Annotated in this window: 54 protein-coding genes and 3 tRNA genes (2 of these 57 cut by a window edge); 17 read left to right on the forward strand and 40 right to left on the reverse strand. The window is 56.9% G+C overall.

Features of this window, described 5'->3' with window-relative positions; all coding sequences use genetic code 11:
• Positions 1-897, reverse strand: partial view of a PEP-CTERM sorting domain-containing protein gene (locus tag ACQE3E_RS18110; RefSeq protein ID WP_313730832.1) — the 5' portion only. Its footprint begins 36 nt before the window's first position; the window shows 897 of its 933 coding nt (coding positions 1-897); its start codon is at positions 895-897; its stop codon lies off the left edge, out of view.
• Between the two features lie 547 nt (positions 898-1,444).
• On the opposite strand from ACQE3E_RS18110, the gene ACQE3E_RS18115 reads away from it, so the two are divergent.
• Positions 1,445-2,188 (forward strand): YkgJ family cysteine cluster protein, encoded by a 744-nt coding sequence (locus tag ACQE3E_RS18115; RefSeq protein WP_064029262.1) that lies wholly within the window; start codon positions 1,445-1,447, stop codon positions 2,186-2,188.
• A gap of 1,718 nt (positions 2,189-3,906) precedes the next feature.
• Here ACQE3E_RS18115 and ACQE3E_RS18120 read toward each other — a convergent pair.
• The 14 genes from ACQE3E_RS18120 to ACQE3E_RS18185 all read right to left on the reverse strand — a co-directional run bounded on the left by ACQE3E_RS18120 (position 3,907) and on the right by ACQE3E_RS18185 (position 20,718).
• Positions 3,907-5,712, reverse strand: coding sequence for an ABC transporter ATP-binding protein (locus tag ACQE3E_RS18120; protein ID WP_313730831.1), 1,806 nt, complete (start codon positions 5,710-5,712; stop codon positions 3,907-3,909).
• The gene (locus ACQE3E_RS18125; RefSeq protein WP_313730830.1) at positions 5,709-6,899 is read right to left on the reverse strand and encodes an ABC transporter permease; all 1,191 of its coding nucleotides are present in this window, start codon (positions 6,897-6,899) and stop codon (positions 5,709-5,711) included. Before ACQE3E_RS18125 ends, ACQE3E_RS18120 begins: the two co-directional genes overlap by 4 nt.
• A 217-nt stretch (positions 6,900-7,116) precedes the next feature.
• Positions 7,117-8,190: an ABC transporter permease gene (locus tag ACQE3E_RS18130; protein WP_064031325.1), complete on the reverse strand. Its 1,074-nt coding sequence runs from the start codon at positions 8,188-8,190 to the stop codon at positions 7,117-7,119.
• Positions 8,191-8,349: 159 nt separating this feature from the next.
• Positions 8,350-10,197 (reverse strand): ABC transporter substrate-binding protein, encoded by a 1,848-nt coding sequence (locus ACQE3E_RS18135; RefSeq protein ID WP_064031320.1) that lies wholly within the window; start codon positions 10,195-10,197, stop codon positions 8,350-8,352.
• A gap of 185 nt (positions 10,198-10,382) precedes the next feature.
• A complete protein-coding gene (gene fabV / locus ACQE3E_RS18140; protein ID WP_064031319.1) occupies positions 10,383-11,573 on the reverse strand; it encodes an enoyl-ACP reductase FabV in 1,191 nt (396 codons plus the stop codon).
• 472 nt (positions 11,574-12,045) lie between these two features.
• A complete protein-coding gene (locus tag ACQE3E_RS18145; RefSeq protein ID WP_313730827.1) occupies positions 12,046-13,911 on the reverse strand; it encodes a SurA N-terminal domain-containing protein in 1,866 nt (621 codons plus the stop codon).
• A gap of 98 nt (positions 13,912-14,009) precedes the next feature.
• Positions 14,010-14,086: transfer RNA gene (locus tag ACQE3E_RS18150), tRNA-Asp, on the reverse strand.
• Positions 14,087-14,092: 6 nt separating this feature from the next.
• Positions 14,093-14,168 (reverse strand) — tRNA-Val (locus tag ACQE3E_RS18155).
• Positions 14,169-14,181: 13 nt separating this feature from the next.
• The gene (locus ACQE3E_RS18160) at positions 14,182-14,454 is read right to left on the reverse strand and encodes an HU family DNA-binding protein (protein WP_064031317.1); all 273 of its coding nucleotides are present in this window, start codon (positions 14,452-14,454) and stop codon (positions 14,182-14,184) included.
• A 188-nt stretch (positions 14,455-14,642) separates the two neighbouring features.
• Positions 14,643-17,054: an endopeptidase La gene (lon, locus tag ACQE3E_RS18165; protein WP_313730826.1), complete on the reverse strand. Its 2,412-nt coding sequence runs from the start codon at positions 17,052-17,054 to the stop codon at positions 14,643-14,645.
• A gap of 163 nt (positions 17,055-17,217) precedes the next feature.
• A complete protein-coding gene (gene clpX, locus ACQE3E_RS18170; protein ID WP_064031315.1) occupies positions 17,218-18,495 on the reverse strand; it encodes an ATP-dependent Clp protease ATP-binding subunit ClpX in 1,278 nt (425 codons plus the stop codon).
• A gap of 96 nt (positions 18,496-18,591) precedes the next feature.
• Complete coding sequence (gene clpP, locus ACQE3E_RS18175; RefSeq protein ID WP_064031324.1) at positions 18,592-19,227, reverse strand: ATP-dependent Clp endopeptidase proteolytic subunit ClpP; 636 nt, start codon at positions 19,225-19,227, stop codon at positions 18,592-18,594.
• Between the two features lie 17 nt (positions 19,228-19,244).
• Positions 19,245-20,540 (reverse strand): trigger factor, encoded by a 1,296-nt coding sequence (gene tig, locus ACQE3E_RS18180; RefSeq protein WP_313730825.1) that lies wholly within the window; start codon positions 20,538-20,540, stop codon positions 19,245-19,247.
• A 94-nt stretch (positions 20,541-20,634) separates the two neighbouring features.
• Positions 20,635-20,718: transfer RNA gene (locus ACQE3E_RS18185), tRNA-Leu, on the reverse strand.
• Positions 20,719-20,786: 68 nt separating this feature from the next.
• Here ACQE3E_RS18185 and ACQE3E_RS18190 point away from each other — a divergent pair.
• Positions 20,787-21,266 (forward strand): DUF192 domain-containing protein, encoded by a 480-nt coding sequence (locus ACQE3E_RS18190; protein ID WP_313730824.1) that lies wholly within the window; start codon positions 20,787-20,789, stop codon positions 21,264-21,266.
• A gap of 60 nt (positions 21,267-21,326) precedes the next feature.
• Here the strand turns inward: ACQE3E_RS18190 and topA are convergent, their stop codons facing one another.
• The 4 genes from topA to ACQE3E_RS18210 all read right to left on the reverse strand — a co-directional run bounded on the left by topA (position 21,327) and on the right by ACQE3E_RS18210 (position 26,310).
• Entirely contained in the window at positions 21,327-23,645 is a 2,319-nt protein-coding gene (gene topA, locus ACQE3E_RS18195) for a type I DNA topoisomerase (protein WP_313730823.1), read from the reverse strand.
• Between the two features lie 15 nt (positions 23,646-23,660).
• On the reverse strand, positions 23,661-24,128 hold the full coding sequence (locus ACQE3E_RS18200; protein ID WP_064031311.1) for a DUF494 family protein: 468 nt from the start codon (positions 24,126-24,128) through the stop codon (positions 23,661-23,663).
• Positions 24,129-24,137: 9 nt separating this feature from the next.
• Complete coding sequence (dprA, locus tag ACQE3E_RS18205) at positions 24,138-25,184, reverse strand: DNA-processing protein DprA (RefSeq protein ID WP_064031310.1); 1,047 nt, start codon at positions 25,182-25,184, stop codon at positions 24,138-24,140.
• A gap of 91 nt (positions 25,185-25,275) precedes the next feature.
• Positions 25,276-26,310: a LysM peptidoglycan-binding domain-containing protein gene (locus ACQE3E_RS18210; RefSeq protein ID WP_427500912.1), complete on the reverse strand. Its 1,035-nt coding sequence runs from the start codon at positions 26,308-26,310 to the stop codon at positions 25,276-25,278.
• Between the two features lie 259 nt (positions 26,311-26,569).
• Between ACQE3E_RS18210 and def the strand changes: the two genes are divergently transcribed.
• From def to ACQE3E_RS18240, 6 genes are all read left to right on the forward strand, one after another.
• The gene (gene def, locus ACQE3E_RS18215) at positions 26,570-27,076 is read left to right on the forward strand and encodes a peptide deformylase (protein WP_064031308.1); all 507 of its coding nucleotides are present in this window, start codon (positions 26,570-26,572) and stop codon (positions 27,074-27,076) included.
• A gap of 11 nt (positions 27,077-27,087) precedes the next feature.
• Positions 27,088-28,014: a methionyl-tRNA formyltransferase gene (gene fmt, locus ACQE3E_RS18220; protein ID WP_313730820.1), complete on the forward strand. Its 927-nt coding sequence runs from the start codon at positions 27,088-27,090 to the stop codon at positions 28,012-28,014.
• On the forward strand, positions 28,011-29,303 hold the full coding sequence (rsmB, locus tag ACQE3E_RS18225; RefSeq protein WP_313730819.1) for a 16S rRNA (cytosine(967)-C(5))-methyltransferase RsmB: 1,293 nt from the start codon (positions 28,011-28,013) through the stop codon (positions 29,301-29,303). Before fmt ends, rsmB begins: the two co-directional genes overlap by 4 nt.
• Before the next feature lie 61 nt (positions 29,304-29,364).
• Positions 29,365-29,919: a DUF4390 domain-containing protein gene (locus tag ACQE3E_RS18230; RefSeq protein ID WP_427500913.1), complete on the forward strand. Its 555-nt coding sequence runs from the start codon at positions 29,365-29,367 to the stop codon at positions 29,917-29,919.
• Positions 29,901-32,057, forward strand: coding sequence for a sensor histidine kinase (locus ACQE3E_RS18235; RefSeq protein ID WP_281021227.1), 2,157 nt, complete (start codon positions 29,901-29,903; stop codon positions 32,055-32,057). Before ACQE3E_RS18230 ends, ACQE3E_RS18235 begins: the two co-directional genes overlap by 19 nt.
• Positions 32,054-33,415, forward strand: a complete 1,362-nt coding sequence (locus ACQE3E_RS18240; RefSeq protein ID WP_281021228.1) for a sigma-54-dependent transcriptional regulator — start codon at positions 32,054-32,056, stop codon at positions 33,413-33,415. The genes ACQE3E_RS18235 and ACQE3E_RS18240 overlap by 4 nt, the downstream gene beginning before the upstream one ends.
• Positions 33,416-33,492: 77 nt before the next feature.
• Here ACQE3E_RS18240 and ACQE3E_RS18245 read toward each other — a convergent pair whose 3' ends face one another.
• Entirely contained in the window at positions 33,493-33,942 is a 450-nt protein-coding gene (locus ACQE3E_RS18245) for a copper resistance protein NlpE (RefSeq protein WP_427500914.1), read from the reverse strand.
• A 648-nt stretch (positions 33,943-34,590) separates the two neighbouring features.
• On the opposite strand from ACQE3E_RS18245, the gene rplM reads away from it, so the two are divergent.
• Together rplM and rpsI are read left to right on the forward strand one after the other, a co-directional pair.
• On the forward strand, positions 34,591-35,019 hold the full coding sequence (rplM, locus tag ACQE3E_RS18250) for a 50S ribosomal protein L13 (protein ID WP_064029603.1): 429 nt from the start codon (positions 34,591-34,593) through the stop codon (positions 35,017-35,019).
• A gap of 15 nt (positions 35,020-35,034) precedes the next feature.
• A complete protein-coding gene (rpsI, locus tag ACQE3E_RS18255) occupies positions 35,035-35,424 on the forward strand; it encodes a 30S ribosomal protein S9 (protein WP_313730816.1) in 390 nt (129 codons plus the stop codon).
• Between the two features lie 246 nt (positions 35,425-35,670).
• Here rpsI and ACQE3E_RS18260 read toward each other — a convergent pair whose 3' ends face one another.
• From ACQE3E_RS18260 to ACQE3E_RS18280, 5 genes are all read right to left on the reverse strand, one after another.
• Positions 35,671-36,087: a hypothetical protein gene (locus ACQE3E_RS18260; protein WP_313730815.1), complete on the reverse strand. Its 417-nt coding sequence runs from the start codon at positions 36,085-36,087 to the stop codon at positions 35,671-35,673.
• Between the two features lie 288 nt (positions 36,088-36,375).
• Positions 36,376-37,539 (reverse strand): efflux RND transporter periplasmic adaptor subunit, encoded by a 1,164-nt coding sequence (locus tag ACQE3E_RS18265; RefSeq protein ID WP_427500915.1) that lies wholly within the window; start codon positions 37,537-37,539, stop codon positions 36,376-36,378.
• Positions 37,536-38,963 (reverse strand): efflux transporter outer membrane subunit, encoded by a 1,428-nt coding sequence (locus ACQE3E_RS18270; protein WP_427500916.1) that lies wholly within the window; start codon positions 38,961-38,963, stop codon positions 37,536-37,538. Before ACQE3E_RS18270 ends, ACQE3E_RS18265 begins: the two co-directional genes overlap by 4 nt.
• Positions 38,960-40,522: a DHA2 family efflux MFS transporter permease subunit gene (locus ACQE3E_RS18275; protein ID WP_427500917.1), complete on the reverse strand. Its 1,563-nt coding sequence runs from the start codon at positions 40,520-40,522 to the stop codon at positions 38,960-38,962. The genes ACQE3E_RS18270 and ACQE3E_RS18275 overlap by 4 nt, the downstream gene beginning before the upstream one ends.
• Before the next feature lie 8 nt (positions 40,523-40,530).
• Positions 40,531-41,277 (reverse strand): hypothetical protein, encoded by a 747-nt coding sequence (locus tag ACQE3E_RS18280; RefSeq protein WP_427500918.1) that lies wholly within the window; start codon positions 41,275-41,277, stop codon positions 40,531-40,533.
• A gap of 235 nt (positions 41,278-41,512) precedes the next feature.
• Between ACQE3E_RS18280 and ACQE3E_RS18285 the strand changes: the two genes are divergently transcribed.
• Positions 41,513-42,391 carry a LysR family transcriptional regulator gene (locus ACQE3E_RS18285; protein ID WP_071160481.1) on the forward strand — a complete coding sequence of 293 codons (879 nt, stop codon included), beginning with the start codon at positions 41,513-41,515 and terminating at the stop codon, positions 42,389-42,391.
• Here the strand turns inward: ACQE3E_RS18285 and ACQE3E_RS18290 are convergent.
• Positions 42,388-43,371 carry a 2Fe-2S iron-sulfur cluster-binding protein gene (locus tag ACQE3E_RS18290; protein ID WP_071160570.1) on the reverse strand — a complete coding sequence of 328 codons (984 nt, stop codon included), beginning with the start codon at positions 43,369-43,371 and terminating at the stop codon, positions 42,388-42,390. The genes ACQE3E_RS18285 and ACQE3E_RS18290 overlap by 4 nt on opposite strands.
• Before the next feature lie 8 nt (positions 43,372-43,379).
• A complete protein-coding gene (locus ACQE3E_RS18295) occupies positions 43,380-43,757 on the reverse strand; it encodes a group I truncated hemoglobin (protein ID WP_064029618.1) in 378 nt (125 codons plus the stop codon).
• A gap of 246 nt (positions 43,758-44,003) precedes the next feature.
• On the opposite strand from ACQE3E_RS18295, the gene ACQE3E_RS18300 reads away from it, so the two are divergent.
• The 6 genes from ACQE3E_RS18300 to lipA all read left to right on the forward strand — a co-directional run bounded on the left by ACQE3E_RS18300 (position 44,004) and on the right by lipA (position 48,577).
• Entirely contained in the window at positions 44,004-44,630 is a 627-nt protein-coding gene (locus ACQE3E_RS18300) for a helix-turn-helix transcriptional regulator (RefSeq protein ID WP_071160485.1), read from the forward strand.
• Between the two features lie 97 nt (positions 44,631-44,727).
• The gene (locus ACQE3E_RS18305) at positions 44,728-45,891 is read left to right on the forward strand and encodes a D-alanyl-D-alanine carboxypeptidase family protein (RefSeq protein WP_064029622.1); all 1,164 of its coding nucleotides are present in this window, start codon (positions 44,728-44,730) and stop codon (positions 45,889-45,891) included.
• The gene (locus tag ACQE3E_RS18310) at positions 45,888-46,727 is read left to right on the forward strand and encodes a D-amino acid aminotransferase (protein ID WP_313730804.1); all 840 of its coding nucleotides are present in this window, start codon (positions 45,888-45,890) and stop codon (positions 46,725-46,727) included. Before ACQE3E_RS18305 ends, ACQE3E_RS18310 begins: the two co-directional genes overlap by 4 nt.
• A complete protein-coding gene (locus ACQE3E_RS18315) occupies positions 46,724-46,990 on the forward strand; it encodes a YbeD family protein (RefSeq protein ID WP_064029626.1) in 267 nt (88 codons plus the stop codon). The genes ACQE3E_RS18310 and ACQE3E_RS18315 overlap by 4 nt, the downstream gene beginning before the upstream one ends.
• A gap of 4 nt (positions 46,991-46,994) precedes the next feature.
• Positions 46,995-47,603 carry a lipoyl(octanoyl) transferase LipB gene (lipB, locus tag ACQE3E_RS18320; protein WP_313730801.1) on the forward strand — a complete coding sequence of 203 codons (609 nt, stop codon included), beginning with the start codon at positions 46,995-46,997 and terminating at the stop codon, positions 47,601-47,603.
• On the forward strand, positions 47,600-48,577 hold the full coding sequence (gene lipA, locus ACQE3E_RS18325; RefSeq protein ID WP_427500919.1) for a lipoyl synthase: 978 nt from the start codon (positions 47,600-47,602) through the stop codon (positions 48,575-48,577). Before lipB ends, lipA begins: the two co-directional genes overlap by 4 nt.
• A gap of 146 nt (positions 48,578-48,723) precedes the next feature.
• On the opposite strand, the gene ACQE3E_RS18330 is transcribed toward lipA, so the two are convergent.
• The 13 genes from ACQE3E_RS18330 to nifE form a co-directional block, all read right to left on the reverse strand.
• Positions 48,724-49,155 (reverse strand): RNA-binding protein, encoded by a 432-nt coding sequence (locus ACQE3E_RS18330; protein ID WP_168032560.1) that lies wholly within the window; start codon positions 49,153-49,155, stop codon positions 48,724-48,726.
• Positions 49,156-49,677: 522 nt separating this feature from the next.
• The gene (locus tag ACQE3E_RS18335; RefSeq protein ID WP_313730798.1) at positions 49,678-50,949 is read right to left on the reverse strand and encodes a (Fe-S)-binding protein; all 1,272 of its coding nucleotides are present in this window, start codon (positions 50,947-50,949) and stop codon (positions 49,678-49,680) included.
• 1 nt (position 50,950) lies between these two features.
• Positions 50,951-51,403, reverse strand: coding sequence for a hypothetical protein (locus tag ACQE3E_RS18340; RefSeq protein ID WP_071160493.1), 453 nt, complete (start codon positions 51,401-51,403; stop codon positions 50,951-50,953).
• A gap of 3 nt (positions 51,404-51,406) precedes the next feature.
• Positions 51,407-52,369, reverse strand: coding sequence for a Rossmann-like domain-containing protein (locus tag ACQE3E_RS18345; protein WP_427500920.1), 963 nt, complete (start codon positions 52,367-52,369; stop codon positions 51,407-51,409).
• Between the two features lie 10 nt (positions 52,370-52,379).
• Positions 52,380-52,760, reverse strand: coding sequence for a hypothetical protein (locus ACQE3E_RS18350; RefSeq protein WP_064029638.1), 381 nt, complete (start codon positions 52,758-52,760; stop codon positions 52,380-52,382).
• Positions 52,757-53,263, reverse strand: coding sequence for a hypothetical protein (locus tag ACQE3E_RS18355; protein ID WP_064029640.1), 507 nt, complete (start codon positions 53,261-53,263; stop codon positions 52,757-52,759). Before ACQE3E_RS18355 ends, ACQE3E_RS18350 begins: the two co-directional genes overlap by 4 nt.
• A gap of 3 nt (positions 53,264-53,266) precedes the next feature.
• The gene (locus ACQE3E_RS18360) at positions 53,267-53,590 is read right to left on the reverse strand and encodes a (2Fe-2S) ferredoxin domain-containing protein (RefSeq protein WP_064029642.1); all 324 of its coding nucleotides are present in this window, start codon (positions 53,588-53,590) and stop codon (positions 53,267-53,269) included.
• A 250-nt stretch (positions 53,591-53,840) separates the two neighbouring features.
• Positions 53,841-54,146, reverse strand: coding sequence for a ferredoxin III, nif-specific (gene fdxB, locus ACQE3E_RS18365; protein WP_064029672.1), 306 nt, complete (start codon positions 54,144-54,146; stop codon positions 53,841-53,843).
• Between the two features lie 17 nt (positions 54,147-54,163).
• Positions 54,164-54,373, reverse strand: coding sequence for a CCE_0567 family metalloprotein (locus tag ACQE3E_RS18370; RefSeq protein WP_064029644.1), 210 nt, complete (start codon positions 54,371-54,373; stop codon positions 54,164-54,166).
• 9 nt (positions 54,374-54,382) lie between these two features.
• The gene (locus ACQE3E_RS18375) at positions 54,383-54,856 is read right to left on the reverse strand and encodes a NifX-associated nitrogen fixation protein (protein WP_064029646.1); all 474 of its coding nucleotides are present in this window, start codon (positions 54,854-54,856) and stop codon (positions 54,383-54,385) included.
• Positions 54,857-54,922: 66 nt separating this feature from the next.
• On the reverse strand, positions 54,923-55,354 hold the full coding sequence (nifX, locus tag ACQE3E_RS18380; protein WP_082885565.1) for a nitrogen fixation protein NifX: 432 nt from the start codon (positions 55,352-55,354) through the stop codon (positions 54,923-54,925).
• Positions 55,355-55,398: 44 nt separating this feature from the next.
• Complete coding sequence (gene nifN / locus ACQE3E_RS18385) at positions 55,399-56,796, reverse strand: nitrogenase iron-molybdenum cofactor biosynthesis protein NifN (protein ID WP_064029649.1); 1,398 nt, start codon at positions 56,794-56,796, stop codon at positions 55,399-55,401.
• A 47-nt stretch (positions 56,797-56,843) separates the two neighbouring features.
• On the reverse strand, positions 56,844-56,961 hold the 3' end of the coding sequence (gene nifE / locus ACQE3E_RS18390; protein WP_064029651.1) for a nitrogenase iron-molybdenum cofactor biosynthesis protein NifE. The gene runs 1,325 nt beyond the window's last position; 118 of the gene's 1,443 nt are visible here — the last part of the coding sequence; its start codon lies off the right edge, out of view — the gene reads right to left on this strand; the stop codon is at positions 56,844-56,846.

Genomic DNA, 56,961 nt, shown 5'->3' on the forward strand with positions numbered 1-56,961 from the left:
CGACAGCAAGCCGATCGCCATCAGCAGCAAGGTTTCCGGCTCCGGCACGGTGTTGGTGGTTTGTCGAGTGACCTCGGCGACGCTGAGAAAGGCTGACGTGTCCGCCAGGAAGAAAGCGCCCGGATCGGCACCGCCGAACAACGTTAACTCCGGACTGTCGTCGCCCAGTTCCAGCAATTCGCCGGGGTGTAGGATGAAGGTCAGCAAGCGCGAACCGCTGTCGACCAACTTTCCACCGTAGCCGCTGGCCGTATTTTGGTCCGGTGCGCTCGCGGGTCGGGCTTCGTTGCCGAATACCGTATCCGAAATGAGTTTGCTGAACAGCAATTCACTGTTGTCCTTTTTATGGAGCTGTACGATCGATTGGGCAAAATCGCCGTTACCTTTGATGGTTTTGGTCTCGGGAGCCGCAACCAAATGGCTGAAATCGAATTTCAAGCTCACCAAAAACGTGTCGACCGCCGAGCTGTTTTTAATGGACAAGGCCAAGTCGCCGAACAGCGAACTCATAAACGACGGCTCGTCTTTCGAACCGCCTTCGGCGTGCAGCTTGATGCCGAAACCGTCGCCGATGTCGGATAAACTCCCGCTCAGCGGGTCGTCGCCGACAATCTGATCGTTGATTAAGCTGGTAGTGGTGGTCGCGCCGCCGACGACGCGGATCAATTCGCCGTTTTGGGTGGCGTTGGTCGGTAAGGTCGGCGTGCCTAAGCTATCGAATTCCACCTTACCGGTAATATTGATGAATGGATTGAACACTGCCGCGGCGACCGGTTGGGCCATCCCCAGCCCGCCGATGGCCAAAACCAGAGCGGAAATGCCGAAGCGAAGTCGTTTGAATGATGGTTTGCCAGCCGATGCTTGGGGATTCGATAGTGTGCTTTCTATGGTTTTCATGACGCGCCTCTTAAATGATTTCGTTATAGGGTCGAATGGGTTGCAAAATGTTGAATACCCGGGTCAACAAGGCCGGTACCGCCGCTTTCTCGGGGCTTTGCCGGATTTGTTCGCCTTACGGTTGAGTTCGAAGTCATAGAGTCAATTGCCGTGCCAAAGCCGGTCGACGGAATCTTGATTTTTTAAGTGTTTGTATTGGAAGGTTATTTCTTGACTTGCGCGCCGGCCGCTGCCGATTCGGCCGGCTGGGATTTCCGAATATCGCCACGAGATGCCGTTTTGTTTACGAAATGTCGTATGTGCTGGGCCAGCACTTTCGGCGGGGTGTGAAAACCTTGGTTATGCCGTCAATAAGAGGCTACTCAGCAAGGCAATCCGTGGCGCTGTCGGAGAGTTGCAAGCCGAAAGTTTCGATTTTTCGTAAAAGCTTCTATGCTGGTAGCGCTTGGCGAACCCTGTCAATAACCCCAAGCGCCCGCCGCTTGCCGTCCATCGTCGCCGGCAAACCGGGCTTAGCAACAATTTTCCGATTCCTTGAGCAGAGCCTATGCGTAAAACCACGCCCGCCAACATCAAACTGACGCTTTACGGCAAACCGATAGAATTGGAACTCAGCGCGCCGGCGGAAAAAGTCACGCCGGTGGCAATCCTGCCGGCGCTGCATCGCATCAACAACACCTTCGTCGAAACCGCGGTCGAGGTATTTGTCGCGGACGGTGCCACCATCTCCTGCCAAGCCGGCTGCGGCGCTTGCTGCCGGCAAGTGGTGCCGTTGGCGGAGTTCGAGGCCTATCAGATAGCCGGGCTGGTCGAACAAATACCCGAGCCGAAGCGTTCGGCGATCAAGCAACGATTTGCCGACGGCTGCGCCAAACTGGACGAGATCGACTGGCTGGGCCAATTGGAACGGATGCTGGCAGAGGGAACGACGCACGAAGCGGTCCAGACGCACGCGCTACGTTATTTTCATTCTGGCGTGGCCTGCCCGTTTTTGGAAGCGGAAAGCTGTTCGATTCACCCGGTTCGGCCGCTGGCTTGTCGGGAGTATTTGGTCACCTCGCCAGCCGAACATTGCCGAAATCCGACGCCGGAACACGTCAAGCACATCGAGTTGAAGTTTCAAGTATCCAAGATCGTCCGCAAGCTTTGGCGGACCAACCACATCAAGGATTTGGATTCGGTGCCGATGATTTACGCGCTGAAATGGGTCAAGCGGCATCCCAACCAATTTCCGAAAAAACGCGGTCAGGATTGGCTGCGGGAATTTTTTAACTATCTAGCGAATCCGTAGCAGCGGCTATGCGCACCTCGCCTGCCGTCGTCACCAAAGACTCGCTCGACGCCAAGCCATTTTGATCGTCGAGCACGAACCGTGCGATCACAATCCCGCGACCCGCAGGGCGTAAGGGGGTCGAGGCAGTATCGCGGGCTCTCGGACCGCAAACCGACATTAAAACCAGCCGTCGCGCTAGCGATACAAGACTTAGAAGTCTATTTCCGCGTGGGCACAAAAACCGTGCCCTCCCTACGCAACTGCGACGGGTATAAAACCTCGGCGATTTTGTCGGAGAACGGCAGCGCTCTATAAAATTTGTCGACCGTTCTCGTCCGTAGCTCGACGCTTATAGAAAATTTCTCCAAGGTTCGAGCTTGCCGTGAGAATGCCCGAGTTATTTTGGAGAACCTTTGAGAAAAAAGCCCGATGCTTTCAGAAGAAAGCCCGGATAGCCAGTTTTGTAGGGCATTGGCGATAGCATAATGCGCCGAATGATTTAAGGCCAACATACGGCGCAATACGGCTTCGCCTATTGACGCCCTACGAATTGCGCCTTACAGCCTTGTCCTCCTCGCAAACCGACACAAAAACCATCAGTCGCGTCAGCGATAACAAGACACGAAACCCGACTTCCCACGTGGGCACAAAAACCATGCCCACCCTACGCAACGTTAAATTTCGGGACGGTTTTCTCCCCTGATGCCGCGCCGAGCACCGGGGATTTTGGCGAGAGTTGCCCACCAGGGGAGCGGCAGGGAGAGCCTGCCCCGCTTTTCGGGCATGTCGCTCGTTTTCGGAGGGCTAGGACAGCCCTTCCGAAAACCCTCGCCGAAATCGCCGGCGCGCAGGACAAATCGGCAGGATAGCCGATTTGCATGCGATAGCACCCGAAGGGCGAGGCACAAGGATGTGCCGAGTGAACAAGCGTCATGGGGTGTCGTTTCTTTTGGATACTTTTCTTTGGACAAGCAAAGAAAAGTATCTCGGCTGTCGGGCCGAAACCCGACATTAAAATAGATCCTGGCAATTCAACACGATACAAACAGTCACGCGACCGATGCGCTTCACTTTGTTCAGCACATCCTATGGGCCTCAACCTGCGACAAACCACTGCCTTGCCATTCTTCAATATGCTGACGCCATTTCGATGTAACGGCCATCGCTACTCCTGATCAAAAAATCACAGGATGCCTCAGGCTGAATGATCTCAACAGGTGGGCGGGATAGAGCCTTACGACCTAATCGTACCTACGCGGGCTATTTTCGCGTGGGCACAAAGACCGTGCCCACCCTACGCAACGTTAAATTTCGGGACGGTTTTCTCCCCCTGATGCCGCGCCGAGCACCGGGGATTTTGGCGAGAGTTGCCCACCAGGGGAGCGGCAGGGATGCCGCTCGTTTTCGGAGGGCTAGGACAGCCCTTCCGAAAACCCTCGCCAAAATCACCGGCGCGCAGGATGAAGCGGCATGGGGTGGCCTTTTCTTTGGTTTCTTTCTTTTGGCCAAACAAAAGAAAGAAACTCGGCTGTCGGACCGAGACCCGACATTAAAACAGGTCGTGGCAATTCAACACGATACAAACGGTCACTCGACCGATGCGCTTCACTTTGTTCAGCACATCCTATGGCCCTATCTTTAATAACAGGCAGCCAGTTTTCCAACATACAGAATAGTTCGTTCATCTTTTACCGTTAACAAGTGAAAAAGAAGTTTCTAAATATCATCCGTCCTACCTAAACAACCAACCTCGGCACCGCCCCCAACAACCTCTGCGTATACTCATGCTCCGGCGCCCCACAAACCTGAGCAGTAGCCCCCTGCTCGACAACCTTCCCCTGATACATCACCACCGTCCTGTCGCTCAAATACTCCACCACGCCGATGTTATGGGTAATGAACAACAATGTCAGATTACGGCGGCGGCGGATGTCCAACAGCAGTTGCAGGATTTCCGCCTGCACCGACACATCCAGCGCGCTGGTGATTTCGTCGCAGACGATGAATTCCGGATTCAGGGCCAGAGCCCGCGCCAGGCCGATGCGCTGGCGCTGGCCGCCGGAGAATTCGTGTGGGTAGCGCCACAGCGCCTCGCGACCGAGTTGCATGTCGTCCAACAATTGCTCGGCCAGTTCGATGCGCTCGTCGCGGTTGGCGCCGATGCCATGCACCTGCATCGGCTCGGTCAGCGTGGTTTCGACCAGCAGACGGGGATTAAGCGATGATTGCGGATCTTGAAAGGCGATTTGCATTTGCCTGCGCAATGGCCGCAATTCCTGAGCCGACAGGCCGACCAGTTCCCGGCCGGCTATCTTGATGCTGCCGGCGGTCGGCGGCTCCAGTTGCAACACCGCCCGGCCCAGCGTGGTTTTGCCGCAGCCGGATTCGCCGACCAGCGCAACGATTTCGCCGCGCGGAATGTCCAGGCTCACATCATCGACCGCTTTGATGTGATCGACCACCCGGCGCAACAAACCCTTACGCACCGGAAACCAGACTTTCAGGTTGCGGATTTGGATTAAGGCTTGGGATTGCACTGCCACTTGGGACGGCGTATTGCCGGAACTTGTCTTTGCGAAAACCGCCGGCTGAGCGGAGCTGGCGCCGTTTGCTTCGACTCCGCTCAGCAAGCGGCTTAGTTTAACGACGCTGCTCTCACCGCCGGCGCGGTGAGAGCCTTCAGTAGCTGGCGCTTCGACAAGCTCAGCGCGAACGGTGGTTGGTGGTGCGGAGGCTTCTAGTTTGGCGAGATTTTCCGGCACCGAAGCCAGCAGTTTTTGCGTGTAAGGATGCTGTGGACTACCCAGCACGTCGCGGCAGCGGCCAGCTTCGACCAGGCGGCCGAACTGCATCACGCCGACCCAGTGCGCCATTTGCGCGACGACGCCGAAGTCGTGGGTGATGAACAACATGCTCATGCCGGTGTCGTCCTGCAATTGCCGCATCAGGCGCAGGATTTCGGCTTGCACAGTGACGTCCAGCGCAGTGGTCGGTTCGTCGGCGATCAACAGCTTGGGCCGGCAGGCCAGGGCCATCGCTATCATCACCCGCTGGCGTTGGCCGCCGGACAGTTGATGCGGGTAATCGCGAAAGCGCGCGCCGGGGTTGGGGATTTGCACTTGGGTCAACGCCACGACCGCGCGTTGCTCCGCTTCTTCCGCGCTCATGTTTGGAAAATGCAGGTGCAACGCTTCGATAATTTGCTCGCCGACGCTAAGCACCGGATTCAGCGAAGTCATCGGCTCTTGAAAAATCATCGCGATCTGGGCGCCGCGCACTTGGCGGATGTCGGCGTCGGGCAAGGCCAGCAGGTCGCGGCCGTCGAACCAAATTTCGCCGCTCGGATGGCTGGCAATGCCGTCCGGCAATAGGCGAATCACCGACAAGGCGCTGATCGACTTACCGCTGCCGGATTCGCCGACCAGACAAAAGGTTTCGCCCGCCGGAATATCGAAGCTGACGTCCTCGACGGCCTTGACCGGCTCGCCGCCGGTTTGTAAATAGGTGCGCAGGTGTTTGACTTGCAGCAAGGGCCGATTCACGACTCGCCTCCGTTGCGCCGCGATAGCTTCGGATCGATCGCATCCCTGAAGGCTTCGCCGATCAGGTTGTAGGCGAACACGGTCATGAAAATTGCGCCGCCGGGAAACACCGCCATCCACCAATTGAAGGTCGAAGACTTGACCGCCTGATCCAGCATCGCCCCCCAAGACGGCGCATCGACCACGCCAAGCCCGAGAAAGCTCAGCGTGGCTTCCGACAAGATCGCCCCGGCCACGCCGAAGCTGACCGCAACCAGTAACGGCGCGACGCCATTGGGCAGCATATGGCGGAACAGTATCGAGTGTAGCAGTAAACCGCTGGCAATCGCCGCTTGCACGTAATCCTGCTTGCGCAGTTTTAAAAACTCGGTACGCACGTAACGAGCGTAACCGGACCAGCCGGTGACGCCGATGATGACCATCATCATGTACAGGCTGCGGCCGAAGAAGGCGACGAAGGTCAGCAACAAAAACAAGGTCGGAATGTCCTCGAAGATTTCCACCAGCCGCATGCCGAGCATGTCGACGATGCCGGAGAAATAGCCCATCAACCCGCCGACGACGATACCGATGGCTAGCGCGATGCCGGTGGCGATGAAGCCTATGCTCAATGCAATCCGGCTGGCGTGGATCATGCGGCTCAGCACGTCGGCGCCGTTTTCCTCGGTGCCCATCCAATGCGTGTGGCCCGCGCTGGCGAACGGCGCCTCCAGGCCCTTGCTGCCCATATCGCGCAGATAATCGCCGGGCGCATAGGGAATCGGCGGCATGATTTTCCAATCGACTTGCACGTATTCCGGGCCGCGAAAATCGTCGTAAATCACCAGCGCCGGCGGCTGCACGGTCAGATTGGCGATCAACGCGGCGACGGCGGTGCCGGACAAAAATACGAGAAACTTGGCACCGCCCGCGAGCGGCAGCCGGGACACGGCCAGCGCGATGAAAAATGCCACCAGTATCCAGGCATCCTCAATCGACAAATAGCGTAACACCGGGAAAGTGATTTCGCCGTTCTTGCTCATCACCAATGGCATCGAGTTGGCGAGAAACGGTGCGAACACCGCGAACAACACCAACACGCCGACCCAAGCCAGTCCGAATTTGACGCCGACGCCGTCCAGCGTGCGGCGCCAGATGCGGGCGGAGAAGGATTGCCGGCTGATTAAGAATCTAGGAGATGACGCCATTGGCTACCCTGATTGATACGCCGTATAGCGGCAAGTCGATTCGCACGATGCGACTTTTAACCTGCCCCTGATTTTTACAGCTATTCCGTTGGCACCCTCTGGGGTATAGAGTCTGAACCCTGCGACTGCCCTTAGGACAGGCTTTTCGAAGCCTGATGTGGTGCGCCCTTCGACAAGCTCAGGGCGAACGATGTTTAAAGACCGGGGTTGTAGCAACTTAGTCATAACTCACCCTAGGATCGGCCAAGGTGTAGCAGAAGTCGGCGATCAAATAGCCGACCAGGGTTAGAAAGCCGCTGATCCAGGTAATCGACAACACCAGCTCGCGGTCCCTGCCCTTCACCGCTTCCACCGCCAATTGGCCCATGCCGTTGATGCTGAAAATGTTCTCGACGATCAACGAGCCGGCCAACAAACTAGGCAACAAGCCGGCCGAGACCGTAATCAACGGCAACAAGCTGTTGCGGAACACGTGCGTCCACAGCACGTCGCGTTCGGCCAAACCCTTGGCGCGGGCGGTGCGGGCGTAGTCGGCGTGCAGGTTCTCCAGGATCGAGGTGCGGGTCAATTTCGCCAGCGCGGCGAAACCGCCGTAGGACAAGCAGATCACCGGAAGTACCAGATGCCAGATTCGGTCCAGTAGAAAGCCGCGCACGAAGCCGCTGTCGTTCCAATGCGGCAGAAACGGCATGTCCAGCGCCTCGCGGGCGCTGAGGCCCGCGGTCGGGAACCATTGGAAATATTGGATATTAGCGAAAAAGCCCAGCAGCAACACGCCGGCCAGCATGGTCGGAATCGACCACAGAGCCAACATCGACAAGCTTGCGCCGATGTCGAAGGCGCCGCCGCGTTCGGTTGCAGACTTCATGCCGATCCAGATGGCCAGCGCATAAGTGAACGGTATGGTCACCAGATTCAGCAACAAGGTAATCGGGATACGTTCGGCCAGAATGTCGGCGACCGGTCGGCCGTATTGAAAGCTGGTACCGAGGTCCATGCCTTTGGTCAGCGAGAACGACTTATGACCTTGTTCGTCGTCGACGAAGCCGATCGGCGACACATTGTTCAGCCAACGCAGGTATTGCAGCGGCGCAGGTTGATCCAGGCCGTAGCGCTTGTTGTAATAATCCAGCAAAGCCTGCTTTTCCTGCGGTTTCATGTCCATGCCGCCGACCAAAGTCTGGGCGCTGATACCGCCCGGCGAGGCTGCCATCACGGCAAACACGACCACGGTGATGCCGAGCAGGGTCGGTACCATCAACAACAGGCGGCGCAGCAGATAAGTCAGCATAACGAATTCCTTTTGAGTGCCGAGAGAAAAATCCATGTCAAATCGGCCGGGATTGCCGAGCTCCAGACTTCAGGGACATTCAAGGCCAACACCCTCCATGGTATCTGGTCCCCGGCAATCCCTGCCGGGGTGACGCAACGCTGCAAGCTCGTCATGACTTTATTGCGTGTATTTTTGCTGGGCCAGCGGCACGTAGTTTTCCAGCGGCAGCGAGCCCAGATTTAGACCCAACTTGGTCATTTGCAGGTTGTGGATGCGCTTGTCGACGAACAACAAACTTTTACGGCGCATCAGGAACGTGTACGGCTGATCTTCGTAGAGTATGCGTTCTGCCTGTTGCCACAGCGGCATGCGCTTGGCTTCGTCGACGGTACGGCGAGCTTCATCGATCAGCTTGTCCAATTCAGGATTCTGGTAACCGATGAAATTGTCGCCCTTGCTGATCGCCTGCGAGCTGTGGAAGGCTTGGTACAAGTCGGTTTCGATGCTGCTGGTCCAGCCCAAGGTGATCGCGTCGAAGTCTTTTTTATCCAGATTTTCCAGCATCACCGGCCATTCCTGCGGAAACGGCACCAATTTGACCCCGGCCTTGGCGTACAGGTCTTTCAGCAAGAGCACCATACGGCTGGTATCTTCGTTGGCCTGAAAATAGGTCAGTTTGAACTCGAATGCTTGGCCGGCCTGGTCTTCCAAAACGCCGTCTTTATTGCGATCTTCGTAGCCGGCTTCTTTCAACAAAGCCTTGGCCTTATCGAGATTGGCTTGATAGGGCTGCAAGGCGGCGGCGTGCTGTTTGCTGGCGTTGCCGAACGGACTGACTGCCGGCTCGGCGTAACCGAGAAACACGTCCTTGATAATCCGGCCGGTATCGGTCAGGTAGGTCATGGCCTGACGTACCCGCTTGTCGGCGAAACGAGTCGGCTTACCGCCGCGTATCTGGTTCCAGCCGATATAGCTGTATCCGACGACCGGCGGCATGTATTCGAAGCTCTGGCTTTTGCCCTGAATTTGCGCATCGTTTTGGAGCTGTCGGTATTCGACCGGGCGCGCGGAATAGGAATCGATGTCGCCGTTGCGGTAGGTGGTCAAACGGGCACTGTCGTTTTGGATAATTTTCCAGAGGATGCGGTTGTAGGCCGGCTGAACGTCGCCCCAATAGCGCTCGTTGCGCAACAATTCGACGCTGCCCTGATCCGGGGTCCAGTTTTTCGGGTCGGCCAATCTATAAGGGCCGCTGCCGAGCAACAAGCCTTTGGATTCGTTGAATTTTTGCGGTTCCTTTAGATAAGGTTCGTAAAAATGCTTGGGCATGATGTTCATGCCGCCGGCCAGTGACAGCGCCTCGAAATAAGGCTCTTTAAACACGAACGTCACTCGATCTTTGCCGTCGGCCTTGACTGACTGAATTTTTTCCAGATAAGCACGGTCGCGCGGCGCCTGAATCGCGTCGGTCATGATGAACGTAAATGTGAACGCCACGTCTTCAGCGGTCAGCGGCTGGCCGTCGGAAAAAGAAACGTCGTCGCGCAAGTCAAAGCTGATCGTTAAACCATCCTCGCTAACCGTCCAGTTTTTCGCGACCAAACCTTCCCAGGCCAAGGTATCCGGATTGCGGGTGATCAGGCTTTCCTGCACGTAGCTTTGCACGTTGGCGGCGTAAGCGTCGGTCGATATCAGCGGCGTTATGGTTTTCAGATTAGTGCCGAAGGCTTCGACGCTCCAATCGCCACGGGCGTAATCGGCCAACTTGGTTGCCGCGTAGGCGCGCTGAAAGGCTTGAGCAACCTGACTGCTTGGCGGGTTCGCCGTTTGCGCGCTCAACGCCCCGCTACCGGCCAGACCGCGCAACTCCCTCACCGCTTGCGCCTGATCTGCCAGTGCGGTTTGCATGTCGCTGAGCTTCAGCCATTGCCTATCGATTTGATACATTGCTAGCAAAATCAGTACGATAACCAAGCCAAGCAATGAGTAGAGTATCCAGTCTCTGGTAACGGAGGACGTTTGCATAGTTCCAATGATTGGCGGAGTGTAAACAAAAGTGTCGGAGACACTGATTTTGAACCGGGGCGGCTCAAACCCAATCCACCCCGGCCTGTCGGCCTATTCTTCAACGAAGTATCCGGGACTTCTCCGGCGTACCGCGCCTAGCAATTGCCGATGGGCAACGATGGCTACCCACCGAAACGCCCCGCCTAAGCCAAATTGACGATCGGCACTTCCGGATTGACGTCGGCATCGTAATCCACGCCATCGACCTCGAAGCCGAATAACCGCAGAAAATCTTGCTTGTAGCCGGCAAAGTCCGTCAACTCGTTGATATTTTCGTTATCGATCCGAGACCAGAGCTCGCTGACCTCATCTTGTACTTGAGGGGCCAATTCCTTTAAGTCGGCGCGAATGCGACCTACTTCATCGAGAATCGGCTCTGCCCCATAGAGACTGTCCCGGAACAAGCCGTTGACTTGTTCGATGCAACCTTCATGGGTACCAGCTTCCTTCATGACCTTGAACAACAGCGCCAAATACAAGGGCATCATCGGAATTGCAGCGCTAGCCTGGGTGACCACGGCTTTTAATACCGACACCCTGGCATCGCCGCCTAGCGCGGCCAGCTTGTGCCGTATGTCGACAACGCGCTTGTCCAAATCCTGCTTCGCCGCGCCTATCGTACCGTCCCAATAGATGTCCTTGGTGACTTTCTCGCCAAGATAGGTGAACGCCGTGGTTTTTGCGCCGGGCGCCAGAACGTCGGCGTCAGCCAATGCGTCTATCCACATTTGCCAGTCTTCGCCGCCCATCACCGCGACGGTATTGGCGATTTCTTCGTCGGATGCCGCAGGCAGCGTGAATTCCTTGATGACCTCTTTGTCGGTATCGATACCGGTTTGCACCAAGTCCTTGCCGATGGGTTTCAGCGTCGAATTGTAGGTCACCCCGGTTTTCGGATGGGTGCGGCGCGGCGCGGCCAAACTGTAGACCACCAAATCGATTTTGCCGAAATCCTGTTTGATGGCATCTATCGCTTTTTGTTTGATGTCGTCGGAAAAGGCGTCGCCGTTGATACTTTTCGCATACAAACCTTCGGCTTCGGCGAATTGATGAAAAGCCGCGGAGTTGTACCAGCCGGGGGTACCGGGTTTATCGGCGGTTCCTTCGCGTTCGAAAAACACCCCTAGGGTTTTGGCGCCGGCACCGAATGCCGCGACGATACGCGACGCCAAACCGTAGCCGGTGGATGCGCCCAAAATCAGTACGTTTTTGGGGCCGCCCGCTATCGCGCCGCCGCTTTTAACGTAGTCGATTTGCTGTTTGACGTTGGCGGCGCAGCCGACCGGATGGGTGGTGACACACATAAAACCGCGAACGCGAGGTTTGATAATCATGTAGCTCCTTAAAATCAAGCCGTTAAAGAAAGGACAGAGTTGCGTGGCAACGGTCCGGTTGTTAATTTTTAAGGTAACTAATCAGTGAATCGCATCACCTTGCAAATCGCCGATCGCCCCCTTTTGATCGAGGTGGTTGAGGCGAATTCACGAAAAAAGCCTCAATCTCGCCCCACTCAACCCTCTCCGAGCGGAGAGGAGTCCCTGCGTGTCACGCTGAGTAGTTACTTCTAAAGTTTATCGCAAGCCTAGCTCGAACAGAACAACTATCTCGAATCCCGACGATACGGGAATCTCATCCCCGATAATCGTTGACAAACACAGAGGTAACCGGATACCGCACGCAGACTCGTCAGTCCCATGATGGCCGCCCGGTAACTCAATGTGCGGAAGAGATGAACCTGACGGCAACGTGTGCCCACGCCCATAAAAAAGGGAGCCTAAGCTCCCTTTTCATAGTCATCACGATACCTTATTGCTTTGGCGCGTGAATCTCGATATCCGCCTTGGCTTGCAATGCATTCAACACCGATTCGAACTGAGCCTTACCGAACGCGCCCGCCATATTCTTGGCAATCACGGCTTGTTTGTTTTTATCCGCATCGGTCATTTTGCCTTCGTTGACTTGATTGATGCTCACAATCAGTTTGGCGCCGCTCTCGTCGTCGATAATCGTCACGCTAGGCTGACCGGAGTTGGGCTTGGCCGCCTTGAAGACGGCCTGATTGACCGGCATCGCCAGATCGCCGCCGATCCGGGTCAAACCGTTGACTTTTTTAGCCTGAAAATGCCGGGCATCCGCAATTTGCGTCAAACTCTTTCCACCCGCCAGCTCCTGACGGATCTGCTCGGCCAACGCAGCCTGTTGCTGCTTGGCGCGATCGCGCTGGATCGCGGCGGCAACCTCAGCCTTCACCTGCTGCAGTTCCTTGACCGACGCAGGCTGATGACTGGCCATCCGCAACACGACGAGTTTGTCACCACCAACTTCAATAGGCTCGCTATTGCTACCTTTTAACACGTCTTCGGAAAACGCAACGGAGCGAACTTTCTCTTCCGCGGCGATACCGACACCGTTGGCACGGGTAAACACTCCGGATTTCTGCGGTTGCACGCCCAGTAGGTCGGCGGCGGCGGCAAGGCTGTCCGGATTCTCGTAACTGACTTCGGCCAGTTTCTCGGCCAGTTCGTTGAATTTAGTCTCCGCCTGCGCTTTTTGGTAAGCCTTGGCGACATCGGCCTTGACTTGCTCGTAAGTTTTAATTTCGCCTGGCACCAATTCGGTCGCCTTGATCAGATGGTAGCCGAACGAGGTCCTGACCGGCTCGGATACTTGACCGACCTGCAACGCCAATGCCGCTTCCTCGAAGGGCTTTTCCATGACGCCTGGCGCAATCAGCCCCAAGTCGCCGCCCTTTTTAGCGCTCAACTTGTCGTCGGACATTTCGGTGGCAACCGCGGCGAAATCCTTGGATTGCAACGCGGCTTGGGCTTGCCGGGCTTTTTGCAGCGCGGCTTGATCGGTCTGCTCCTTACCAACCGCAAACAGTATGTGGCTGATTTTTCGGCGTTCCTTTGTAGTGTACTGCGCTTTTTGCTCTTCGTAATAAGCCTTCAGCTGGTCTTCGGTCGGCTTAATCTCGCCGGCCAATTTATCCAAGGACAGTTCCACATAGTCGATAGAGGCCTGCTCTTCAGTCTGATAGGCATCTTGATGCTGTTGATAATAGGCGCTGATGTCTTCTTCGCTGGGTTGCTCGGTAGACTTGACCAAGGGTAGGGTCAAATATTCAATATCGCGGGTTTGATTTTGCAATTTAAAGAAGTTGTCGATTTCGGCCGGCGTTACGAAACTGGTATCGATAATCGCCCGTTGAAATTGCTCCATCACCAAAGCCTTCTTGATTCGATTCACAAACTCGGCGGACGACATACCTTGCGAGCCCAATAAGGTTTGATATTGAGTCTTGTCAAATTTGCCGTCTTTTTGGAAATACTCCAAACCTTGGATAAATTCGCGGGCGGTTTCGTCGCTGACCAGCAGCTTTTCGTCCTGCACATATTGCAGCAAAACTTCGTCGCGAATCAGTTTTTGCAGGGCCTGTTTTTTTAGGGTCTCTTCGTCGAACTTCATTCCCGCCAGATTCTGCGCGAATTGCTGATAGGCTTGCTGAACATCGCGCTGGTAGAAGTCTTTATCGCCTACCGATACGACCGGAATTTCCTTACCGCCGCCGAGATAGTTTTGGATACCCCACAAACCGAAGAGCACGCATATCAAGATCAATATGATCGATGCAAAGATACCTTGCACCTTTTCTCTTATTTCTAAAAGCATAAACGCTGTCCTTAAAACAGAATGACACCTGAGCGTTTCAGGCAAAATTTAACACGCAAAAAAAAAACCTCGGACCGTACGGCCCGAGGTTTCTGTTTTGGCGGAGCGGACGGGGCTCGAACCCGCGACCCCCGGCGTGACAGGCCGGTATTCTGACCAACTGAACTACCGCTCCAAAGTCTGGTGGGTGCTGAGGGGTTCGAACCCCCGACCCTCGCCTTGTAAGGGCGACGCTCTCCCAGCTGAGCTAAGCACCCGACTAAAGAGCGACTAGTTTACAGCATCTTTTAAAGATTTGCCAGCCTTAAATGAAGGAATTTTTGCGGCCTTGATGGTGATCTCTTCGCCGGTTTGTGGATTGCGGCCTTTACGTTCCGCTCTTTCTTTAACTTCGAATGTACCAAAGCCAACCAGTGCGACGGCTTCGCCTTTTTTCAGCGAATCTTCGACGGCTTTGATAAATCCATCCAATGCGCGACCGGCATCGGCTTTTGTCAATTGGGACGCACTGGCGATTGCATCGATAAGTTCCGATTTATTCATTTATTTCCCCTTAGGATGTCGTTTTATTAATTATTGCTCTGCAAACAAGCGGTTTGTGCCAACCGGCTATCCACCAACCCGATGACGGTCTCTCTGGTGTAGAGAGGCCGCCATTTATATCAACCGCCCACAAGCCGTGTCAAGCGTTGCAGTCCTTGATTTACAAGGTTTCCCGCTTGGTCGAGCCGTCAGTGGGCAACGACGCCCGGCTTGATCGGGTCAACTTTACCGCTCGGAGATTCGGCAATCTCCGCCACCGGAGAAATCGGGGTCGGCAGATGCTGCAAGGCCAAGCCGAGAACCTCGTCTATCCAGCGTACGCACTTGATGGTCAGATTGCGTTTGATGTTCTCCGGAATCTCTGAGAGGTCTTTTTCGTTCTCAGCCGGAATAACCACCGTCGTAATGCCGCCACGATGCGCCGCCAACAATTTTTCCTTCAATCCCCCGATCGGCAACACCTCGCCACGTAACGTAATTTCTCCCGTCATCGCCACGTCGGCGCGTACCGGAATTTTCGTCAAAGCCGAAATAATCGCGGTGCACATGCCAATACCCGCACTGGGGCCGTCTTTCGGGGTCGCGCCTTCCGGGACGTGGATATGAATGTCGGTTTTTTGAAAAATGTCGCTATCGATACCGAGGATATCCGCGCGGCTACGCACCACCGTCACCGCCGCCTCTATCGACTCTTTCATGACGTCGCCCAACTTGCCGGTCGCCAGTTGCTTACCCTTACCCGGCATAACCGCGGTTTCGATGGTCAACAACTCACCCCCGACTTCAGTCCAAGCCAAACCGGTGACCTGACCCACCTGATCGTTATCCTCGGCCATCCCATAGCTAAAGCGCCGAACGCCCAAGTACTTATCCAAGTTCTTGTCATTGACGACGATTTTCGACTTCCTGGGCTTGAGCAAAAGATCCTTGACGACTTTGCGACAAATTTTGGAAATCTCGCGCTCCAAACTGCGCACGCCAGCCTCGCGGGTATAGTAGCGAATGATGTCCTTGACGGCAGATTCGGAAATTTGAATCTCGGATTCAGCCAACCCGTTATTCTTGATTTGCTTGGGCGCTAGGAATCTGAGGGCGATGTTAATTTTTTCATCCTCGGTATAGCCGGATAAGCGGATGATTTCCATCCTATCCATCAACGGCGCCGGGATATTCATCGTGTTCGCGGTGGCAACGAACATAACGTCGGACAGGTCGAAATCGACCTCCAGATAATGATCTGAAAAGGTATGATTCTGTTCCGGGTCCAAAACCTCCAACAATGCCGAAGCCGGATCGCCACGAAAATCCATAGCCATTTTATCGATTTCGTCCAGCAGAAACATCGGATTGCGAGTTTTGATCTTAGACAGATTTTGCAAAATCTTGCCAGGCATCGAACCGATATAGGTGCGGCGATGACCGCGAATCTCGGCCTCGTCGCGTACGCCGCCCAACGCCATTCTCACGTATTTACGGTTGGTGGCACGCGCAATCGACTGTCCCAGAGAAGTCTTGCCGACACCCGGAGGGCCGACTAGGCACAGGATAGGCCCTTTTAATTGCTTAACGCGCTGCTGAACGGCCAAGTATTCGAGGATGCGCTCCTTGACCTTTTCCAAACCGTAGTGCTCTGCTTCCAGAACCTCTTCCGCCACCTTCAAATCGTGCCTCACCTTGGTTTTCTTTTTCCAAGGTACATTGACCATCCAGTCGATGTAGTTTCGCACCACGGTCGCTTCCGCCGACATTGGCGACATCATTTTCAGCTTATTGAGTTCCGCAGTCGCTTTGGTTTTCGCCTCGGCGGTCATCCCCGCCGCCGCAATTTTCTTCTCCAGTTCCTCGATTTCGTTGCTGGCTTCATCCATTTCGCCGAGTTCTTTCTGAATCGCCTTCATCTGCTCATTCAGGTAATACTCTCGCTGATTTTTCTCCATCTGCTTCTTAACCCGGCCACGAATCTTTTTCTCCATTTCCAGAATATCGACCTCGCCTTCCATCAAGGTCATCAGATTTTCCAGACGCGCGGCGACATCGACCAACTCCAGCATGGCTTGTTTTTCATCGACCTTCAGCGCCATATGCGCCGCCATCGTGTCGGCTAAGCGACTGGGGTCATCGATGCCGGCCAAGGAATTCAAAACTTCGGGCGGAATCTTATTGTTCAGCTTGACATACTGATCGAAGGAGTTGATCGCGGTTCGCTGCAACACATCCAATTCCTGCTCGGAAACATTGATTTCGTCTTCCAATTCGACGACGCGAGCCGCGCAATAGTTTTCGACTTCTTGATATTGAATGACCGAGCAACGTTGATTGCCTTCCACCAACACCTTGACAGTCCCATCCGGCAGTTTGAGCAACTGCAGAATGTTGGCCAGGGTACCGACCTTATACAAGTCGTCAAAGCCAGGGGCGTCTACATCCGCTTGCTTCTGTGCCACCAGCAAGACTTGCTTGTCTTGTTTGATCGCCGCATCGAGAGCATCTATCGACATCCCTCTGCCGACAAACAGCGGTATGACCATGTGCGGGTAAACTACCACGTCTCTGAGCGGCAGTACGGGAATTAATTCGTCTGTGGATTTTGAATGGGTCATTGGCTTAGCCCTCTTGAGCAACTGAAAACTGACTGTAATCCTATATGAGGTTGATGTTTCAGAAAACAAGTATTTCCGGCGAAACAAAAAAAAGAGGCGCTTATCCGAAGATAAACGCCTCTTTTCGCCGCAGATCGGGCTTAAAAGAGCAAAAATTGAACCATCATATATCGGAGGCGGCCATTTTCTGCTCGGTCTCGTACACCAAAATCGGCTCGGACTTGCCAAGTATCACCGTTTCGTCAATAACGACCTTGGCGATTTTTTCGTTGGAAGGCAATTCGTACATCGTGTCCAGCAGCACGTTTTCGACGATGGTTCGAAGACCGCGGGCGCCGGTCTTGCGCTCCATGGATTTGCGGGCAATCGCCGACAACGAATCGTCGCGGAACTCCAATTCGGCACCTTCCATTTCGAACAAGTGCTTATATTGCTTGATCAACGCATTTTTCGGCTGAGTCAGAATTTGAATTAATGCATCCTCATCCAACTCATCCAACGTAGCGATCACGGGCAAGCGTCCAACGAACTCCGGAATCAAACCATACCGGATCAGGTCCTCGGCGCGCACGTCCGCGAAGATCTCGCCAACATTGCGTTTGTCGTCCTTGGTTTTAACGTCGGCGGAAAAGCCAATGCCGCCTTTTTCGGTACGGTGTTTAATCACTTTGTCCAAACCTGCAAACGCGCCACCGACTATGAACAATATGTTCGCGGTGTTGACCTGCAGAAAATCCTGCTGGGGGTGCTTGCGGCCGCCTTGCGGAGGCACGGAAGCCACGGTGCCTTCGATCAACTTCAACAGCGCTTGCTGCACGCCCTCGCCGGACACGTCGCGCGTAATCGAAGGATTATCCGATTTGCGGGAAATCTTGTCGATTTCGTCGATATAAACGATACCGGTCTCCGCCTTTTCGACGTCGTAATCGCATTTTTGCAATATTTTGAGGATGATATTCTCGACATCCTCGCCGACATAACCGGCTTCGGTCAGCGTCGTGGCGTCCGCGATCGTGAACGGAACGTCCAGCAATCTGGCCAGCGTTTCGGCCAACAGCGTCTTACCTGAACCGGTTGGACCGATCAGCAAAATGTTACTCTTCGCCAATTCGACATCCGATTTTTTGCTATTGCTACGCAAGCGTTTGTAGTGGTTGTAGACGGCAACGGCCAAGATTTTTTTAGCCTTGTCCTGACCGATCACATAGTTATCGAGTTCCGCCTTGATTTCTTTCGGCTTGGGCAGGGCTGCGGACGATCCGGACGACAGTTGGTCTTCCATCAATTCGTCGCGAATAATTTCGTTACATAATTCAACGCATTCGTCGCAGACGTAGACGGATGGGCCGGCGATTAGCTTCCTGACTTCGTTTTGACTCTTACCGCAAAAAGAACAGTAAAGCAGCTTCTCGTCGTCTTTACCTTTTTTGTCTCTACTCATGGACCAACTCCATCCAAACAGATCGCTTCATCGTTTCGATGAACAATTAAACAAAACCAAGCAAGGCGCGGCACCTATCAGCGCCGCGCCTTGCTATCACGCAATACGGCTAGCCAGCACTTTATCGATCAAACCGTATTCGACGGCTTGGTCGGCGCTGAGAAAATTGTCCCTATCGGTATCTTGCTCGATTTTTTGCAAGGTCTGTCCAGTATGATTGGCTAAAACCTTGTTCAAACGATCGCGAATCGCCAGAATTTCCCGCGCATGAATATCGATATCGGACGCCTGCCCTTGGAAACCGCCCAAGGGCTGGTGAATCATCACTCGGGAATGCGGCAGGCAGTAACGCTTGCCGGCCGCGCCGCCCGCCAACAGCAAGGCTCCCATACTGGCGGCCTGGCCGATGCACATCGTGCTGACGTCCGGTTTGATGAACTGCATCGTATCGTAAATCGCCATCCCGGCCGTTACCGAACCGCCCGGCGAATTGATATACAAATGAATGTCCTTGTCCGGATTTTCCGATTCCAGAAACAACAGTTGGGCCACAACCAGATTAGCCATGTAATCCTCAACCTTGCCGACCAGAAATATCACCCGCTCTTTCAACAGACGGGAGTAAATGTCGAACGATCTTTCCCCACGGGCTGTTTGTTCAACCACTATAGGCACCAACCCGCCAGCGGCCTGGGGTGCCATCATATCGTTCATCGCATTTTGGTTAAACATCATAAGCCCTCATTTAGTTAACGTTTTTCCATAACTTCATCAAATCCTACCGTCACGTCGGTGATTTTAGCCTGACTTACTATCCAAGCAACAGCCTGATCTTCCAAAACCATCTGCTGAACCTCGTTCAAGCGGGCTTTATCCGCGTAGTACCAATTGATGACGTCTTCCGGACGCTCGTAACTTTTTGCCATGTCTTCAACGACTTCGCGCACTTTATCGGCGTCGACTTTAATCTCGTTCTTCTGAATAATCTCGCCCAAAATCAAGCCTAGCGCGACGCGACGTTTTGCCTGCGCCTCGAAAGTATCGCGGGGAAGATTCAGGTCTTCCAGCTTCAACCGCATGTTTTTGGCACGTTCGGCGTAGGGCTGCATCAGAGCTTCGACTTCTTGATCGATCAATGCGTTCGGAATCGTAAACGTGATGTTTTCGAACAAAGCATCCATCGCGGCGGTTTTCAATTTGTTTTTCAGTGCGTTGACCAACTCCCGATCCATATTGGCGCGAACATCCGAACGGAAGGCCGCAAGCTCACCCTCTTCCACTCCATAAGCCTTGATGAACTCTTCGTTGACTTCCGGCAAGACCGGTTCTTCGATTTTGACGAGTTCCACCTCGAACTCAGCCGGTTTGCCCGCCAGTTTCGGGTTGTTGTACTGTTCTGGAAAAGTCGCTATAAAAGTCTTGGTGGCGCCGACCGACAAACCCTTCAATTCGTCTTCAAAACCGGGAATCATTTGCTTGGCGCCAATTTCGACTTTGTAATTCTCGACTTTACCGTCGGTGAAATTCTCGCCTTCGGAGACACCCGAAAAATGAATCGTCACTTGATCGCCTTCTTGCGAGGTCCTCTCGGTTTCCGCCCAAGTTTTCTTTTGTTGACGCAACTTTTCGATCATCGCATCGACATCCGATTCCTCGACCGTGGCGTTCGGACGCTCGATTTGCAGCGCGGATATGCCATCCAGGGTCACTTCCGGGTAGACTTCGAACTCCGCAACGTACTCGAAACCCTCGGTCTTTTCGCTGGGATGGATATGCGGATGACCGGCCGGCACCAGCTCCTGTTGCTGAAGCGCTTCGAAATACGTCGTTTGAATTAAATCCCCGGTCACTTCACCACGCACTCGTTCACCATACAGTTTCCTGATCATGCTGGCCGGCACCTTGCCCGGCCGAAACCCATCCACTTTGACTTCCCGCCCCAAGCGCTTCAAACGAGTTTCCATTTTTTCCTGAACCACGGCGTCAGGAATGCTGACGGTCATTTTTCGGCTTAATTCGGATGTCTTCTCGACAGAAACTTGCATTGCATTACCTCGAACAAATTAAAAAAATAAATGGGGGAATCGATCAGCGGAGCCAGCTAAAGACTTGGACGCAGTATCCATGCGTAAGAGACTATGGTGCGAGCGGGGAGACTCGAACTCCCACGGGGTTACCACTGGAACCTAAATCCAGCGCGTCTACCAATTTCGCCACGCTCGCAAAATAAATGAACGCGGCATTATAATCAGCCGCCCCCCCAAACACAACCCGGCCCGTCTGATTCCGGCATGACTCTATCCGAAACTCGCATTTTATTGCTACTGATGTGGCTAACGACTTTTTCCTGCCGCCTTGAAGCCGCGTCCCAAGATTTGGGTTTCAACACTTTGATCAACTTGCCCGACCAACACTTGGCATTGTGGGTTTCTGTCGCGGCCGATCGCGACAGCCGCGAAAGAGGATTGATGCACAGACGGGAATTGGGGCGACGAGAAGGCATGTTGTTTGTTTATCCAAGCGCCAGACGCATCTCGATCTGGATGAAAAATACCTTACTACCGCTGGATGTGCTGTTCTTGGACGACAGGGGCCGCGTCGTCGCCATCCTTGATAATTTGCCGCCCTGCCGCAGGGATCCGTGCCGGGTTTACCAAATGGCACGCGCGACCAAGTACATGCTAGAAGTCAATGCCGGCTTCGCGGCGGACAACGGACTATCGATCGGCCAAGCTCTCGCCTTGCCCGAAGTCCCTTATGCGGAGGAATAACCGGAAGCGTCTAGTTTTTCAGGCCCACCCGCCAACGCCACCGATTACCCCAATCGAGTTTTAAGCGGGTCCGTTAACATCGTCAGGATCGCCTTCGTACGGCGTTGCATATTTACACTCTTTTTGCGGGCAAACTTTTTCCGTTCCGCGCCGCTTAGTGGTTTTCAACGTCAAAATCGGCCAATGACACTCCGGACAGGCTTCCTTAATCGGCGCGTCCCATAGCGCGTAGTCGCACTTGGGATACTCGGAGCAGGAATAGAAAATTTTGCCGCTACGAGCCTTGCGCTTAAGGATATTGCCTTGCTTGCACTGCGGACACTCAACACCGGTGTCCTGCGGCTTTTCCAGCGGTTCGATGTGTTTGCACTTGGGATAGGCACTACACCCCAGAAACTTGCCGTATCGCCCAGTCTTGATGACCAACGGCGACGCGCACTTCGGACAATCGCGACCTTCGGCCACCTCCGGCTCGGCAGTTGTCGCGCTGCTCTCCTCGCCGATATTTCGGGTATAAGAACAGGTTGGGTAATTGGTACAGCCGATGAAACGACCGTTACGCCCCAAACGGATCGACAGCGGGCTACCGCATTCCGGGCAGGCCTCGTCTATGCTTTCCTGGGTCACATCCTTGCGCTGCACACTCTCTTCTTTCTCGTTAATCAATTGCGTGAACGGCCGCCAAAAGTCGTTCATCAACGGAATCCAATCCTTCTCGCCGCGCGACACCGCATCCAAGTCGTCTTCCAGATTGGCGGTAAAGCTGTAATCGACGTATTTGGTGAAATGTTCGGTCAGGAACTTGTTGACGATGCGCCCGACATCGGTCGGATAAAACCGCTTATTTTCTATCGTCACGTATTCGCGATTTTGCAAGGTCGAGATAATCGTCGCGTAAGTGGACGGACGACCAATGCCGTGTTCTTCCAGAGCCTTGACCAGACTCGCCTCGCTGTAACGCGGCGGCGGCTCGGTAAAATGCTGCGTCGCGGCGATGTCGTTCAACACCACCGGGCGGCCTTCTTCCATCGGCGGCAACAGACTGTCCTGATCGTCGGCGGCTTCCTTGCTGTCGTCCACGCCTTCCAAATACACCTTCATGAAGCCGGGATTGGTCACCGTGGAACCGGTGGCACGAAACACGTTCTGTTCGCTACCGCAATTCAGATCGACTGCCACTTGATTCAAGGTGGCGTGGATCATCTGGCAGGCGACGGTGCGCTTCCAGATAAGATCATAGAGTTTGAATTGCTCCGCGCTAAGCCGGTTTTTTACCAGTTCCGGCAAACGCTGTACCGAGGTCGGCCGAATCGCCTCGTGGGCTTCCTGAGCGTTTTTTGATTTGGTTTTAAACTGCCGAGGTTCCTTGGGCACATCCGCCGCGCCGTATTTTTCGGCGATCAGGGCGCGAATGTCGGCGATGGCTTCGTCGGCCAGATTGACCGAGTCGGTACGCATATAGGAAATCAAACCGACGGTCTCGCCCCCCAGATCGATGCCCTCGTAGAGTTGCTGCGCGACCATCATCGTTCGCTTAGTCGTGAAACCCAACTTACGCGCCGCTTCCTGTTGCAATGTCGAGGTTATGAACGGCGGCGCCGGATTCTTGCTTCGTTGCTTTTTTTCCAGTTTGGCGACGATCAACTTGCCGTCGGCCTGTTCCAGCAGTGACTGCTTGGCTGCGGTGGCGGCTACTTCGTCGGTAAAACTGAATTGATTGAGTTTCTCGCCGCAGTAGTGCGTCAACTTGGCTTTGAAAGGCTGACCTTGCGCGCTGGCGTCGGCGGTATGCGACCAATATTCGCGAGTTTTAAACGCCTCGATTTCCAGTTCGCGCTCGACGATCATCCGCAACGCAGGGCTTTGCACGCGGCCGGCCGATAAACCGCGCCGGATCTTTTTCCACAATAGCGGCGACAGGTTGAAACCGACCAAATAATCCAAGGCCCGCCGCGCTTGCTGGGCGTTGACCAGATTATTGGAAAGTTCCGTCGGATGAGCGATCGCTTCGGTAACGGCTTTTTTGGTAATTTCGTGGAAGACTACCCGCAGAACTTCCTTATCCTTGAGCAGCTTCTTTTCCTTCAAATGCTCGTAGACGTGCCAGGAAATCGCTTCACCCTCGCGATCAGGGTCGGTTGCCAGATACAAAGTATCGACATTTTTCAGAGCTTTGCCGATTTCCTGCAAGTGACGCTGATTGCGATCGATGACCTGATACTTCATCGAGAAACCGTTTTCCGGATCGACGGCGCCCTCCTTGGGAATCAAATCTCGAACATGACCGTATGAAGCCAGCACCTGGAAGTCTTTTCCAAGGTATTTTTCGATGGTTTTACATTTAGCCGGAGACTCTACGATGACTAAACTCTTGCTCATGCTATCCGTGTACTATCAATGCAAAGAAGTCGGAATCAGATCGTAAACGATATCTTCCATTCTAGAGAAAGCGGCGCTGTCACCGGGCTGACTCAGCAGCACCATCAACACGATCCATTTCAACTTGTCCAACGTAATCTCTTCTTCCTTCAGCGCCATCGCCCGATCAATGGCAATCTCCCGATTCGCCGGACTTAAGATACCGGTGTGCTCCAGATACATCAGAAAGTCGCGACATTCGAGATCGAAAACAGCCATTTCCTGACTGCCGAATATCCGAAAGGACGGGGAAGCGATCGTCGAGATGGTTTCAATATCGGCCAGCGACTCCAGCCAATCGAAGGCTCTATTGACATCGGGCTGCTGAAAACCGGCATCCAGCAGTTCGCTGGCAATGACCGAAGTGTCGGGATAGTTATCGCTATCGCCGTCGAGATAGTTTTCGAACAGATAGATGAGCACATCAAAAATGTCTTCTTTCATTAAAAGCCTTTACTTGATTCTGAGGTAGCTACCGCCGGCGACCCCGGCTATATAGCCCTGCAGCTCCAGCACCAACAGCATCGACGACACTTCCTCCGCCGCCCAGCTACTGTTCCGGACCAACGTATCAACCGTTGTGGGGCTGTACGGAATCAAATTCAATAGATTTTGTTGTTCCAGGTCAAGCGCCGTCTGCGGTAATTCGGGGCCAGACCGCATACTGCGTTGATTGTATTGGCCTAATTCCTCAAAAATATCATCGGCTGTTTCCACCAATTTAGCGCCTTGCCGGATCAAACCGTTGCAACCGCGCGCCAGCGGGTTGTGAATCGAGCCCGGAATCGCGAACACTTCGCGGTTTTGTTCCAAGGCTAAGCGGGCGGTAATCAACGAACCGCTCTGTTGGGCAGCCTCGACGACCAGCAAACCAACGCACAATCCGCTAATGATGCGATTCCGTTTGGGGAAATGTCCGGCGTTCGCGGTGGTGCCCGGCGGAAATTCAGAAACCAACGCACCTTTCGCGGCGATTTCAGTGGCCAGCGCTTTGTGGCAAGCCGGATAAACTCGATCCAAACCGGTGCCGGCCACCGCGACGGTGTTACCGCCAACGCTCAGCGCGCCCCAGTGGCTGGCGGCGTCTATGCCGAGCGCCATGCCGCTGGTTACGGTATAGCCGGCCTCGGCCAGGGCCTTGGCGAACTCGGTCGCGGTATCCACCCCCGGTGGCGACGGATTGCGACTGCCGACGATGGCCAGTTGCGGTTCCAGCAACAGTTCCGGTTTTCCTTTGACGAACAATACCGGCGGCGGATCGGCGATTTCCCGAAGTTGGGCCGGATATTCCGGATCATCCAGCGTCAGAATGTAATTACCGGCTTGGGACAGCCAGGACAAGTCGTAGTCGACACGCTGCCAGTCCGGCTGAAGAATGGCGTCAATTTGCCGTTCGCTAAAGTCGAGCGACCTTAAATCGGCGCGGGACGCGGCCAACACATCGGCGGGCGAGAACCGCTCCAACAATCGCCTCACCGATTTACCGCCGATCCCCGGCATGCGCAGAAGAGCCAGCCAGTGCCGAGTTTCGGGATGCCCAGCGTCTTTCAAGTGAGGTCCGAAGGTCTCGCGGGAACTTGAAGGTCCCGCGTCAAGGCGTTTGCACCCGATCCAAGGTGTGCATCGCCGCGGTGGCCTTCATCACTAATGCATAGCTGACCCGTTCGAACGGCCGAAATACCATCAGAACCCCAGCCTGCTCATCCGGCATTTTCACCGCGACCGGCTGCTGAGACTGATAGCGATCCAGTATCATCTGCCCGCGCCGGTAGACGTCCAGAGTATGCCCGGCTTCCAGGCCGTCGGCGCTACCCCGGTCGATGACCACGACATCGTGCTGGCCGATTTGCGACACGCCCCCCATGACCCGAATGATGCTGCCGACCACCCGTTTTTCCGGCGGACGCGGAAAATAGTTCAAGGCCATTTCGCCCGCCGCGGTCGGCATCAAACGGTCGCCGCGTTGAATCTCGGTATCCGACTTATTGACCGCGAACGTGGCCGGATCGCCAATATCCTGCAGGGTTGCGTCGGCGACGAATTGCGCCTCGTAACCGAGAATTTCCTGACTCAGCGGATCGACATAAGGCTTTCCCTGCCGGAAGATTGTGTACCCCAGGCTTTGCGGCTCGTCGATACCCCGTACGTAAACACCGTCGCCGGCACCGGCGATCAGATGCTCGCCGACGAAACCGATCACGTAAGGCGCGTTTTGCAATTCCTCGGCGCTGACCACTTTCGGCGAATTCAAAAACTGGACGATCGCATCGCTCGGAATCATTTGCACCGCGCGGTCCACGGCCGATTCTCGCACCTTGGGCAGCACTTTTTCGTCTCCGCCCGGCGGTGTCAAACTCAGACGCGGCGCGCCGTTGACGTAGGAAAAATAAAGCGTATCGCCCGGATAAATCCAGTGCGGGTCCTTAATCAGAGGGTTGTAACGCCAAAGTTCCGGCCATTGCCAGGGGTGTTGCAAGAACCTCCCGGAGATGTCCCACAGAGTATCCCCCCTGACCACGGTGTACTGGTCAGGATGGTTGGGATTGATTTGCAACTCGTCGGCCCGAACCGCGGCGCATGCCAGAGCCAGGAAAAGCAAAACTGCCGGTAAGGTGCGCGAAAACATAGGAAGTCCTGAAAAAACCGAGCTAAACGAGACAAATGACAATTCCGAGACCGAAAGTCAGGCTATTGATGGCCCCTTGATTTGTTGGCCGCGCCGCAACGGTAACATGATGGATGACGGCGCACAGTTTAGATGATTTGCGATGGAATGCCAGCCCCGCGCCGGCTTCGCCGCCGAGGCCATCCCCGCTCCGAATTCAAAGCCGAACCGATTTCGGATAAAATTAGCGGCTTACCGATACAATTAACTGGAGTAATGGGTGAGTATTCTTAAGATCCTGGAATTTCCCGACAAACGGCTGCGCACGGTCGCCGCGGAAGTCAGCCAGGTCGACGACGACATCAAAACCCTGGTCGATGATATGCTGGAGACGATGTACGCCGCCAAGGGCGTCGGCCTGGCCGCGACGCAGGTCAACGTGCATAAGCGCGTACTGGTTATGGACGTCAGCGAGAACAAGGACGAACCGATCTGCCTGATCAACCCGGAAATCATCGAGCGCGACGGCGTCGAGGAATCCGAGGAAGGCTGCCTATCGGTTCCCGGCTTTTTCGAGAAAGTCAGTCGCGCCGAGCATATCAAGGTCCGGGCACTAAACCGCGACGGCCAAAGCTTCGAAATCGAAGCCAGAGACCTGTTGGCCGTCTGCATACAACACGAAATGGACCATTTGCTCGGCAAGCTGTTCGTCGATTACCTGTCCCCTTTCAAACGCAACCGGATCAAGGCCAAATTGGACAAAATCCACAAGTCTCAGGGCTTATAAAGGACTTCCCGATGAACATCGTCTTCGCCGGCACGCCGGACTTCGCGGTACCGACGCTGCAAGCCCTGATCGCTTCGCGGCATCGAGTCGTCGCGGCTTACACCCAGCCCGACCGCCCCGCCGGTCGTGGCCGAAAGCTGACCGCCAGTCCGGTCAAGACCCTGGCTATGACGCACGACATTCCAGTCTACCAACCGGAAAACTTCAAACAACCTGGCGCGATTGAAGCGCTGGCGGCCTTACAGCCGGATTTACTGGTGGTGGTCGCCTATGGGCTGATCCTGCCGCAGGCCGTACTCGACATTCCCAAATTCGGCAGCCTCAACGTCCACGGCTCGCTACTGCCGCGCTGGCGCGGCGCGGCCCCCATCCATCGCGCCGTGATGGCCGGCGATGTCGAGACCGGCATCACGATCATGAAAGTTGTCAAAAAGCTGGATGCCGGCGACATGCTGTACAAAGTCGCCTGCCCGATCGGCCCGACGTCGACCAGCAGCGAACTGCACGACCGCCTTGCACTGATGGGCGCGGAAGGCTTAGTCACAGTCGTCGATCAAATCGCCGCCGGCAACGTGGTCGCCGAGCCACAGGACGAAGCGCTCGTCACCTACGCCCACAAACTCGAAAAAGCCGAAGCGATTCTGGATTGGTCGGAATCCGCCGATGCGTTGGACCGCAAAATTCGTGGTCTGAATGCCTGGCCGGTCGCGCAAACCAGCTTCGACGGTCAAGTGTTGCGCGTGTGGCGGGCCGCCGTGGTAGCCCGGCCACTCGGCGGAGCGCCGGGAACGGTGGATTGCGGCGAGCACGCTTTGGACGTCGCCACCGGCGCCGGTACCTTGCGGCTGCTAGAAGTACAGTTACCCGGCGGTAAACGGCTGAACGCCCGCGACTTCCTGAACGCCCATCCGGCCGACGGCGCGGTGTTGGGATTATGAATCTTCGCGGCTGCGCGGCGCAGATACTCGCCAAGGTCATCGCCGACGGCGTTTCGTTAACCGCAGCGCTCGACGTCGGCCTTCCCAAAATCAAGGACCACCAGGATAAGGCCTTCGTCCAGGCCTGTTGTTACGGCGTCATCCGCCACTATTTCGCACTGGAATTCATGCTCGGCAAACTACTGTCCAGGCCGTTGAAAGTCAAGGATACCGATATCAAGGCTTTACTGTTGGTCGGGCTTTATCAGCTGCAGCAAATGCGGGTCAAGCCGCACGCGGCGGTCTCGGAAACTGTCGCCGCTACCAGCCACAAACCTTGGGCCAAAAACCTGGTTAACGCGGTGCTGCGCCAGTATCTGCGCGATGCCGAAGCGCTGACCGCCGCCTGCGCCGAAGACGACCAAGCCCGTTCCAACCATCCGGCCTGGATGATCGCCGCGTTTGCCGCCGACTGGCCCGACCACTACCCCCGGCTGCTCAGTGCCGACGACCACGCCCCACCGATGATGCTACGCGTGAACGCACTGCGCGGCGAACGCGGCGCGTATCTGGACGAACTGGCCGCGGCCGGCATCGCGGCCCAAGCGGTGGACGGCTGCGCGACCGCGCTGCGATTGGACCAGGCGTTGTCCGTCGAACAACTACCCGGTTTCGCGGACGGTCGCGTATCGGTGCAAGATGCCGCCGCTCAGCTGGCCGCCGAACTACTCGACGTGCAAGCCGGCCAACGCGTACTCGACGTGTGCGCCGCGCCCGGCGGCAAAACCGCCGCGATCCTGGAAATGCAACCCTCGGCCGAGGTGTTGGCGATCGACATCGATCCAGCTCGACTAAAGCGGGTCGACGACAATCTGACTCGCCTCGGCGTGTCGGCAACCACGCTGGCCGCCGACGCCACCCGCCCGGATTCGTGGGCCGGCGGCCACCTTTTCGAGCGAATTTTGGTCGATGCACCCTGCTCCGGCCTCGGCGTGATCCGCCGTCATCCCGACATCAAACTGCTGCGCCGCGAGTCCGATCTGGCGACGCTGACCGCGTTGCAAGCACAAATCCTCAATGCCGTCTGGGATTTGTTGGCTCCGGGCGGCATCCTGCTTTACGCCACCTGTTCGGTTCTGAAGCGGGAAAACGAAGCGCAAATCGAGCATTTCCTGGCCGATCACCCCGAGGCCGCCGAACTACCGATCGCCGCTCATTGGGGACTGGCGCGGCCGCACGGCCGGCAGATTCTAACCGGCGACCGGCAAATGGACGGATTCTATTATGCCAAGCTGCGGAAATCCGCCTGACACCGCGCTAAGTGCCGCTAGCGAACAGAGCGACAAGCGGCACCCCGCGCGCGGATACCCCGTGAATCGGCGCTGGATCAGCGCCTTGCTGTCGCTGATCATCGCCTTCTGGCTACCAACTGCCTCTGGCGGCGATTACTCGGCAAAAATCGGCGACCCACAATGGAAAACCAGCGAATACGGTTACTCAGCCGGTGTGCAAATCGAATATCGCTTGAGTCCGACCGCCAAGGAAGCGCTGCATAAAGGGGTACCGCTAACCTGGCGTGTTGTTATCGAGTTACGTCGCCCCGGCCGGTTATGGGAAGAGATCGTCTACAGCCGCGAACTGCGCTACACCCTGCAATTTCACGCCTTGCTAAACCAATACGCCGTCGAAACCGGAAATGGCGGCAGTGAAATGTTTTTAACCCTGAGCGCGGCCTTGGCGTTCATGGCGTCTATCAGCACGGACATGGCGCCGGCCGGCGAAAATCTCGACGCGACGCCGTTACAACTCGCGGTAAAAACCCGCTTCGACCGCGAAGCCCTGCCGATTCCGCTCCGGCCGATGGCCTATCTGGACCATCGGTGGTTTTTGTCCAGCGACTGGTATTTATGGTCAATCCCAAAATAAAACTGCCGGCCAGCGCTCTGATCGTCATCCTGTTCGGGGCGGTCTTGCTGCTGTTGCAATTGATGAGCAGCGCCAGCCAGGAATCGTCCGAACTCGGCGAAATGTATTCCTGGCTGCTGGTAATCAACACGCTCGGATCGATCATCCTGCTGGGTCTGGTCGTTGTCAACGCTTACTCTCTGGTCCGCGAACTGAAGAAGAAGGAGGCCGGCTCCCGGCTGACCACCCGGATGGTGTCGCTGTTCGTGTTATTGGCCTTGGCTCCGGCGGCCATCGTGTTTTATTTTTCGGTGCAATTCCTGCATCAAGGCATCGACAGTTGGTTCAACGTCGAAATCGACCGGGCGATGGACGACGCGCTGGAACTCAGCCAGTCGTCACTGACCCAACGGATGAATTGGCACATTAAGCAAACCCAGCAAATGGCCGACAAATTGCGTGGTAAGTCGGAGCATCTGATCGCGTTGGAAATCGGCTCGCTGTGGGCCGAATCCGGCGCATTAGAGCTGGCGGTCTTCACCCATCAAGGCCGGATTTTGGCGTCGAGCAGCGTCAATCCCAGCGACATTCTGCCGCACATGCCGGACGAACAGATCTGGCTACAGCTACGCCAAAACAAGCAATATTTCGCGTTCGATCCCGGCGACAACGACGACATGCTGGTCCGCATCATCGTCTCGCTGGAGCCGGACCAAAGTCGCTACCTGCAAGTGCTGTATCCGATTCCGCTACGGGTCACCGATTTGGCCGACTCGATCGAGTTCGCCTTCATTCGCTACCAGCAGATGAATTTTCTGCGCGACTCGCTGAAAACCAGTTTCTCGTTGATATTGCTGCTGGTGCTATTGTTGAGTCTGCTCGCGGCGATTTGGGTGGCTTTCATCAGCATCCGCAACATCGTCGCACCGGTCAAGGAATTGGTCAAAGGCACCCAAGCCGTCGCCGAGGGAGACTATCAACAGCAACTGCCGGTCATGAGCCAGGACGATTTGGGCTTTTTGGTCGAATCGTTCAACCAGATGACCCGGCGTATCGGCCGCTCCCGCGACGAAACCCGCGCCGCCGGCCTGGAAGTCGAAAATCAACGCGCCTACCTGGAAACTATTCTCGCCAATCTGACCGCCGGCGTGATTAGCTTCGACGCCCGCTACTACATCCGCACCGCCAACCAGGCCGCCTACCGAATTCTGCACATCCCGGTCAGCCATTTCGTCGGCCAAACCTTACCGGAACTGGCCGCCAATCACGTCGAACTAGCCGACATGCTGACAGCGATCCAGCGCCTGCTGGAAAAAGCCGACGACATCTGGGAGCAGCGCATTGTCTTCCTCGGCCCCAACGGCCGCCAGGAATTGCTGTGCCGCGGCACGCCGCTGTTCCAGCAGGACGGCAGCCGCACCGGCGCGGTGGTGGTATTCGACGACGTTACCGACTTGATACAAGCCCAAAAGAACGCGGCTTGGGGCGAAGTAGCCCGCCGACTCGCTCACGAAATCAAGAATCCGTTGACGCCGATTCAGCTGTCGGCCGAACGTCTGCAACACAAACTGGCCAAGGAACTCGACGAGGCCGGCGCTGAGTTTTTGCAACGCGGCACCCGCACCATCGTCCAACAGGTCGAGGCGATGAAACGGATGGTCGACGACTTTTCCGAGTACGCCCGGCCGTCCAAGAAGCAAGTCGAAAAAATCCATTTGCTGGACTTGATCCAAGAAGTGCTGGCGCTGTACACGCCGTTCGGCATCAAATTCGACACCGACTTCAAGAATCAACGAGTGATCGTCGAAGCCGACCCGGTCAGCATTCGCCAAGTGCTGCACAATCTGATCAAGAACGCCCAGGAAGCGACCTCCGAACAGTGCCGGGTGACGATTAAGATCGCCAAGGTGGTACGCAACAACGCCGAATACGTGGAACTGAGCCTTTACGACAACGGCAGCGGCCTGAATGCGGAGCAGATCGAAACCATCTTCGAGCCCTACGTGACCAGCAAGGCCAAGGGCACCGGCCTGGGCCTGGCCATCGTCAAAAAAATTATCGAGGAACACGGCGGCGTGATCTGGGTGGATACGTCTTATAATGCCGGGGCCGGCTTCATCATCCAACTGCCGGTCTTTGAATTCGGGAACCCTTCATGAACAAGCAAGCGCCCTACATATTGGTCGTCGACGACGAGCAGGACATTCGTCAACTGGTATCGGAAATTTTAGAAGACGAAGGTTACGATGTAGCGATGGCCGAAAACGCCAGCGAAGCCCGTAAGTTGAAAAACCAGCGTCCGCCCAATCTGATATTGCTGGATATCTGGATGCCCGACAGCGACGGCATCACCTTGCTACGCGAATGGGTCGGAGAGGATAGCTCGCTATGTCCGGTAATCATGATGTCCGGTCACGGTTCGGTCGAATCGGCGGTCGAAGCCACTCGGCTGGGCGCCTACGACTTTCTGGAAAAACCGCTGTCGCTGGCTAAATTGCTGCTGATCGTCGAGCGGGCGCTGGAAACCAGTTCTCTGCAACGCGAAAACGCCGGCCTGAAACAACAACTGATGATCACGGTCGAGCCGGTCGGCAAGAGCGCCGTGGTCGAGCGCACCAAGGACAAACTGAAGCGTCTGGCCCAACACGACGCCCGGGTGCTGTTCGTCGGCGAGGCCGGCGTCGGCAAGGAAATGTACGCCCGTTATCTGCACAACGCCAGCTCGCGGCGCGACGGCCCTTTCGTCGACGTCTCGGTCGGCAGCATTTCGCCGGAAAACGCAGCCGTCGAGTTTTTCGGCCGCGAGGACAACGGCCGGATTTATCGAGGCTTGCTGGAACAAGCCCATCGGGGCACCTTGTTCCTCGGCGAAATAGGCGGCATGGACCCGGAAACCCAAACCCGCTTGCTCAGCGCGCTGGAATCCAGCTCCTTTCTGCGAGTCGGCGGCAGTCAGGCGGTCAGAGTGGATGTACGTGTCGTCGCTTCTACGCGGTTAGCGCTGGACGAGGAGGTCAACAGCGGCCGTTTTCGCCAGGATTTGTACTATTTACTGAACGTGGTGACGCTGGACATCTCGCCGCTACGCGATCACAGCGAAGACGTACCGGCACTGTTGAATTTCTACGTCGATCATTTCGTGATGCACGAAAAATTGCCGTTCCGACGCTTCTCGATGGCCGCGCAAAATTATTTGCGCAACTACAGCTGGCCGGGGAACGTCCGCGAATTGCGCAATCTGGTGCAACGCCTGATGATTTTGGGCGCCGGCGACGACATCGAGCTGGACGAAGTCAAGACCGCGCTGGGCTCGATTGCCGAACAACCCAAACTGGGTTCGAACGTGCCGGAATTTTTCAATTTGCCGCTAAAGGAAGCCCGAGATCATTTCGAAAAGTCCTATCTGGAATACCATTTCGAAAAGACCGGTGGCAGCGTGGCTAAATTGGCGGCGGCTATCGGCATGGAGCGCACCCACCTTTACCGTAAGCTGCATTCGCTGAAGATCAAACTCTAAGTCAGCACCGCCGAGACCGACAAAAAACGGCCTCGGCAAGGCGGCGCGGAGCTTGGTCGCCTCGCCGCCTGCTCGCGTTAATGGATATGCACTTCGCGGGATTTGGCTTTGTCGCTGCGGCGCAAGGTATAATCGTCCTGATCGCCGGCCATCGGCTTGCCGTCGCTGTTCAGCAACACCAGCGTGCTGTCGTCCTGAATCGTGAATTTCCGCACCGATTCGTCTTTCTTCGAGGTTAGCAGCAAGGTGCGGGACTTTTCGTCCCACGCGTATTTACCTTTGTCGTAATACTCCCGACTGGACTCCCTGGCGTATTGGGTTACCAACAAATAATTGCTTTTTGGTTTGAGCGACAGCGTCATTTTAAAGCCATCGCAATCCTTTTCCTTACACGGCAAGTAACCGTAGAACACGCCGCGAAACCCGCCGGTTTCGTCGGCCGGAGCGGCGTGGGCGGAATGATCGACGCCTTGCTCCTGATGCCGACTCATTTCCCGCGCCTTCAGCGCTTTTTCCTGCAGTTGCATATCGGATTCGGCCCGGGCGACGTTAAACGAGGCCAAGCAGGCGCCGAAAAAAATCCATGTCACATTTTTTGTAATTGTTCTGTTTAATGTTTGCATAAGCGATTTTTCTGGTCTGTGCGTTAAATGATCGTTCTCGCGGCTCGCGATACACCGGCTGATTGACGAATCTCCCAAGCCGATCGAGAGTGGGCCGCTCACTGGAGCGCTATAGTATCCCGAGGCGGGCGATTATGACAGTTTCGGACTTGGTTCTCCGCGCCTTAGGCAAGACTACCAGTGAAATCGCCGTTATCAATACTGGACTTGGGTGCCGTTCGCGCGCTGTCTGGCGAACTGATCACGGGTCGCATCGATAGCCCGAGTTTTCCATCGATCGAAATTCGCCGCTGGACACCGTGTTTCGCTCTCGTCACTCAAAATCCGCGCGGCCAAAGGCCAATGCATCCTAGGATCTCCAGCCGGTCTTGATAACAATCCGAAGTGACGACTATCGTTACGAACACCGCGCGCCAGGTGCTTACGCGATCGATAAAACGCAAGCACACGGTTAAGCGTCGGTATTCAAACCCAAATAAACTTGAATTTGGCTTGACGTTTCAGTAGAATTCCGGGTTTTTATAGACCGCCTCAACCTTTGAGAAGCAAATAATGAAAACATTTAGTGCAAAGCCCGCGGAAGTTAAGCGCGACTGGTACGTGATCGATGCGGAAGGAAAGACATTAGGTCGCCTTGCTACTGAGATTGCACGCCGTCTTCGCGGCAAACACAAACCCGAATACACGCCGCACGTCGACACCGGCGACTACATCATCGTCATCAATGCCGAGAAAGTCGGCGTGACCGGCAACAAGGAAAAAGACAAAATGTACTATCGCCACACCGGCTACATAGGCAACATGAAGTCTGCTTCGCTGGGCAAATTGAGACAAACCTTCCCGGACCGCATCATTACAACCGCGGTACAAGGCATGCTGCCTAAGAATCCGTTGGGGCGGGCAATGTTCAAAAAATTGAAAGTTTACGCGGGTTCTGAGCACAATCATCAGTCTCAGCAACCCAAAGTTTTAGAATTCTAAGCAGGTAGATAGTTTATGGCAGCTCAGTACTACGGAACAGGTCGTCGCAAAAGCTCGGTCGCGCGCGTTTACGCCACCATCGGCTCAGGCAAATTCACCATCAACAGCCTCCCTGTTGAGCAATATTTCGGTCGCAAAACCGACGAGATGATTGCCAGACAACCGTTGGAGTTGTTGGGCAAAACCACCGACTTCGACGTCAACATCCTCGTTAGCGGCGGAGGCCCATCTGGTCAAGCCGGTGCCATCAGACACGGCTTGGCTCGCGCCCTAATCGAATTCGACGAAGTATTGAGATCGCCCCTGCGTAAAGCCGGTTACGTAACTCGCGACGCCCGCGTTGTCGAACGTAAAAAAGTCGGTCTACACAAAGCCAGAAAACGTCCGCAATACTCGAAACGTTAATCGGTTCTACCAAAAAAGCCGCTGGAAAGCGGCTTTTTTGTGTCATTAAATTTGGGGCACCCGATTATTCGGCCACAAAATCCACCCCGAAAACTAAAACCTCCAGCCCGAAACCGTTTTTCCGGCCAAGCCGAATCGCGTTGAGCAATTCGATCAGACTGACTCGACAACCTCAAATGCGCTAGGCTGGCGTCCATCACGGCGCCAGTGGCCGCGAGCCAGTCGCAAGACTTAGCCGAGCGAGCCTTAATTGATCGCGTGTTGCCGATCGGGAAACAACGCAAGCACCATTGTCAGATGCTCCGGCGCATCGAACAAAATGCTTCTCTCGGCGAAAAAGTCGCCGGCGGCTTCAATCGCATCTAGCATCACCGCAACCACGTAACGCTCGGCGTGAGACGAAGCCACCATTTTCTCGGGCACCGCCGCTTCGACCCGCAAAACCTGCATCGACTCGTCGAAAGAATGCAAGCGCAAGCCGTCGAAATCGGCTTTTTCGACCCGGCTCGGCAGCATAAACACAATATCCACGACCGGCATGCGCTTCTGCAGATGATGCTCGCGCAGTCCGGCCAGATCGATGGCAACTTTGGTAATGGCCTTGGCGATCGCGCTGTCTTCCAGCGCGCGGTCCGGCATCATGGAGGCAATATGTAAGGTCATGGCACACTCTCGACAATGGATGGTAAACCCATTCAGCAAAAGCCGTTCCAAATTGTAGGCGATCTCTGAAAATAGGCGAACCGACCGTCGCGGCCCAGCATTGCCCGGCACTTCCTGCCCAAATCCGAGTCTTTCGCGAACGCCAGATTGTGCCAAAGCCAACAAAGTCGAGCGAAGCTGCTATTCGAGCAACGACACCCGACCACGCATGGAGCTACCCATAGAGAACAGCTCTATGCCTTTTTGTAATCTCGCCGATACCTTGCCAAGTGCGATCCGCCCCATTTGCTACCGCAGGTTAGCCGCGACAATCGACTCGATCGCCTCTTCTACCCCGGCTAACTCGTCGTCGTAAACCATGGTTCTATACTCGACGGCGGTCGTATCGACCAACGATTGTCGGGGAGTTTGACGATCATCGGCAACCAGTTCGATGCGAGTCAGTGTCGACAATCCCGGCTGTAACGGCCGCTCGGCAAGTTCCTCGTTGTTCAGGACCACCCGGACCGGCACCCGCTCGGCGACATGTATGAAATTGCCGGTCGCGTTATCGGTCGGCAATAACGCAAACACGCTGCCGGTACCCGGTAGCAAACCCTCCACGCGACCGTGATAAAGCCGGTCCGGATAGGCATCGACCCGGATTTCGGCCTGCAGACCCGGACGAATGCCGGCTATGCGGTTTTCCGGCACATTGGCCTCGACCCACAAACGATCCACGGCCACGATGGTCAATAGCGCGATGCCCGGTTGAACGCTATCGCCAACCCTCGCCTTACGTTTGGCGACGACACCGGCGACGGGCGCGCGGACTTCCCGACGCCGGTACTCCAAATAAGCACGACGCAAGCGTTGCTTGGCTAATTCGACGGCAGGATGCTCGGCAATGTCGGTGGTTCCGAGTTGCGCCGCCAATTCGGCTCGTTCCGCGCCGACTTCGAACTCCGCCGCTTCCAGCTCGCGGATTTTATCTTCGGCATTTTGCACTTGCTGTTCGGATACCGCGCCCTCGTCAATCGCCAAACGCATACGGTTGAGGTCGTGACGGACCGCCGCCAATGCCGCGCCGCGCGCCGCCAAGCGTTGGCGCAAGGTGTCCCGCTTCGCCGCCAATGCCGCGATCCGCCGAACCGCATCCGCCAACTCAGCCTCGGCTTGGCGCAAGCCGATTTCGGCATGCCGGCCATCCAGCCTGACCAACAACTGACCGGCCGCCACCGCTTGCGTGTCCTCGGCCAATATCTCCACCACGGTGCCCGCCGTTTGCGCCTCGACCCCAACCACATGACCGGCGACAAAAGCATCGTCGGTACTCACCCAGTGTCTATCCAGCCACCAGCCGCGCCCGGCATAAGCCAACGCGACCGTTACGCAAGCGATCAAGGTCCAGCGCAAGCGCCGATTGCGCCGACGCAGGGCCGCTCGGGGACCGAGTCTGGGGATTTCGCTCATCGGCCAACCGACAGGACTTGGTCTTCCTGAAAACCGCCGCCCAAGGCTTCGCACAACGCGACAACCGCCTTAGCCCGCGCCGCTTGCGCCGTCGCAATTCGCCAGTGCAGCCTATCGACGACAACGGCGGCCTGAAGCGGGCCGGCGGCATCGCTTAAGCCCGTTTGCCGCAAAATGTCGGCCACTCGCTTGGTCCGTTCCGCATCCGCTAGGTTTTGGGCTAGCGCTTCAGCGGTGGCGTGCGCCTCACGGCCACGACTCACGGCATCGACGACCTCGCGCGCCGCCGTCGACAATGTCGCATTGTAAAACTCGACCGCCGCGTCGTAACCGGCCTCGCTATCGGCCAAATTAGCGCGCAGCCGACCACCTTCGAACAGCGGGAATGTCAACGACGGCCCAACCGCGTACGCCAGACTCGTACCGTGGAATACCACGTCGGTTAGGCTAACGCTATGCAAACCCGCCAAGCCGATCAAATTCACGTCCGGATAAAACTCGGTTTGGGCGACATGCACGGCTTCCGCGGCCGCCTCGGCACGTAACCGCGCCGCGCTGACATCGGGCCGCCGCGCCAGCAAATGCAACGGCAAATCGGCCGGCAAACCCGGCCAAGCCGGCGCCGCATGCTCGACACGGATATCCGCCCCCCAATCCGGGCCGCGTCCGGCCAACGCCGCCAGCAAATGCCGCCCGAGTTCGACCGAAGCGCCAGCCGCCGCCAAGCTTGCCTCGGATTCGCCGAGGTCTATTTGCGTGTTCAGCCAGGGCGCATCGCCGCTCAAACCGCTGTCGCGCCGACGGGCCGCCAGGGCCAGCAACCGCCGGCGACTGTCCAGCAAGCGTTCGCCGACCAAACGTTGTTGCTCGGCCGCGACCAAGTCGAAATAGGCTCGGGCCACGCTACCCGCCAACATTAACCGGGCGTCCGTCAATTCAGCGGCGCTAGCTAACGCGCCGTCCACGGCCTGCTGCAATTCGGCGCGATCCCTACCCCAAAGATCCAGGTGATACCGTAACACCACGGGATCGATTAATAATTGCCGAAACTGCTCGCCGGCCAGTTTCGCCTGAACGCTGTTGGCCGAAAACCGCTGAGCACTGAAAGCGACATTGGCGCTCACGGTCGGATAGAGTGCCGCGGCCTGACCGTCGACCAGCGCCCGCGCCTGCCGCAAACGAGCGGCGGCAACACCCAGGTCGGGATTGTCCGCCAACGCCGTTTCGATCAGCCGATCCAGTTCCGGACTGCCGAATTGGCGCCACCAGTCCGATACCGGCCAAGCGCCGGTTTGCGCATCTCGCAAGGTTTGCGTCATCGGCGGGAGCGAAATTTGCTCGGCGGCCGGCCGGGAATCGCCAAACTGGGCGCATCCGCCCAACCCCGCTAGCGCAACGATCCAAACCCAGCCGGCGAGTTTCACGCGTTTTCCTCCATGACCGCTTCCTCGCGACCGTCGCGCCAATCGGCCAGCGCCGAGCGCACCCGCGTCGGCCGCGCCAGCCAGACCAGCGCCGCCAAGATCGCAAAGCCGCAACCGGCAAGCCAAAACGCATCGTCGATACCCTGGATCGCCGCTTGCCGCGCGGCCGCTTTCGCTAGCCTGGCCAAGCCCCGATCGTCGGTATAGCCGGCCGCCCGCCACCACGACGCGGCCCGTTCGGCGGCCACGCTATCGGCTCCCATCCACTCAGCGTAATGAACGGCATGTAGCGGCGCGCGCCGATAAAGTACGCAACCTTGCAAGGTAATACCGATCGCGCCGGCCGCGATGCGCAACGCGCCGGCCAATTCCAGCGCGGCGGCGTGACGCCGCGCCGGTAAATCGTGCAGCATCAGCGCGGTTAACGGCACGAAGAATCCGCCCAAGCAGGCGCCTTCCAGCAATTTCGGCCCCAACAGCGTCGCGAAGGCCGCGCTATCGTCGAAGCGGCTCAACCAAAAATAGCACACCGAAAATCCGGCCAGGCTCAAGCTCGCGAGCCAACGGGCGTCCACGCGCTTGACGATTTCATGCATCACCGCCGCGACCGGTTTGGCGAAAACCGCCATCGGCAAGAAAACCAGACCGGCCAACCATGACGAGTAGCCCAAATTCAGCTGCAATTGCACAATCAGCAGCGACAACAATCCCTGGAACCCCAAAAACCCGGCGCACAATACCGTCAATCCAACCGCGAAATTGCGATGGGTCAATAGCCGTAACTCCAGATAAGGTCGGCAAGTTGAGCGCGCCCGTCCTATCCAGACCGCGAATGCCAACAACGTCGCCAGCGCTAAGACGATTTGCGAATCGGCCCGCCACCAATCGACGTCGTTGCCGCGATTCAATAAAGTCTGTAAACCGAACCAGGCCGTAACGCAACTCGCCAGCCCCAGCGCATCGAAGCGCAACCGGGCAACGGCTACCTTGCGCTGGTACAGCAAGGCCGCGACCAAGCCGGCAAAGCTCAGCGCGATCGGCACATTCGCCCAAAACAGGCAGCGCCACCCCCATTCGTCGGCGATCCAGCCGCCGATCGGCGGCCCCAGGCTGAACGGCGTCAGCGTAAATACACTCCAGACGCCGACACCGACCGACTTTCCGCGCGCTGGATATTCGTTCAACAGCAAAGTCTGCCCGGCCGGCAGCGAAATGCCGCCACAAACGCCGAGTAAAATTCGCGCTGCCAGATAGCGCGCGTAGCCGTCCGCCACGGCGCACAACCAGGATGCAACGGCAAAACCGACCAAGGCCGTCACCAGCACCCGGTAGTCGCCGACGCGTCTGACCAGCCAAGCGCCCAACGGATAAGCCAGCGCCAGTGCCATCATGTAATCGGTCTGGGTCCAGGTCGCCTCGCTGGGCGCGATACCCAGACCGCCGGCGACGCGCGGCAACATGGCGATGTAGGCCCCGGCATTGAAAATCACCAGCGCATGCGCCAACCCCAAACAGGCGTTGAATAAACCGAAGCGCCATCCCCGCAGGCGTCTTAACATGCGCCCGCTCATCGCGGCCCGCCGGAACCGGCCGGCAACCCGTCGTCGAGTAACGCGCCCCCCAGTTTTAGCGTCGCGCTCTTGAAGGCGGCACCGTCCACGGTTAACGAGGCGCGCGCTTGCGGATCGACCAAGGTACGTTCCGCGCTACCGCGCCCGGTCACCCGGCCGCTGGCTGGATCGATCCATTTCCATAACAAACGCAGCGACAATTGATCATCGAAGGTTCGCCAACCCAACATGCCCAATTCCAGCACTTTGTCGGCGACGCCGACAGGGTAGACGGCGGCCGGCGCGGCGTACCACGCCTGGACCGTCGCCCGCCAGCCCTCCGGATCGGCGGTTTCCGGGGCTAGCGGCAAGGCAGCGGCCACACAGGCAACATTGGCATCGACACCTCGAGCGCGCAAGGTCAGCGCGGCCCGCTCAGCCAGTGCCGGCAGCGGCGACCAATCCGGGCCGGACGACGCGATCGCGTCGTCGCCGGTGAGCGCACCGCTGGTTAAAATCCCGCCGGGCAAGCGAAACGCCGCCCGGTGAACCGGGAAGTCCAAGGCTTGATGACGAATCTGGCGGTAAGCCGGTTGACGTTGTTCGATCAGGTCTGGCCAGACCTCCAGAGGCGGCGCTTGCAACGGCACGACCAACACCGAAACCGGCGCCACGCCCGAATCCGCCGCCTGCTTCGGGCTGGTCGCCGCGCAGCCGGCGGCCAGCCACAATCCGGCAAGCGCCGATGCGGCCCGGATAATCACGGTTTGACTCCCTGTTTTACAACGTCGCCCAGGCGCGTTCCCGCGTGGGGCCATAGCTTCTAAATCGGACATATCGACTTCCCCCAGAATATTGGGAATCGCGGGACGCAAAAAACACTCAGCCAAATAACAGCGAATCGCTTTCTATTCGACTGTGACCCACTATAAAAAGCCGCATAACATTAGACAAGCGAATTTAATTGGACTTTAATATCGAAAAAATCAATACAAAGACATGGATCTCGACCAAATCAAGACTTTCTTAAGCGTGGCCGCCCACGGTAGTTTTCAGGCAGCGGCCGGGCATTTGTACGTCACCCAATCGACGGTCAGCATCCGCATTCAGCGTTTGGAAGCCGAGTTGGGCGCCGCGTTGTTCGTGCGCAACCGCGCCGGCGCCGCACTGACTAGCCAAGGCCAGCGATTTCTGCCACATGCGCAAAGCCTGTTACTGACCTTCGAACAAGCCCGCCACGACATCGGCCTACCCAGCCGGTTTCGAGCCAGCATCGCGATCGGCGCCCGCGTCGGGCTGTGGCAAGCGGTGCTGCCGGATTGGATAGGCGAGATACGGCGGACGATTCCGGACATCGCGATCCGCGGCGAAATCGGTTTCGAGGACGACTTGATGCGCGGCCTGATCCAGGGCCGCATCGATATCGGCATGATGTACACGCCGCAACACGGCGCCGGCCTGCTGATCGAGCATTTGTTCGACGAGACCTTGATCTTACTGGCCAGCGAACCGGATCGGCGCTGGCCCGACCCGGACTACGTCTACGTCGATTGGGGTCCGGCGTTTTATACCAAACACGCCAACTGTTTCCCCGATCTGGAAGGACCGGCCCAGCGCGTTAACATCGGCTGGCTGGCCGCGCAACTGGTGTCGCGTAACGGCGGCTCCTGCTTTCTGCCGGAGCGGATCGCCGCGCCGCTGGTCGCGGCCGGCCGCTTGTTTCCACTGGCGAACAGCCCCAGTTTCACTCTACCGGCTTATATGGTGTCCGCCCGCGCCGCCGACCACGACATACTGCGGCAAGTGGTGGACCTACTCCGGGCCGCGGCGCTCCGCGAGCGGCACGGGGACGGCCGCGACCGCGCCGAGCCGGCTTAATCCAAGGTCGGCGATGCGACGTGAAACGCGTCGCTGTGAATGTCGGCCAGCGCCGCGCCGCTCAAATAGGCCTGACGCTTGGCGCGATCCACCATGTCAGGATGGCCACACAAATACACCCGCCAATCTCGCAAACCCGGCAATTCCGCCATTGCCACGTCGTTAGCCCGGCCGGCAGCGATGCCTGACGGCACATCGCCGCGCGACACGCACGGCGTGTAATGGAAATTGGCGTGGGCTCGCGCCAAGTCGCGCATTTCATCCAGCCAGTACAGGCCCTCGACGTCCCGGCTACCGTGATACAGCCGAATTTGCCCGCGATGGCCGTTATGCAAGGCTTCCTCGACAATCCCGGCCAGCGGCGCCAAACCGCTGCCGGTACCGATCAGCAACAGATTGGCCGCCGGCAAGTCCGCCAGGTAGTAACAAAAGCCTTGCGGATCGGAAACGTCGATCCGGTCGCCGACCGCCAGCTCGCGATGCGCCCATTCGCTAAAGCGGCCGCCGGCCAAGCGGCGGATATGAAAAGTCAGGCGGGTCGAATTTCGGCTATTGGCGATCGAATAACTGCGGATCAATCCGTCGGCGCGGCGCAAATTGACGAATTGGCCGGCGTAATATGCCAGCGGATGCTCGCATTCCAAAACCAGCCACAGCGTCTGCGCATTCAGATTGCGCTTTTCGACGACCTCCGCCGCAGTGTAGCCCGCCGCCGCGCCACCCAATCCCAAACGCATATCGCGCTCGGGCCGGCACAAACAGGCCAGCAAATAATCTTCACGTTGCAGCGCCGGCTTCAACCCGACTTGCGCGGCGGCGGGCGGCGGGCCGTCTAGACTGCGCACCAGGCAGGCATGGCATACGCCTTGCCGACAACCGTTATCGATTTCGATGCCGTCGCGCAGAAACGCATCCAGCACCGTTTCGCCGGCACCGCACAGTGCCTGGCGGCCGTTGAAGCTAATCTTGATTTCCGCCATCGCCGCGCTCAACGGTTCAACACGTCGCTGCGGGTACTTTCGGCAATCGCTGCGGCTCGCGCGATCAAGTCGGCCGGCACGTTCAATTCCCGCAAGGTTGAGCCCAAGTGTTCCATCACCGCGTCGAAGTGGGTATCGTCCAGGCCCAGTTTTTCGACCAGATGGGCGTGCGCCCGCCGCATGTCGGCACCGTTGTAATGGTTGGGACCGCCGAAAGCCATCGTCAAAAAGGCTTTCTGCTTGGCGGCCTGCTTGTCGATGTCGGTGTTGTCGAAGAAGCGGTTGATTCGGTGATCGCTCAACACCTTGCGGTAAAAAATATCGACGGCGGCATTGACGGCCGCTTCGCCACCTAATTGTTCATACAAAGAAATCGCTGCGCTCATGGCATCTCCCGTGGATTGCGTTGATAAAGTCGGGTCGCTCGACCCGGACACAGCATAAACCGGTAAAAATACTTTTACAATATTTTTATGCTTTAAGTATTTTAGGCTGCTCGAGCTAACTTTGGCGGTCGCCATCAAAACATTCGGTTAATTCAATCGTAAGCTCCGCCACGCGCCCACGAGAATCCGGCCATTCACGAGCTAACGCGCTACAATAGTGGCCCGTTTCTCAGCCCGCAAAATTCGATGAACGTTTTAATCGGCTCCCGCCAGGAACAAATTCTGACTCTGTTATTAGATGCGCCTTCGGGCCTGTGCATCGACGAACTGGCGGCCGCGTTGGGGATTTCGCGCAACGCGGTCAAACAGCATCTGGCCGGACTCGAAAAAGACCAACTGATCCGCGAGGCCGCCTGGAACAGCACCGGCGGCCGGCCGTCGCGCAGTTACGGTTTGACCGAGGCCGGCCGAAATCGGCTACCCAAGCAATACGCCTGGTTCAGTACCTTGCTGCTGGACCAACTGCGTAACGAATTGGGCGAAGCCGGTTTACGCCGCTTGATGTGGCGAACCGGCGAAAATCTGGCCGAGACCTTGGCCCCTCGCTTTGCCGGTAAGAGTCTCGCCGAACGCACCGCCGCGCTAGTCGAATTGATGCAGTCGCTGGGTTATCACGCTAACCTGGAGGACGACACCGGCCAAATTAGAGCCATCAACTGCGTCTACCACGACATGGCTCAGCGCCACCCGGAATTGTGCGAGTTCGACCGGGCATTAATCGCAACCTTGCTGGAACGGCCGATCGAGCAAACCGCTTGCATGGCAAAGCAAGATTGCACATGCCGATTCAAGTGCTTGGCGCCGCCGGATTAGCCCAGGGTTCCGGCGCCGAACGGGCTTGCGGTTTTTCGTAGCCGAGCGTCTCGGTGATACAATGGCGCTTTCCCGAACGACTTTTTACCGAGAAATCATGAGACCATCCTTCCGTACGGCCTGCAGCCTGTTGTTTGGGCTGTCGTTAATGCTGACCGTCGCATCGCTGCAAGCCGCCAGTCCGATTTTTACGCCCGCCGCGCCGAGCGTCGCCGCCAGCAGCTATTTCCTGATGGACTTCAACAGCAGCCGGGTGTTGGCCGAAAAAGACCCCGACAAACGCGTCGCGCCGGCCAGTTTGACCAAGATCATGACGGTGTACGTGGTATTCCGCGAGCTTAAGGCCGGTCATTTGACGTTGGACGAAAAAGTCACGATCAGCCAGAACGCCTGGGAAACCGGCGGCTCGAAAATGTTCGTCGAAGTCAACAAGCAGGTGGCGGTCGAGGACTTGCTGCAAGGTGTCGTAATTCAATCGGGCAACGACGCCAGCGTGGCACTGGCCGAACACGTGGCCGGTAGCGAGCAAACTTTCGCGACGATGATGAACGAGCAAGCCAGCCGCCTGGGCATGGCCAACAGCCATTTCGAAAACGCCACCGGCCTGCCCAGTCCCAACCATTACAGTTCGGCGCGCGATCTGGCGCTGCTGGCGCAAGCGGTGATCAAGGAATTTCCGGAATATTACCGCTGGGATTCGCAAAAGGAATTCACGTTCAACGGGATCACCCAACAAAACCGCAACCTGCTACTTTGGCGCGATCCGTCGGTCGACGGCCTGAAAACCGGTTTTACCGACGACGCCGGTTACTGCATGGTCGCTTCGGCCAAACGCGAGGACATGCGGCTGATCTCGGTGGTAATGGGTACCGCCAGCCCGAACGCCCGCTCCAACGAGAGCCAGTCCTTGTTGAACTACGGTTTCCGCTTCTTCGAAACCCATCGTTTGTACGAAGGTAACAAGGCCTTGAGCGAGGCGCGGGTGCGCAAGGGTGTCACCTCGAAATTGCCGGTCGGCTTGGCCGAAGACCTCTACGTCACCGCGCCGCGCAAGCATTTCAGCGAATTGAAAGCCGAAAGCCAGACCGACAAAGCCATCGTCGCGCCGCTGAATAAGGGCGACACGGTCGGTAGCCTGGTAGTGTCGTTGGCCGGCGAAACCGTCGTCAGCAAACCGCTGGTGGCGCTGGAAGCGATAGCCGAGGGCGGCCTGTTCCGGCGTTTGTACGACGCCGCGATCGGTTTATTGGAGAAAGAATGACCCAACTCGTGTATTTGAACGGCGACTATCTGCCGTTGGCCGAAGCCAAGGTGTCGGTATTGGATCGCGGCTTTTTGTTCGGCGACGGCGTTTACGAAGTGATACCGGCCTACGGCGGCAAATTGTTCCGCCTGGAAGACCACATCGTTCGGCTGAATAACAGCCTGGCCGGCATCCGCTTGACGGTGCCGCACGGCGTCGCCGACTGGCAAGCCATCTTCCAGCCGTTGCTGTCGGCCGGCAAGGACCAATACATCTATCTGCAAATCACTCGCGGCTATGCGCCGACCCGCGATCACGGTTTCCCGGAAACCGTGGTGCCGACGGTTTTCGCGATGTGCTCGGAGATCAAGCCGTTTCCAGGCAAGTCGGCCGGTATCAAGGCGATCACGCTGGACGATACCCGCTGGCAGCTTTGCAACATCAAGGCAATCACCCTGCTGGCCAACATTCTGTTACGCCAACAAGCCCTGGATCGGGATTGCGCCGAAGCGATTCTGGTCAAGAACGGATACGTTATCGAAGGCGCCGCCAGCAATCTGTTCGCGGTCATCGACGGCGAATTGATCACGCCGCCCAAATCCAACGAAATCCTGCCGGGCATCACCCGCGACGTGATTCTGGAATTGGCGAGCGCCGACGGCATCCCCTGCCGCGAAGACATCATCGCGCTGGAAGGCCTGCAAACCGCCGAGGAGGTCTGGGTCGCCAGTTCCACCCGGGAAATCCTCGCCGTCGTTGAATTGGACGGCAAACCGATCGGCACCGGCAAGCCAGGGCCGGTTTGGCAACGGCTGGACGATTTACTGCAAACCTATAAAAAGTCGCTGTCATGAGCGAAGCCGATTCCCTGCTGGAATTTCCCTGCCAATTTGCGATTAAGGCGATGGGTAAGAGCCGGGACGACTTCGACGCAATCGTCGTCGAGATCGTCCGCCGCCACGTCGAAGACATTCGCGAAGGCGCGGTCACTAGCCGGCCGAGCAAAGGCGGCAATTACACCGCAGTCACCGTCGTCATCGAGGCCACCAGCCGCGGCCAACTGGACGCGATTTACCTGGATTTGACCGCCTGTCCCGACGTGTTGATGGCGCTGTAAGCCGGTGAATGCAAGCCTGCAACACTTGGGCCGGCGCGACTACGCATCGGTCTGGCGGGACATGCAAAACTACACCGCCGAGCGCGACTGCGCCAGTCCGGACCAGATCTGGATCGTCGAGCATCCGCCGGTCTACACATTGGGCCTGAACGGCAAGCGCGAACACCTACTGCGCGAGACGGCGATTCCAGTCATTGCCTGCGATCGCGGCGGCCAGATCACCTACCACGGCCCCGGCCAACTGATCGTGTACCTGTTGGCCGATCTGCGCAGGCTGAGTCTAGGCCCAAGGCAGGTGGTCAGTTTATTGGAACAAGCCGTCATCGTCACGCTAAGCCAATACGGTATTTCGGCCTCGGCCCGCGCCGACGCCCCCGGCGTCTACGTTGACGGCCGCAAAATCGCGTCGTTGGGCCTGCGCATCAAACGCGGCTGCTGCTATCACGGCTTGAGCCTGAACAACGACATGGACTTGGCACCGTTCCGCGACATCAATCCCTGCGGCTACCCGAATTTGCCGGTTACCCAACTGGCCGATTTGGGGGTTAAGATAAGCACCGACGAACTGGCCGTTCCGATAGTTCACCAATTACTTCAGGCGATAGAATCATGACGCTGAACGCCCCTTCCCGCTCCACGCCCGCAACCCACCAACGCAATGCCGATAAATTGTCGCGGATTCCGATCAAGGTCGAAACGACCGGCGAAGTATTGCGCAAACCGGATTGGATCCGGGTCAAGCTACCGGCCAGCGATCAGGTCAACCGGATAAAGCAGACCCTGCGCGCCAACCGTCTCCACACGGTGTGCGAGGAAGCGGCCTGCCCGAATCTGGGCGAATGCTTCAGCCACGGCACCGCTACTTTCATGATCATGGGCGATCTGTGTACCCGGCGTTGCCCGTTCTGCGACGTAGCCCACGGCAAACCGCAAGCGTTGGACGCCGAGGAACCGGCGCATCTGGCCGATACCATCGCCGCGATGGCGTTGAAGTACGTGGTCATCACCTCGGTGAACCGCGACGACTTGCGCGACGGCGGCGCCGGCCACTTTGCCGCCTGTATTGCCGAGGTGCGCCGGCGATCCCCCGCCACCGTTGTGGAAGTGTTGGTCCCCGATTTTCGCGGACGGGTCGGTAAAGCCCTGCAGATCTTGGCCGCGCAACCCTGCGATGTGTTCAACCACAATTTGGAAACCGTGCCGCGCCTGTATCAGCAAGCCCGGCCCGGCGCCGATTACCAGGGATCGTTGGAACTGCTAAAGCTGCATCGAGAACATCTGCCGCAGGTGCCGACCAAATCCGGCCTGATGTTGGGCATCGGCGAAACCGAAGCGGAGATTTTGGCGGTGCTGGACGATTTGTTGGCGCACGGTTGCAGCATGCTGACGCTGGGTCAGTATTTGCAGCCCAGCAAGGACCATTTGCCGGTCCAGGCCTATATCCATCCGGACCAATTTCAAACCTACGCAGAAATCGCCACCGAAATGGGCTTCAAACAAGTAGCCAGCGCGCCGTTGGTGCGTTCGTCCTACCACGCCGACCTGCAAGCCGCCGGCATCGTCGGAGTATGCGAGCAAGCCCCCTAGGTTAGTGCCATGCGTTAAGCTTGAATTTATCGGACGTTGCTAATCTGGATCGAGGCGCCCGTACCGCGTTCCGCTGCCCCTACCCCTCTGGCTTCGGAATGCTCCTTACGCGGCGCCTCACTAATCTCCCTGCATATTCTACCGAGTCACGCCGGCAACATATCGTCCTGGTAATGGAAGACATTGGATAAATCGATGTGGATTTCGATCCGATCGCCCCGCCGCCGATCAATGCCGCGCTGCTGATAGCCGGCCGACGCTTCCAACAAGCGCCTATCGTTGTTAAGATCCCTATGCACATACGGCCTGATCGACACGCAAGTATTGCTGAAGGGTTTGCCGGACAGGTTTTGAATCGCCAACATGCCGCTGGCCCGCGAATCGACGAAAACCAGACCGTGGTGCTCCAGACCATTGGTTTGCTTATCCCGAATCACCATCACCTCGGCTTTCAAAACCCGACCGGACGCCTGATCTCCACCGTTCGTAAACGCCGAAAACACGTAATCGTGTAACTCGTTGGGTCGAGTATTCGCAGGAATATCCTTTAAAAACAAAATCATAATCACTGTCTGCATCGTAACTGGAATCGACGTGGAACTAAAATGCGCATCTTCCCTAAAGGATTGCGCCGCCACATACATCTTAGCCGACGCTCGTTACGCGACAAATCAGGCTCCTGTTCTTACCGCCGGCACGAAACGGCAGGCAAAAAAACGGGCCGGACAGAGAGTCCAACCCGCGCGGCGGCTGTCCGTGCGCCAAACGTTCCACCCAGGAACGATTTTTAAAACAGACTCTGAAGAAGCAGCTTGTATCTCGATCGGCGGATACCGCACCATCCTGACCAAATCGCCTGGCAGCGCTACCATTCAACATGATTCGCCGACAACCGCGCCTCGCAAACTTCCAGCCTGACGCGATCATAGCGGCATCGGCGACCGACCGCAAGCCCAAAATTACTCTGAAAGGCGTTGGGCGAGTTACGGACATCCCTGCGTCGGAACGCCATCAACCGCGGCTAAAGCCCCTCGCGCGCTCATATTTTTCGAAAAGCCTTTCACGACCGTTAGGTTAGAACTCTACAAGACATCTTGAGTTTAGATGCGATCGGCGAGGAGTTGCAGCGGATGAAGCACTCTGGAGCCTGCGGGCTGCCCGGCGTTCAGATAAAAACCACAGCCAAAGTTGGCGCTGACTACGACATCGGCTCCGGATCCGGCCATCGCCAGACGCTTGGCGGCCCGCAACGATTCGGCGTTTTCGGGATGACTGAGCATATAAGTACCGCCGGCACCACAGCATAACTGATTGTCGGCCAACGCTTCCAGATTGACGCCTGGAATCTTGCGCAACAAGGCATACACGCTCTGACTATTCTTCAACACATTGCGTTGACTGCAGGGTTCATGGACCGCCACGTTCAGATTGGAAGCCGCCAGTTGCAGATCTTCCGGCCAATGCGCCAACAAAAACTCGTTGATGTCGATCAAATGCTTGGTAAACCAACCGGATGTCTCGGAATCTCCGCCTTGATATTCGGTCAACATAGCCCCGCAGCCGCTGGCTGAGTATATAACCGCTTCGACTTCCAGCGCGTAAAACGCGGCGATGTTGGCTTCCATCATCGATTCCGCCGGCAAGCCGTTGTGCTGATGAATCGCGCCGCAACAACCCTGCTCTTCCGGCACCACGACCTCATAACCGAGCCTATTCAGTAACTTGATGCCCGCAACCTGGACCGGACGATCGAAATGTTCGGCCAAACAACCGGTAAACAGCGCTACCCTGCCCCGATATTTGATGCGACGCTCAACCGGATAAATCCCGGCCAGTCCGACCAAGGACGGCTCGCAAACCAAGGCTTCGGCCGCTCCCAAACCGAGTTTCGCCAACAGTCCGCTGGCGCGTAGCGGTTTCTGCAAACCGGAGCGTAAATACAGCGTGACGAATGGCAGCAACAGTGCCCGGGCGTGCTTGCGTTCGATCAAGCGCAACCCCAGCCGTGCCAACCAAGACGGCCTCGCCGTCGCGCGCAATTTGGCTTGGGCCCGGTCGAACAATGTCCCATAACTCATTCGGCTGGGACAAACGGTCTCGCACGTCCGGCACTGAACGCAATCGTTGAGTTGCGCGAGTTCTTCGACGCCAACGCCGGCGTCGTCGGCCAATATTTTGGCGATGGTACGCACCCGGCGGCGCGGTGTCTGTTCGTCCACCTGGAATAAGCGAAACGTCGGACAGGTACTGACGCACATACCGCAGCGCATGCATTCGCTGGCTTCGGGAATATAAGGACCGGTCGACGGCGGTGATGCGTCCGCGGAACCGTCGCTAGCCGAGTCGAAGCCGAAATCCTGAAAGTCGAACATATTAGCCCTCCATCATTTTTACGTACGCGCGGCGCAGCAACTCCATTTCCGCCGGCGGCCGACCGCGCAATTCCGGTAAGGTGCGAAATTTGCAGTTACGACTTTCCATTAATAGATGCGGCGGGTCGAGCAGCGTGAAACGCGCCATATACACCGTAATCACGCCACCGGGCGCATCGACTTGCTCGGCGAAACCGGCTTCGATCCGCAGCAAATCGTTGTCCAATTGCAGAGTCTGATTGGCCGTGCTCAGCAACATCGCCGGATGCACGCTCACCTTGCCGGCCGGCGCGTCTTCATCTTCCTCCAACGCTTCGGACAGTGGCGGCAACGGTTCCGGAAAGAACACACTTCCGGAGGCTTGCTGCAGGAATAATGTCAAGGCGCTGATGTCGCCTTTATAAAACAGCAACAGGCGGTGGTTTTCGAACGGGTCGGCGAGCGATTCGATCATGGCTTAGATGGTGGCCTGGCTGTCCCACAAGGTTTTATAGCTGGAATCCAGCCGCGACAGGCGGTTATTGAGTCGATCCAGCAACGGGTAATCCGGAAAGCGGGACCGGTTGCCGCTAGCGTACCAGCTATCCATTGCCGCCGTCAGTCGGTTTTTCTCGTCAAAACAATCGGCAATCTGCTGTTTCAACCAAGCCAGGCTATGATTCGGCAATAATTCCATCACCCGATAGCGCAAACCGTTGTTGAAAATCCGCACCCCCCCGCCCTGAGCAGCGGTATGGTATAGCACCTCCGGGTCGACGATCTCGGCTCCGGCCAGGTAATCGATACCAAATTCGTGCAGTTGCGGCAGCCACGGCACGGTCGGCCCCATTAACACCGTCGTGGCATGGCAAGCCAGCTCCGCCAGTCGCGGAAACGTTTTGTTCGGGATGGAACTGGCGGTCAAAAACACCCAATCGGCCTGCGGCAACAGAAATTCGCACGCGGAATCCGGCAAATCGCTGGCGGCCGGCTGGCGCTCCAGTACCGTCAACTGCATCCGCTCCTGATACCGTTCGATGCCAGGGTAACGGCCGATCACGACCACTTTCTTGCCTTTCAAGCGCGGGAGAAAATAATCGAACACCGCCAGGTTAGCGTATTCGGCGTGACCTTCCAATGCCAGCGAATCCGGTAGCGGTCTGGCGTTGACGCTGGCGTTGATCGCCGCCATCGCCACGGTCGCCTTATACGGCTCCCACTCGGTAATCCAAGCGGCCAGATCGATGATCGGCTTGCCGCATAAGGTGCCGGACCAATTCAGCGTCCGCGTGGCGTGCCCCGGCGTCATCGCCAAACCGGTAGTCGCATCGCCCCTGCCGCGACATAGCGTCCAAACCAGACCTATCATCAACTCGTCGACCACCGCATCGCCACCGCAATGATCCAGCAGCAACTCGTACAGGTACTTAGGGTTGCCCATCGCCCCCCCCTTATTGCGGCACGTCTAGCAATTTCGCTTCGGTTTTAATGTTGTCCTGCTTGCCCCAGGCATTGATCGCCTCTACAAACCATTGCTTCTTGGTCGGGTGAGGCTGCACCACATCGTACTCGGCATAAAAGCTGCCGTCGCCGTGAAATTTGATTTGACCGATCCGGCGCTTATTGGCGTCGTACCAATATCCCACCAAATCCACGCTTTGCGTGAACGGGTCGCTGACCAGACTGAATTGCGCGGCTTCGTATTCCGGCAACGCGATCTGAGTCTGTACCGGGAAACCCAGCTTGGCAATATTCGCGGCGATGCGTTGGCACACGGTTTTGCCGAATTCGCGGCGCATTTCAACGTGTTCAGACAAACTTTCCGCGCTCATGCGGCATCCTCCAACATTGCGCTCGCCAAGTCCATGATTACCGACGCACCGGAGCGGTCTTCCGGATCCAAGCCCCGAATAATGGACAGGATCAGTTGCGCCTCCTCATCCTGTTGGCGCCGCAGATTGATAAAAGCCAGCGCTTTCAAACTATACAGATAGAACAAGTGAACGTCGCTGGCATACATATCCCGCTTGCCGGTTTCCTGGCTCAACAGTCGGTAATCCGCCGTGAAGCCGCCTTGCCGAGCCGCCTCCGCCAAGGCCGCCCGGGCTTCGCGCTCCGCTTCCTGCAATCGGCCCTGGTAAAAATAAAACTTGTACAACGCGAAATAGGTTTGCAAACAGGTGCCGTCCAAGGCCTGGGCCTGCTGAAAAAACTTCTCGGCCAGCGGTTTGTCGGCGTGGCTGGCCGCCACCGCCGACTGCAACAGTTTGTTGACGGCTTCTGGGACATCCGGGCTAAACAGCACCCGCTCTTCAAGAAAGCTGACCGCGGCCATTGCTTACCAAACCTCGGCGGGCACGATAAGCTTTTCGACAGGCTTATCACCCAGCAAATGCTCCTCGATGATGGTTTTGACGTCGTCCTTGGTCACCCGTCCATACATAACACCTTCGGGATAGACCAGCACGCTGGGTCCCAGCATGCAAGGCCCCATGCAGCCGGTGTTGGTCAGGCCGATTTTTTCGAACAAATTGCGGCTTTGAATTTGCGCCATGAATTCGTTCATCACGTCGGCACAACCGCTGGCGGTACAGGAACCGCGCGGATGGCCTTGCGGACGCGCTTGAGTACAGACGAAAACGTGTTTATTGGGACGTGGCATGATAGCTTTCCTTTTTTGAACTGAAATAAGAAATCGGGTCGCTTGCGCGACGCTGAAAGGGGGCGCCCTTTCTTAAAGCGGGCAGATCGCTTCAAGCCTCCAACCAAGCTATATGGATGGCGGTCGCTTGCATCGCGTTTGCGCTCAACGGTTTCGCGTTGAGCGGCGCGGAAGCCTGCCGATAAAAAGTGGCCATCACAAGTTCCGACGCAAGCGGAGCGCTGGACACTCCGCATCCGCCGGACGGCATTTAAGCCGCTGCCTTATGCTCGTGGGTAAAGCAGGCTTTCGGGCAGACTTTGGAGCAAGCCTCGCAGCCAATACAGTCGGCGGCATTTTTGAGGCTCATCACCATCGTGTTGTCGTCATCCTCGTCGAAGTCCTCCAAGTCGGCGGCGTCCAGTACATCTCCCCGGTCCACCAAATCGAACACGTCGCGCGGGCACACCTTGAAGCAACGGCCGCAACCGATGCAGTCGCGTTGGTTCAAATCGGTCACGTAAGATGGCGTCCAAACGCTGCCGCCAAAAGTTACGCCGGTTACAAATTCGCTCATATCGCTCTCCTCAAGCCTCATCCGCCACTGGCGGCTTGAAATTTCTTGTTGGCTTCGTCCCAAGCCTTACATGCGTCGTACGTCGTTTGGGCAATGCCCATCAACTCCCCGTAAGCATCCGGCAAACGGTCTTCGATCAGATCATGCAACACCGACGCCGCCTCGTTGGCCAGGCGTTTGGTCTTTTTCACTTCTTTTTCCAGCGCTTTAATCTCTTCGTCACTCATAATTTCACCTCAAGCTTCCGCCACTTCTTTGAATTGCTCGATCAAGGCCACGGCTTTTTCCAACACTTTCTCGGTTTTTTCGTTCAACTCTTCCAAACTGCCGAAGCCGAAGCGATGCACGTCGCGCAACACTTTGTCGACCGCGATCAGTTTGCCGACCAACACCAGCGCCCGGCCGAAGCCTTCGTGGGTGATATTGATCACCGGTACCGCCATCAGACCGCAACGTTTTTCCACCAGCGAGGAAATGGCGTTGTAATACGCCTTGACGCGGGCCAGCGTAATTTCGTCTGGATCGCCGATGACCGGCACTTCGCGTTTGCGCTCCTTGGTCATGATCAGCGGATCGATGATTTTTTCCTCGGACCAACCTTCGTAGGTGTCGTAGGTATCCATTGCTCTGAGTTGTTTGATCATCTCGACAACGATTTCAGAGCTCATCAAAGGGTCGCCGGCTTCGACGACGAGTGCGGGTTGAGACATGGTGGGTTCTCCAGTGGTTTTGGTTAGGGCGGCGAACCGCCGCAATTTGTCGATTCGTTAAAGCGCTTACTCGTCCCAGCCTTCGTCTTCCATCGCATCGAAGCGGCCGGCATCCGGCCCCTTGTGCGCGTTGATGGCCTTGGTCAGCCAGGCGGAAGGCCCGGCTTTCATTTCGTTCTGCAAATCGCCGATCAAATCCTTGATGGTGCTGCCTTCATGGACTTTGATCGGCTGTATGCCCTGGGCGATGATTTGCTTGATCGCCGAGGCGCCGATGGCTTGGCAATAGACGGCCGCGCAGCCGTCCAGCAGTTGAATCTTGACCGACAACTTATCCTCGTTACCGTCCTGGGCCAGTTCGCCGAACTGCGCGGCTTCCAGCATTTCCGATTGCTCGGGGTCGACCGCGTAGACCGCGAACGAACGGGCTGAACCGAAATGCTGGTTGACGTGCACCATATCGGTAGTGGCAAAGGCGACTTTAATCGCGGTTTCCATGGGCATCCTCTGTTCAGGGGTATGCACAACCTGCATGCGACGGGCTAGTGACATGACGGCGAGCAGGCGTGGCGTTCGTTTTCCGGTTTTTGCGAATACGGCGAGTGATAGACTTCGATCTCTTCGTGCGCGAAGTTGATCACCAAGTTAGCCAAGTCGAACAAAGCTTGGCGCGTGCCGCGATAACCGATCCAGGTTTTTTGATAGCCGCCGATGATGTCGTACAACGGAAAGCCGGTGCGCAGGATAGGCACGCCCAGGCGTTCCGCGCTATCGACCGCGTGCGAATTGCCGATCAGCAACTGCGCGCCGTTTTCCCTAGCGGTCAGCTCCAGATCTTCCAGGTCGCCGATCTTGACGCTGCTAACCGGCATTTTGCTCAGAATCGCCGCGTTAGCCGGGCTGATCGCCGCGACCACGTCGCCGCCCATGCCCTTGATCAAATGCACGCAGGCATTCAGCAAATCGGGATCCGCAGCGATCGCCACCTTGAGCTGGCCCAGCATGAAATGGGTATCCAGCATCGCGTCCTGCAATTGAGCACGTTGGCGTTCTATCCGTTGCGGGACCGGCTGTTCGCTGATTTCGGCCAGCGCCAGGATCAGCGCATCGTTGGCTTCCAGGCCGTACAAATGTTCGAAAAAGTAACTCGGCACCCCGGTTTTTTCTTGCAGCAACTCGCCGGCTTTATGCAAGGAAGGTCCAATGATCAGCGAGGCCTTGGCCTCGCCCAGCGTAGCCAGTTCCGACACCGGCGTACCGCCTATCGTCACCGGCGAAAACTCGTCTTCGGTCAAGCTGCCGTCCAGCGAATCGGATAAATCCGGCACCAGCACCGGCCGCAAGCCGAACATCTCTATCGTGTCGCGCAGGGCTTCCAGGTCGCCGGGCGTCAGCATGTGGCTGACCAACACGTTCACCTGCCGACGGCGGTTGCCGGGTTTGGTACCGGCGGTTTCGGCATCAGGCACCAGCGCGTTGACGATCTCGTGTATCGTCGCGGCATAGCCGGTCTCGACGCAACCAGTGAAATCCGGGGTATTGACCGCGACGACGGCAACGTGATCGTACTCCGGATACTTGGCGCGAAATTCGCGCACGTTGCGCTGTACGTCGCAACCCTGGGTTTCGGCCAAACCGGTGGTCAACACCGCGATCAAGGCCGGATTGGATTTCTCGGCGATGGCTTTCAAACCTTCGACGACGTTTTCGTCGGCGCCCAGCACCGAGCTGGCTTGGTCCATCGCGGTGGTTTGCAATGGAATCGGTTCGCGAAAATGCCGGACGAAAAACACTTTCGCGAATGCGGTACAGCCTTGCGAACCGTGCAGCATCGGAATCGCTCGGTCGAAACCCAGGCAAGCCAACGAACCACCGGTTGGCGCGCTGGCCTTTAACGGACTGACCGAGAGTGCTTTCTTACGTTTGAGAATTTCCGCCATCGCCGCCTACCTAGTTGCCTGAGTCAATCGCACACCGTCTAATCGGACTAAGCCGCCTGAATTTTTAACGCCGGCTCCACCGTTTCGCTGGTAACGGGCTTGGCGAGAGCGCCGACGCGCCAGGGCATCGGCGCCCTGACCGACTCCCAAACCGGGCTTTCCAAC

This window comes from Methylomonas sp. MED-D, from assembly GCF_050276835.1.
Lineage (GTDB): Bacteria > Pseudomonadota > Gammaproteobacteria > Methylococcales > Methylomonadaceae > Methylomonas > Methylomonas koyamae_A.

Bases quoted from the DNA above. Each gene is read 5' to 3' on its own strand.
- ACQE3E_RS18290 (WP_071160570.1), bottom strand. From the start codon at position 43,371: ATGGCGGAAATCAAGATTAGCTTCAACGGCCGCCAGGCACTGTGCGGT.
- rsmB (WP_313730819.1), top strand. From the start codon at position 28,011: ATGAATCTTCGCGGCTGCGCGGCGCAGATACTCGCCAAGGTCATCGCC.
- clpP (WP_064031324.1), bottom strand. From the start codon at position 19,227: ATGTTTAACCAAAATGCGATGAACGATATGATGGCACCCCAGGCCGCT.
- ACQE3E_RS18275 (WP_427500917.1), bottom strand. From the start codon at position 40,522: ATGTTAAGACGCCTGCGGGGATGGCGCTTCGGTTTATTCAACGCCTGT.
- ACQE3E_RS18340 (WP_071160493.1), bottom strand. From the start codon at position 51,403: ATGATCGAATCGCTCGCCGACCCGTTCGAAAACCACCGCCTGTTGCTG.
- ACQE3E_RS18200 (WP_064031311.1), bottom strand. From the start codon at position 24,128: ATGAAAGAAGACATTTTTGATGTGCTCATCTATCTGTTCGAAAACTAT.
- nifN (WP_064029649.1), bottom strand. From the start codon at position 56,796: ATGGCGGAAATTCTCAAACGTAAGAAAGCACTCTCGGTCAGTCCGTTA.
- ACQE3E_RS18240 (WP_281021228.1), top strand. From the start codon at position 32,054: ATGAACAAGCAAGCGCCCTACATATTGGTCGTCGACGACGAGCAGGAC.
- ACQE3E_RS18285 (WP_071160481.1), top strand. From the start codon at position 41,513: ATGGATCTCGACCAAATCAAGACTTTCTTAAGCGTGGCCGCCCACGGT.
- ACQE3E_RS18375 (WP_064029646.1), bottom strand. From the start codon at position 54,856: ATGTCTCAACCCGCACTCGTCGTCGAAGCCGGCGACCCTTTGATGAGC.
- ACQE3E_RS18245 (WP_427500914.1), bottom strand. From the start codon at position 33,942: ATGCAACTGCAGGAAAAAGCGCTGAAGGCGCGGGAAATGAGTCGGCAT.
- ACQE3E_RS18330 (WP_168032560.1), bottom strand. From the start codon at position 49,155: ATGCAGACAGTGATTATGATTTTGTTTTTAAAGGATATTCCTGCGAAT.
- ACQE3E_RS18135 (WP_064031320.1), bottom strand. From the start codon at position 10,197: ATGCAAACGTCCTCCGTTACCAGAGACTGGATACTCTACTCATTGCTT.
- dprA (WP_064031310.1), bottom strand. From the start codon at position 25,184: ATGCCGGGGATCGGCGGTAAATCGGTGAGGCGATTGTTGGAGCGGTTC.
- ACQE3E_RS18130 (WP_064031325.1), bottom strand. From the start codon at position 8,190: ATGCTGACTTATCTGCTGCGCCGCCTGTTGTTGATGGTACCGACCCTG.
- clpX (WP_064031315.1), bottom strand. From the start codon at position 18,495: ATGAGTAGAGACAAAAAAGGTAAAGACGACGAGAAGCTGCTTTACTGT.
- ACQE3E_RS18300 (WP_071160485.1), top strand. From the start codon at position 44,004: ATGAACGTTTTAATCGGCTCCCGCCAGGAACAAATTCTGACTCTGTTA.
- ACQE3E_RS18190 (WP_313730824.1), top strand. From the start codon at position 20,787: ATGACTCTATCCGAAACTCGCATTTTATTGCTACTGATGTGGCTAACG.
- nifX (WP_082885565.1), bottom strand. From the start codon at position 55,354: ATGGAAACCGCGATTAAAGTCGCCTTTGCCACTACCGATATGGTGCAC.
- ACQE3E_RS18260 (WP_313730815.1), bottom strand. From the start codon at position 36,087: ATGACCTTACATATTGCCTCCATGATGCCGGACCGCGCGCTGGAAGAC.
- ACQE3E_RS18370 (WP_064029644.1), bottom strand. From the start codon at position 54,373: ATGAGTGACGAAGAGATTAAAGCGCTGGAAAAAGAAGTGAAAAAGACC.
- ACQE3E_RS18295 (WP_064029618.1), bottom strand. From the start codon at position 43,757: ATGAGCGCAGCGATTTCTTTGTATGAACAATTAGGTGGCGAAGCGGCC.
- ACQE3E_RS18235 (WP_281021227.1), top strand. From the start codon at position 29,901: ATGGTCAATCCCAAAATAAAACTGCCGGCCAGCGCTCTGATCGTCATC.
- ACQE3E_RS18350 (WP_064029638.1), bottom strand. From the start codon at position 52,760: ATGAGCGCGGAAAGTTTGTCTGAACACGTTGAAATGCGCCGCGAATTC.
- fabV (WP_064031319.1), bottom strand. From the start codon at position 11,573: ATGATTATCAAACCTCGCGTTCGCGGTTTTATGTGTGTCACCACCCAT.
- ACQE3E_RS18125 (WP_313730830.1), bottom strand. From the start codon at position 6,899: ATGGCGTCATCTCCTAGATTCTTAATCAGCCGGCAATCCTTCTCCGCC.
- rplM (WP_064029603.1), top strand. From the start codon at position 34,591: ATGAAAACATTTAGTGCAAAGCCCGCGGAAGTTAAGCGCGACTGGTAC.
- ACQE3E_RS18360 (WP_064029642.1), bottom strand. From the start codon at position 53,590: ATGCCACGTCCCAATAAACACGTTTTCGTCTGTACTCAAGCGCGTCCG.
- lipA (WP_427500919.1), top strand. From the start codon at position 47,600: ATGACGCTGAACGCCCCTTCCCGCTCCACGCCCGCAACCCACCAACGC.
- ACQE3E_RS18315 (WP_064029626.1), top strand. From the start codon at position 46,724: ATGAGCGAAGCCGATTCCCTGCTGGAATTTCCCTGCCAATTTGCGATT.
- ACQE3E_RS18305 (WP_064029622.1), top strand. From the start codon at position 44,728: ATGAGACCATCCTTCCGTACGGCCTGCAGCCTGTTGTTTGGGCTGTCG.
- topA (WP_313730823.1), bottom strand. From the start codon at position 23,645: ATGAGCAAGAGTTTAGTCATCGTAGAGTCTCCGGCTAAATGTAAAACC.
- tig (WP_313730825.1), bottom strand. From the start codon at position 20,540: ATGCAAGTTTCTGTCGAGAAGACATCCGAATTAAGCCGAAAAATGACC.
- ACQE3E_RS18310 (WP_313730804.1), top strand. From the start codon at position 45,888: ATGACCCAACTCGTGTATTTGAACGGCGACTATCTGCCGTTGGCCGAA.
- lon (WP_313730826.1), bottom strand. From the start codon at position 17,054: ATGACCCATTCAAAATCCACAGACGAATTAATTCCCGTACTGCCGCTC.
- ACQE3E_RS18210 (WP_427500912.1), bottom strand. From the start codon at position 26,310: ATGTTTTCGCGCACCTTACCGGCAGTTTTGCTTTTCCTGGCTCTGGCA.
- ACQE3E_RS18160 (WP_064031317.1), bottom strand. From the start codon at position 14,454: ATGAATAAATCGGAACTTATCGATGCAATCGCCAGTGCGTCCCAATTG.
- fdxB (WP_064029672.1), bottom strand. From the start codon at position 54,146: ATGAGCGAATTTGTAACCGGCGTAACTTTTGGCGGCAGCGTTTGGACG.
- rpsI (WP_313730816.1), top strand. From the start codon at position 35,035: ATGGCAGCTCAGTACTACGGAACAGGTCGTCGCAAAAGCTCGGTCGCG.
- ACQE3E_RS18345 (WP_427500920.1), bottom strand. From the start codon at position 52,369: ATGGGCAACCCTAAGTACCTGTACGAGTTGCTGCTGGATCATTGCGGT.
- fmt (WP_313730820.1), top strand. From the start codon at position 27,088: ATGAACATCGTCTTCGCCGGCACGCCGGACTTCGCGGTACCGACGCTG.
- ACQE3E_RS18355 (WP_064029640.1), bottom strand. From the start codon at position 53,263: ATGGCCGCGGTCAGCTTTCTTGAAGAGCGGGTGCTGTTTAGCCCGGAT.
- ACQE3E_RS18145 (WP_313730827.1), bottom strand. From the start codon at position 13,911: ATGCTTTTAGAAATAAGAGAAAAGGTGCAAGGTATCTTTGCATCGATC.
- ACQE3E_RS18265 (WP_427500915.1), bottom strand. From the start codon at position 37,539: ATGAGCGAAATCCCCAGACTCGGTCCCCGAGCGGCCCTGCGTCGGCGC.
- ACQE3E_RS18115 (WP_064029262.1), top strand. From the start codon at position 1,445: ATGCGTAAAACCACGCCCGCCAACATCAAACTGACGCTTTACGGCAAA.
- ACQE3E_RS18335 (WP_313730798.1), bottom strand. From the start codon at position 50,949: ATGTTCGACTTTCAGGATTTCGGCTTCGACTCGGCTAGCGACGGTTCC.